This is a genomic window from Shinella sp. 1A1, from assembly GCF_055379515.1.
In genome coordinates this window covers 1,825,429-1,880,874 of record NZ_AP039671.1, presented here as the reverse complement: position 1 = coordinate 1,880,874, position 55,446 = coordinate 1,825,429, and the positions used below count along the sequence as shown (strand labels likewise).

Sequence of the window (55,446 nt, the reverse complement as noted above, 5' to 3'; positions counted from 1 at the left end):
GATTTCGAACAGGCTCTCGGTGACCTTGAGGTCCCAGAACTGGTGCTGGATGACAATGGTCATCTGCTCGGCATATTTCGCCTTGAGGTGCTGCGAGATGCGCACGCCGGGGGCGTTGGTCAGGAAGGTGATGAAGAAATGGTGCTCACCGGGCAAATGGCCCGTGACCGCAACTTCGGACAGAACCTTGCGAATGACGCTGCGCAGCGCGTCCTGGGCGAGAATGTCGTAGCGAATGTGGTCTTGCGCCATCCGTTCCTGTCTTTCTTCCTGCCCTTGTATTCGGGCATTCTTCGTTTGCTTCATGCCTTCCGGCACGAGTCATCTGGCACAGCTATAGACCATTTCAAGGGATTGGAGAAGGTGAAGGCTTCTGTTGCCAGGTGCCTTCGGACCCCGCCTGCCGGTGCGACCCGTCAGGACTTTGAGTGAAGTGTCACACCGCCATTAGGCAGCGAGACGAGCTTCCGCATAGTTGTCGTTTGCAACTACAAGTTTAGCCCGATAACGGTGGTACAATGCCGAGCAAAAAGTCGATCTTTACGCCCTTGTCGATCCTATTTCGCCCCCATCAAAAGCCGGTCCGTCGAAATCGACCGGTTTTTGGTGGAGGCGCCGGGTACCGCCCCCGGGTCCAATGGGTTTATTACACCGCCCGTTTATTGCCATAGCTGCCGAAGCAGCACTCCACATATAGGCATTCCGGGCGCGCAAGAAAAGGGCTTTGTGACAGAGATTTTGCCCCGCGGCCGGGCAGGCGTTCATTAGCGCTTGACTTGCCGCCATGCGTTGAAAAACATGGGCATGCGGCGGGACCCCCATGACGGCGGCAGCCGAATGATCGTAGAGGAGACACCATGACCGACTATCTCGCAGATGTCCGCAAGTATGACAGCGGTGCCGACGAGGCCATCGTCAAGAAGATCGTGAGCCATCTGGGCATCGCCCTGCGCAACCGCGACTCCTCGCTCGTCTCCTGCTCCGACCCCGAAGAACTCAACCGCGTAAAGGAAAAGTGGTGCGGCAAGAAGCTCGGCATCACGGGCGACGCCGCCGACAAGGCCGTCGAAGCCGTCTGCAAGGCGATGGCCGACGACCGCTCCAAGTCGCGCGTGACCTTCTACTATCTCACCGCCAAGGAACTCGGAAAGCTCGGCGCGCTCGCCTGAGGAAAGCCGGGAAAATCCCATTTCTCCCTTTGGCCGCCGCCGCTTCGGCTCTAGTATCGAACGCTGGACAACGAATCGGCGGCGACCATGCAGCAGTATCTCGACCTTCTCGCCCATGTGATGGAAAACGGCACCGACCGGGGTGACCGGACCGGCACGGGTACGCGCGGCGTCTTCGGCCACCAGATGCGCTTCGACCTTTCCGAAGGTTTCCCGGTGCTGACCACCAAGAAGCTGCACCTGCGCTCCATCATCCACGAGCTGCTGTGGTTCCTGAAGGGCGACACGAACATCGCCTATCTGCGCGACAACGGCGTCACCATCTGGGACGAATGGGCCGACGACAACGGCGACCTCGGCCCGGTCTACGGCTACCAATGGCGCTCCTGGCCGACCCATGACGGCCGGCATCTCGACCAGATCGTCGCCGTCCTCGACAGCATCCGCAACAATCCGAATTCCCGCCGGCACATCGTCTCGGCCTGGAACCCGGCGCTGGTCGACGAGATGGCGCTGCCGCCCTGCCATTGCCTCTTCCAGTTCTACGTGTCGGACGGCAAGCTCTCCTGCCAGCTCTACCAGCGTTCCGCCGACATTTTCCTCGGCGTGCCCTTCAACATCGCCTCCTATGCGCTGCTGACCATGATGGTGGCGCAGGTGAGCGGGCTGCAGCCGGGCGACTTCGTGCACACGCTGGGCGATGCCCATATCTATTCCAACCATTTCGAGCAGGTGCGCGAGCAGATGAAGCGCCGGCCGAAGCCCTTGCCCTTCATGAAGATCAATCCCGATTTGAAGGATCTTTTCTCCTTCAAATTCGAGGACTTCACCCTGATCGGCTACGAAGCCGATTCAAATATCAAGGCACCCATTGCCGTCTGATTTCCAGGAGAGCCCGAGCCGCATGAGTGAAGCCAGGATCGTTCTCGTCGTGGCCGTTGCGAGAAACGGCGTGATCGGCCGCGACGGCGACCTGCCGTGGCGGCTGCCTTCCGATCTCAAGCGCTTCAAGGCGCTGACCCTCGGCAAGCCGGTGCTGATGGGGCGCCGGACCTGGGATTCGATCGGCCGGCCGCTGCCGGGGCGCCCGAATATCGTCATCACCCGCGACAGGGCCTTTTCCGCGCCCGGCGCGGAGGTGGTCGCCTCGCTCGACGCGGGACTGGCGGCGGCGGGCCGCGCGGCCGAGGCGCTCGGTGTCGACGAGATCTGCGTCATCGGCGGCGGGCAGATCTATGCGCAGGTCTTCGACCGCGCCGATATCCTCCACGTCACCTATGTCGAGGCGGAGGTCGAGGGCGACACGCGGTTTCCGGATATCGACCCCGGCCTTTTCGACAAGGTCGTCGAGGAGCCCATTCCGCAGGGCGAGAAGGACAGCCACGCCATGCGCTTCGTCACCTGGCGGCGCCGGAAAACCGCCTGAATTTCGCCGATCACGAACTATTTTGCCGCACGGGCGCGCAACGCGCCGTGGATTTGTTGAAAGGTGCCCGAGGGATACCTATAACGGGTTCACCTAGCGTTGCGCGGCGAAACAATCTGCGAAATGCTTAGAACAAACGATGGAGCGTTGCCGCATCCGCGGAAGCGCTCCAAGGGGATGCAAAGAAAGAGGTATTGATGCCCTGGAGCAATCAGAATGGCGGCGGCGGCCCTTGGGGCGGCGGCGGCGGAAACAATCAGGGGCCATGGGGGCAGGGACCGAACCGCCCCCGCGGCGGCGGTGGTGGCGGCAATGGCGGCCCGCCGGACCTTGAGGAGATCATCCGGCGTGGCCAGGACCAGCTTAAGAACGTCATGCCCGGCGGCTTCAACGGCGGCATCGTCGTTATCGCGCTGCTGCTCGTCGGCGTCTTCTGGCTGATGAACGCCATCTATACCGTCCAGCCGGACGAGCGTGGCGTCGAGCTGCGCTTCGGCAAGCCCAAGCAGGAAGTCTCCATGCCGGGCCTGCATTTCCATTTCTGGCCCTTCGAGACCGTCGAGCTCGTCAAGATCACCGAGCAGCAGCAGAATATCGGCCGCCGCGCGGCCTCTGCGAATTCCGACAAGTCCGGCCTGATGCTGACGGGCGACCAGAACATCGTCAACGTCCAGTTCTCGGTGCTCTATTCGGTCACCGACCCGCAGGCCTATCTCTTCAACCTCGAATATCCGGCCGAGACGCTGCAGCAGGTCGCCGAAAGCGCGATGCGTGAAGTCGTCGGCCGCCGTCCGGCCCAGGACATCTTCCGCGACAACCGTCAGGCGATCGCCGAGGGCGTGAAGTCCACCATCCAGGCGACCATGGACGCCTATGGCGCCGGTCTCTCGATCAACACCGTCGCCATCGAGGATGCGGCCCCGCCGCGCGAAGTCGCCGATGCGTTCGACGAAGTGCAGCGCGCCGAGCAGGACGAAGACCGTTTCGTCGAGGAAGCCAACCAGTACGCCAACCAGAAGCTCGGTCTTGCCCGCGGTCAGTCCGCGCAGATCCGCGAAGAGGCGGCGGCCTACAAGGACCGCGTCGTCAAGGAAGCGGAAGGTGAGGCGGCACGCTTCCTCTCCGTCTACGAGCAGTACAAGGCCGCTCCCGACGTCACGCGCAAGCGTCTCTTCCTTGAAACCATGGAAGGCGTGATGAAGAGCTCCAAGAAGGTCATCATCGACGAGAAGCAGGGCGGACAGGGTGTCGTTCCGTTCCTTCCCCTCAACGAACTCGGCCGGACCACCGGCCAGCAGCAGGCGGGAGGCACGCAGTGATGGGTAACCGCGTACCGGCAATCCTGATCGCCATCGGCGTTCTTCTCTTCATCGCCTATTCGTCCGTCTTCGTCGTGAACGAGCGGCAGCAGGCCATCGTGCTGCGCTTCGGCCAGATCAAGGACGTCAAGACGGAGCCCGGCCTCTATTTCAAGCTGCCCTTCGGCTTCATGGACGCCGACAGCGTCCAGTACATCCAGGACCAGGCGCTGCGCTTCGACCTCGACGATATCCGCGTCCAGGTCTCGGGCGGCAAGTTCTACGAGGTCGATGCCTTCGTGGTCTACAAGATCACCGATGCACGCCGCTTCCGTGAAGCGGTCTCGGGCGACCGCGAAGCGGCGGAAGCGCGCCTGCGTACCCGTCTCGACGCGGCCCTGCGCCGGGTCTACGGTCTGCGCGGCTTCGAATCCGCGCTGTCGGAAGAGCGCGCCTCGATGATGCGCGAAGTCCGCGGCGAGCTGACGAACGACGCTTCGAACCTCGGCCTTACCATCTCCGACGTCCGCATCCGCCGTACCGACCTCACGCAGGAGGTCTCGCAGCAGACCTACGACCGCATGAAGGCCGAGCGTCTTGCGGAAGCCGAGCTCATCCGCGCCCGCGGTAACGAGGAAGGCCAGCGCCGCCGTGCCATCGCCGACCGCCAGGTCGTCGAGTTCGTCGCGGCCGCCCAGCGCGATTCGGAAATCCTGCGAGGCGAGGGCGAGGGCGAGCGCAACCGCGTCTTCGGCGAAGCCTTCTCGCAGGACCCGGACTTCTTCGAGTTCTACCGCTCGATGAGCGCCTACCGCAACTCGATGAATTCGGCCGACACGACGCTCGTCCTGTCGCCGCGTTCGGAGTTCTTCCGCTTCTTCGAGGATGCGTCGGGCCAGAAGCCCGCGGCCGCCTCGGGCGCGACCAACGGCGCGGCGGCGACGCCCTCCACGGCAAACTGAGAACGCTTCCGTGTCCGATTTCCTGACGGGGATCGCGTTCTTCCTGATCATCGAGGGGCTGGTGTACGCACTGGCCCCTTCGGTTTTGAGGCGCATGGCGCAAATGCTGCCGCAGATTCCGGAGAACCAGTTGCGCACCTCCGGGCTCGTCGCCGTCGCGCTTGGCGTCGTGATGGTATGGTTCATCCGCGGGGCGTGAAACCCGCCCTTGCGGCCCGTGGCCAATGCGGGCAAGACTTGACGGCAAATCATCGCGGTCGACTGATTTTCGCCTCATGGCGGGCAAAGACTGGCCGCGACCCAGCAGACGAAAGAGGATGCCGAACATGGCTTTGAAGACCAGGTCCAACGTAGCCCATGCGGCACTCGCGCTCGCGGTGAGCCTTTCGCTCGGCGCAGGGCCGCTCGCCGTTCCGGCAAGGGCCGAGGTGAAGCCCGCAGGCCCCGAATCCGTCGCCGACCTCGCCGAGGGCCTGCTCGACGCGGTGGTCAACATCTCCACCTCGCAGAACGTCAAGAGCGACGACAAGGCGCCCATCCCGCAGGTGCCGGAAGGCTCGCCCTTCCAGGATTTCTTCGACGATTTCTTCAAGGGCGAGGACGGCTCGAACCAGCCCCAGACGGTCAATTCGCTGGGGTCCGGCTTCGTGATCGACCCCAAGGGCTTCATCGCCACCAACAACCACGTCATCGAGGGCGCCGACGACATCGAGGTGAACTTCGCCAACGGTTCCAAGCTGAAGGCCAAGCTGGTCGGCACGGACCCGAAGACCGACCTTGCGCTCCTCAAGGTGGAGCCGAAAGCGCCGTTGAAGGCCGTGCCCTTCGGTGATTCCCGCACCATGCGCATCGGCGACTGGGTGATGGCGATCGGCAATCCGTTCGGCCTCGGCGGCTCGGTGACCGTCGGCATCATTTCCGCGCGCGGCCGCAACATCAATGCCGGCCCCTACGACAACTTCATCCAGACGGACGCCGCCATCAACCGCGGCAATTCCGGCGGCCCGCTGTTCAACATGAAGGGCGAGGTCATCGGCATCAACACGGCGATCATCTCGCCGTCGGGCGGGTCGATCGGCATCGGCTTCTCCGTGCCGACGGAGCTTGCCGAGAATATCTTCCTCCAGCTTCGCGACTACGGCGAGACGCGCCGCGGCTGGCTCGGCGTGCGCATCCAGCCGGTCACCGACGACATTGCCGAAAGCCTCGGCATGACGGAGACCAAGGGGGCGCTGGTCGCGGGCGTCATCAAGGGCGGGCCGGTCGACAACGGCTCGATCATGACGGGCGACGTCATCGTCCGCTTCGACGGCAAGGACGTGCACGAGATGCGCGACCTGCCGCGCGTCGTCGCCGAAAGCCCGGTGGGCAAGGCGGTCGACGTCGTGCTTCTGCGCGGCGGCAAGGAGATGACCGTCAAGATCACGCTCGGCCGCCTGGAAGACGGGGAAAAGCAGGCGGATCCCGCCGACGAGGCGACGCCGGACGAGGGCACGACCGAGGAGGGAACGGCCCCCGATACCGAGGAGCAGGCGCTGCCGAAGAACATCGAGACCGTTCTCGGCATGGGCATCGGCGAACTCGACGAGGATGCGCGCAAGACTTTCAACATCGTCGAAAGCGTCAAGGGTGTGGTGATCACCGAGGTCGCACCGGGCTCGGCCGCCGCCGAGCGCGGCATCGTGCCGGGCGACGTGATCGTCGAGGTCGGCCAGGAGGCCGTCACGACGGCGGAAGAGGTCAAGAGCCGTGTCGCCAAGCTGAAATCGGAGGACCGGCGCAACGTGCTGATGATGGTCTCCAACCGCACCGGCGCGCTGCGCTACATCACCGTGCGCATCGACTGACGGAAAGCCGAGTCCCGTCAGGGGTTTGGCATCAATTTTCGAGAAAGAGATTCAGGCCGCTGCAAGCTTTGCTTCAGCGGCCTTTTCTCGTCACCCTCGCTCCGGGCGCTGCCGCCATCCTATACCCTGTCCCTCGTCAGCGGTTTTTCTTCTGCCAGGTGGCGCGGTCGAGCGTATAGAGCACATGCCGGCGAAGCTCCGCGCGTTCGTCCTCGATTCCGGGCATGTCGAAATCGCGATCCGGTGCGGCCACCATGCCGATGCGCTTCATGACCGCGATGGAGCGTGTGTTGCCTGCCACGGCAAAGGAAACGATCTCCTCGAGGCCCTTATCCTCGAAGCCGAACTCCAGGAGCCTTTCGGCTGCTTCGGTGACGTAGCCCTTGCCCCAGTGGCGCCGGGCGAGGCGCCAGCCGATCTCGACTGCACCGGCGGGCACGAAGGGCTCCAGCCGATCCGTCAGGCGCGAGAGGCCGCAAAAGCCGATGGCTTCATCCGTCATGCGGTCGGCAAGCGCGAAGAAGCCGAGGCCGGTTTGCGCGATGATGTCGCGAAGGCGCTCGAAGAGCTCGTCGGACTGGGCGCGCGTGCGCAGGAAGGGGAAGAATTCCATGACGACGGGATCGGAATTGATCTCGTGAAAGAGCTCCCGATCCTTCTCCTCCCAGTTGCGCAGGGTAAGGCGCGTCGTCGTGGTGATGATCATCAACCTGTCATGAAGTCCGATTTGCGGTAGCCCTGCAGATAAAGAAGGGCGGTGAGGTCGCCGTGGTCGATGCGGATCTTCGCTTCCGCCGCGACGGCGGGCTTGGCGTGCAGGGCGACGCCGGCGCCGGAAAGGTGCAGCATGCCGAGGTCGTTGGCCCCGTCGCCGACGGCCATGGCCTCCTCGGGCGAGATGCCGAGGCGCGCGGAAATGTCGACCAGCGCATCCACCTTGGCCTGCTTGCCGAGGATCGGCTCGGCGACCTCGCCCGTGAGCCTGCCGTCGGCGTCGAGCAGGATGTTGGCGCGGTTCTCGTCGAAGCCGAGCGTTTCGGCGATGCGGCTGGTGAAGACGGTGAAGCCGCCGGAGACGAGGGCGGTGTAATAGCCCTTCGCCTTCATGGTCGCGATGAGTTCGCGCCCGCCGGGCGTCAGCGTGATGCGCTTTTCGATCACCTCGCCGATGACGGAGACCGGCAGGCCCTTCAGCAGCGCGACGCGCTCGCGAAGGGCGGGCTCGAAGGCGATTTCGCCGTTCATGGCCCGGGCGGTGATGGCGGCGACCTTGTCCTTCAGGCCGACTTCCGCCGCCAGTTCGTCGATGCATTCCTGGCCGATCATGGTCGAATCCATGTCGGCGATCAGCAGCTTCTTGCGCCGCGTCTCGGCTTCCTGCACGGCAAGGTCGATGGGCGCGCCGGCGATGACCGCGAGGATCGCGTCGCGGGCGGCGTGGATGTCGCTGTCGTCGCGCAGCGCGATATCGCAGGCGATGCCGTCGGCGAGCCAGTAGAGGCCGGATGCCTTGACCGCGTCGGCGGCCTTTTCGGCGATGGCGGGCGTCAGAACAGGATTTGACGGATTGGCGACAAGCGTGGCAACGAAAGCCATGATGAGAAACCTTGATCGAATGCGGGACGCGATCCTGATAACGGGCCCGACGGCGAGCGGCAAGTCCGCGCTTGCCGTGCGGCTGGCGGCCGAGCATGGCGGCGTCGTGGTCAATGCGGACAGCATGCAGGTCTACGACACGCTGAACGTGCTGACGGCCCGCCCGCAGCCGGAGGACATGGGCGGCATCGAGCACCGGCTCTACGGCCATGTGCCGGCGGGCGCGGCCTATTCCACCGGCGACTGGCTGCGCGAGGCGACGGCCCTTGTCGGCGAATTGCGGGAGCGGGGAAAGCTTCCCGTCTTCGTCGGCGGCACGGGCCTTTATTTCCGCGCGCTCACCGGCGGCCTTTCCGACATGCCGGTCATTTCCGATGACGTGCGCGAGCGCCTGCGCGCCCGGCTTGCGGCGGAAGGATCTGAGGCGCTGCACAAGGAATTGACGGAGCGCGACGGGGAAACGGCCCGGCGCCTCATGCCGGGGGACGGGCAGCGCATCCTGCGGGCGCTCGAAGTGCTGGAGACGACCGGCCGGTCGATCGCGCATTTCCAGGCGGCGGCGGGGCCGGCGGTGATCGATGCCGCGCGGGCGGAAAAGATCGTCGTTCTGCCGGACCGCGCGGTGCTTGCCGCCCGCATCGATCGGCGCTTCGCCGAGATGCTGAAAACGGGGGCGGTGAAGGAGGTGAAGGCGCTGCTGGCGCTGGAGCTTTCGCCCGCCATGCCGGTGATGAAGGCGATCGGCGTGCCGCAGATCGCGGCCATGCTGGCCGGCGATATGAGCGAGGCGCAGGTCATCGAGCGCGGCGCGGCGGCGACACGGCAATATGCCAAGCGCCAGATGACCTGGTTCCGTAACCAGCTCGACGAGAGCTGGCGGAGGATCGATCCGTTGGCCTCTAGCGCCTGATCAGGCTGCTGAGCGGCTTCTTGAGGAGCTGTTCGCGGATGGAGCCCTCGCGGCGCGGCTCCTGCTGCTCGCCGAAGGCGGGGCGCTGCGGCTGGCGATAGGGATCGGCGGCGGGGCGTTGCGGCTCGGCCAGTTCCCGGCGGATGGCGTCGAACCGCTCCTGCGGCGAGGGCTCGTAGACGCTGCCCGCGCCGGGGAGCATGTCGGGCCGATAGGGCTCGGGCGGCGGCGCGGCGGCCGGGCGGGCGGGCGCCGCGGCCTGGAGCGTCTCGATATAGTCTTCCTCGTCCTCGTAGGGCGCGTCTTCGTAGCCGGTCGGCAATGTCGCGCCCTGGCCCTGCGAGGCGAGATAGGCATTCTGGAAATTGGAGATGTCCGGGCCGGAGACCGCGCGCATGCGGGCGACGATCGATCGGAGGTCGACGCTTTGCGGGGTGTCCTCGCTGGTCTTCACGCCGGAGCTGCCGGCCTTCGGCAGGCGGTTCGATTCCACGCGGGAAAAGCGCATGCGCATCGGCACCGCCACGGCCTCGCCGAAGGCGATGGCCTCACCGTTGCCGATGGAGGAAATGAAGCTCGTCGTCGAGGACGAGGAATTGGGGATCGCCGAGCGAATGATCTCCTGGTCGTGCTCGTTGGCAAGGCGCATGGCGAAGATCGTCGAGCACTGGGAAAGGATGGTCGGGTCGAGTTCGCCGGGGCGCTGGGTGATGATGCCGAGCGACACGCCGTATTTGCGGCCTTCCTTGGCGATGCGGGCGATGGCCTGGCGCGTCGGTGCGAAGCCGAGCCTCGGATCGGCCGGCACGTAGCGGTGCGCTTCCTCGCAGACGACCAGCATGTGCACGCCGCCATTGCTCCACAGGCCGATCTCGAAGGCCATGCGGCAAAGCACCGAGGCGACGGAATTGACCACTTCCGACGGGATTCCGGCGAGCTGGAAGGTCGTCACCGGCTTGCCTTCGCCGGGAATGCGGAAGATGCGGGCGATGGTGTCGAGGATCGTGTCGGTGATCGTGTTCGAGGAGAACATGAAATGGTAGCGCGGGTCGTTGATCGCCGACATGATCTTGACCTTGAGCGAGCGCAGGTGCGGCTTCTCCGCCCGGCCTTCGAGGCGGCCGATACGCTCGTCGACGAGCGCCAGCAGGTCGGCGATGCGGAAGGGCACCGGCGTATCGGCGGTGATCGAGCTCTTCTCGCTGGCGCGGCGCATCACGCCGCTCTCGTTCGAGCCGCGGAAGGCGCGCTTGGCCTCGGGAATGAGGTCGCGCAGGATATCCATCTCCTCCGGCACCGGCGGGCGGCCGCGGAAGATCACCTCGGCCAGTTCCTCCAGCCGGAACAGCCAGAAGGGCAGGTCCAGCGTGTCGGTATCGATGACGACGGCAAGGTCGCCGAAGGCGGAGGCGAATTCGTTGTGCGGATCGAGGATCAGGACGCGCAGGCTTGGGTCTGCCTGGATCGCCTTGTGCAAGAGCAGCGTCACGGAGGTGGACTTGCCGACGCCGGTGGTGCCGACGATGGCGAAATGCTTTTCCAGCATGGAAGGCACGTGGATCGTCGCATCGAGGCTCTCGTCCTGCGTCAGCTTGCCGATGACGCAGACATCGTTCTTGCCGGTGTCGTAGACCTTGGCAAGGTCGGAGGCGCGGATGCGGTGCGCGATGGCGCCGAGATAAGGATAGTCGGTGATGCCGGCGGAGAATTCCTCCCGGCCGTCCGCGCTGACATTCACCTCGCCCAGAAGCTCGACCTCGATGCGAAATACCGTGTCGCGGTTGTCGATCCAGTTCTGCTGGTCGGCGGCCATGGAATAGACAAGGGCGACGACGCGGTTGCGGCCGACGGAAATGGAGATGAGGCGTCCGACGGACCACAATTCCGTCAGCGCCGTCTCGCCGCCCTCGGCCACGGCGCTGATCGTGGCGCGCGAGCCGTTGCAGGCGACGACGCGGCCGAGCAGGCGGTTTCCAGGCGCCAGCCCGTCGCGGCGATCCTGCTCGCCCGCCGTCAGAGAGGTCTGGAAATCATTGTTCAGCACGCCCGGCGCTCCTTGCCACCAACCGCCAGCCTAGCGAATGCCGCTTAATAAGACGTTTCGGGTTGAGGCGGCCGTTTGCGGGTCTTTGCAGCCGGGATGGAGGGCGTGCCGTAGCGAAACGAACCAAAAGGCGTTGACGCGCCTTTGCTTTGTGTCTAACAATCCGCCCCATGAAAAATCTGACGGCTATCATTCTTGTGGTGGGAAGGCGCATGGGCAGGGTGGTGTAACCACCCGGCGAAAGCACCCATGCGCGGTAAGCAGGCTCCTCCAGGGGCCTTTTTTTATGCCCAGAAATTCGATAATCACCCGAAATGCGAAAAGAGACGGACGGAAATCCGATGAGCGGAACAGAAAACCAGATGACGGGCGCCGAAATTGTCTTGCAGGCCCTGAAAGACAACGGCGTTGAACATATCTTCGGCTATCCGGGCGGCGCCGTCCTGCCGATCTATGACGAGATCTTCCAGCAGGAAGACATCGAGCACATCCTCGTCCGCCACGAGCAGGGCGCCGGCCACATGGCCGAAGGCTATGCCCGCTCCACCGGCAAGGTCGGCGTCATGCTCGTCACCTCCGGCCCCGGCGCGACCAATGCCGTCACGCCGCTGCAGGACGCCCTGATGGATTCCATCCCGCTGGTCTGCCTCACCGGCCAGGTTCCGACCACGCTCATCGGATCGGACGCCTTCCAGGAATGCGACACGGTCGGCATCACGCGCCCCTGCACCAAGCACAACTGGCTGGTCAAGGACGTCAACGATCTCGCCCGCATCATCCATGAGGCGTTCCGCGTCGCGCAGTCCGGCCGTCCGGGTCCCGTCGTCGTCGATATCCCGAAGGACGTCCAGTTCGCGACCGGCACCTATACGCCGCCGTCCGACGCGCCCATCCAGAAGAGCTACCAGCCGAAGGTTCAGGGCGACGCCAACCAGATCGCGGCTGCCGTCAGCCTGATGAAGTCCGCCCGCCGACCGATCATCTATTCCGGCGGCGGCGTCGTGAATTCCGGTCCGGAAGCCTCGCGCCTCTTGCGCGAGCTGGTCGAGATCACCGGCTTCCCGATCACCTCCACGCTGATGGGCCTCGGCGCCTATCCGGCCTCCGGCAAGAACTGGCTGGGCATGCTGGGCATGCACGGCTCCTACGAGGCGAACATGGCGATGCATGATTGCGACGTCATGGTCTGCATCGGCGCGCGTTTCGACGACCGCATCACCGGCCGCCTCAACGCCTTCTCGCCGAACTCGAAGAAGATTCACATCGACATCGACCCGTCCTCGTTCAACAAGAACGTCCGCGTCGATGTTCCGATCCTGGGCGATGTCGGCAACGTCCTCGAGGACATGGTCCGCCAGTGGCGGGCAAGCGCGAAGGACTACGACAAGGCGGTTCAGGCCGACTGGTGGACGTCGATTGCCAAGTGGCGGGCGCGCAACTCGTTTGCCTATACGCCGAGCCCCGACGTCATCATGCCGCAATATGCGATCCAGCGGCTCTACGAGCTGACCAAGGACCGCGACACCTACATCACGACGGAAGTCGGCCAGCACCAGATGTGGGCGGCGCAGTTCTATGGCTTCGAGCAGCCGAACCGCTGGATGACCTCGGGGGGCCTCGGCACGATGGGCTACGGCTTCCCGGCGGCCATCGGCGTGCAGGTCGCGCATCGCGACAGCCTCGTCATCGACATTGCCGGCGACGCCTCGATCCAGATGTGCATCCAGGAAATGAGCTGCGCCGTGCAGTATAACCTGCCGGTCAAGATCTTCATCCTGAACAACCAGTACATGGGCATGGTGCGCCAGTGGCAGCAGCTGCTGCACGGCAACCGCCTGTCGAATTCCTATACGGAAGCCATGCCCGATTTCGTCAAGCTGGCGGAGGCCTATGGCGGCGTCGGCATCGCCTGCGACAAGCCGGCCGATCTCGACGCGGCCATCCAGGAGATGATCGACGTCAAGCACCCGGTCATCTTCGACTGCCGCGTTGCCAATCTTGCGAACTGCTTCCCGATGATCCCCTCGGGCAAGGCGCATAACGAAATGCTGCTGCCCGACGAGGCCACGGACGAAGCGGTCGCCAATGCGATCGACGCCAAGGGCCGCCAGCTCGTTTGATGAAAAGGTAGAGAACCATGAACGCACACCTTCAGCCCACGGGCTCCGCCTATTTCATCGCCAAGGAAACGCAGGTCGCGGAGAGCCATACGCTCTCGGTGCTCGTCGACAACGAGCCGGGCGTCCTTGCCCGCGTCATCGGCCTGTTCTCCGGCCGCGGCTACAATATCGAGAGCCTGACGGTTTCCGAGACCGAGCACGAGGCGCATCTTTCGCGCATCACCATCGTCACGCGCGGCACGCCGGGCGTGCTGGAGCAGATCAAGTCGCAGCTCGAGCGCATCGTGCCGGTCCACCGCGTGGTCGACCTTACCGTCCGCGCCAAGGTGCTCGGCCAGGAGCGTCCCATCGAGCGCGAAGTGGCGCTGGTGAAGGTCGTCGGTTCCGGCGAGATGCGTCAGGAGACGCTGCGCCTTGCCGATGCCTTCCATGCCAAGGTCGTCGATGCGACGACGGAGCATTTCATCCTGGAGATCACCGGCAAGTCCTCCAAGATCGACCAGTTCGTGGCGATCATGAAGCCGCTTGGCCTCGTGGAAGTCTGCCGCACCGGCATCGCCGCGATGAACCGCGGCCCGCAGGGGATGTGAGCTGTCGAAAGACGGCAAAAGTGACTGAAAAAACGAAGGGCTTTCCGTCTTGGCGGAAAGCCCTTTTTCGTTTCATATCATCTCCAGCGGCCGCTTGCGCGTCGGGGGCGGGAAGGCTTCGTCGAGGAGGCGGAGATCTTCCGAGGTCAGGCGGATCTCGGAGGCCTTGAAATTCTCGCGCACCCGTTCCGGCGAGCCGGACTTCGGGATGGCGATGACATTCGCCCGCGTCAGCAGGAAGGCGAGGGCGACCTGGGCGCTGGTCGCACTGTGAATGCGGCCGATCTCCTCCAGTGCGGGGTGGCCGATGAGCCGGCCCTCGTCGAGCGGCGAATAGGCCATGAGCGGGATGCCCTGCACCTGGCTCCAGCGCAGGAGATCGTATTCGATGCCGCGGCGGGCGAGATTGTAGAGGATCTGGTTGGCGGCGGGCCGGGCCGGCTCGGCGGCGCCGAGCAGCTCCCTCATGTCCGGTTCGTCGAAATTGGAAACGCCCCAGGCGCCGATCTTGCCCGCGGCCTTCAGCCCCTCGAAGGCCTCGACCGTCTCCGCCAGCGGATGGCGGCCGCGCCAGTGAAGGAGATAAAGGTCGATATGGTCTGTGCCGAGCCGCCTGAGGCTCGCCTCGCAGGCCGCGACGGTGCCGGCGCGGCTGGCATTGTAGGGCAGCACCTTGCTGACGAGGAAGACCTCGTCGCGCCGGCCGCCGATCGCGTCGCCGACCACCTCTTCGGCCCCGCCGTCGGCATACATTTCCGCCGTGTCGATCACCGTCATGCCGAGGTCGAGCCCTGCCCGAAGGCTTGCCGCCTCCTCGGCGCGGGAGGCGTCGCCTTCCCCCATGTGCCAGGTGCCGAGGCCGAGCGCCGGCACCTGCCGGCCGCCGGGGAGGGTAACTGCCGGTAGTTCCGCTTTCATCTTGCGCTCCGCGAACAATGGGCCGCCATCCGGAATTGTCCCAATGACAAGAATTGGCTGGCCGTCACCAAGAGATGGACTATCAATCGGAAAAAACAATCCGGATCACAAGAGTCTGCCATGCAGATCGAAATCTTTCTGGCGCTGCTCGTCTTCGCCTTCACGACCTCCATCACCCCCGGTCCAAACAACATGATGCTCTTCGCCTCGGGCGTGAACTTCGGCTTCGTCCGGACAATCCCGCATATGTGCGGCATCGGCGTCGGGTTCCTCGTGCTGCTGCTGGCCGTCGGCTTCGGCCTCGGCGCGCTGCTGGAGACGGTGCCGCTCGTCTATACGGTGCTGAAATTCGCCGGCGGGGCCTACCTCGTCTGGATCGCCTGGAAGATCGGCACCTCGCGCAGCCTCGGCGAGAGCACGGACGCGACCCGGCCGATGAGCTTCCTCGAGGCCGCCGCCTTCCAGTGGGTCAATCCCAAGGCCTGGGTCATGGCCGTCTCCGCCATGGCGACCTATACGAATGCCGCGAACTACACGATGAGCGTGCTCGTCGTCGGCCTTGCCTTCGCCATCGTCAATTTCCCGAGCGTTTCCACCTGGGCCGGCTTCGGCTCGGCGCTGCGCCAGTGGTTGTCCGATCCGGTGCGGCTGAAATGGTTCAATATCACCATGGCGCTCCTGCTTGTCGCAAGCCTCTGGCCGATGCTGCGCTGACGGCATAAGGTCGGGGCAAAGCCGGAGGGACTGCCGTGTCGCACGACCACGATCACGACGACCATCACCATCACGACAACCATTTCTCGCCGATGGAGGCGCGCGTGCGTGCGCTGGAGACCATCCTGACGCAGAAGGGGCTGGTCGATCCCAAGGCCATCGACGTCATCGTCGAGACCTACGAGACGAAGATCGGCCCGCGCAACGGCGCGCGCGTCGTCGCCAAGGCCTGGGCGGAGCCGGACTTTGCCGACTGGCTGAGGCGGGACGCCACGGCGGCCATTGCCAGCCTCGGCTATACCGGCCGGCAGGGCGAGCATATGCGGGCGGTGTTCAACGATGCCGGGACGCACAATCTCGTCGTCTGCACGCTCTGCTCCTGCTATCCGTGGTCCGTGCTCGGCCTGCCGCCCGTCTGGTACAAGGCGCCGGCCTACCGGTCGCGCGCGGTCATGGACCCGCGCGGCGTGCTGGAGGAATTCGGCGTGGCGCTGCCGGCTGGCAGGAAAATCCGCGTCTGGGATTCCACCGCGGAGCTGCGCTATCTCGTCGTGCCCGAGCGGCCGGCCGGCACGGAAGGGCTCGACCAGGAGGCGCTGGCCGATCTCGTCACGCGCGATTCGATGATCGGCACGGGGCTGGCGCTGCCGCTGGAGGCGCGGCCATGAACGGGCCGCACGATCTCGGCGGCCTGCACGGTTTCGGCCCCGTCGTGCCGGAGCCGGGCGAGCCCTATTTTCATGCCGAATGGGAAAAGCGGGCGCTCGGCGTGACGCTCTCCTGCGGCGCCTTCGGCGCCTGGACCATCGACGAGAGCCGCCACGCGCGGGAAAGCATTCCGCCGGCCACCTACCTTTCGGCAAGCTATTACGAGATCTGGATCCGCGCGCTGGAAACGCTCCTTGAACGGCACGGCTTCGCCAGCGCCGCCGAGCTTGCCGAAGGGCGGATGCTGGAGAAGGGGGCGGAGCCGAAGCGCGTGCTCAAGGCGGAGATGGTGCCGGCGGTGCTTGCTAGGGGCGGGCCCTGCGACCGCCCGCTCGACACCGCGCCGCGCTTTGCCGCCGGCGCGCGCGTGCGCACCCGCAACCTCAATCCGCCAACGCATACCCGCCTGCCGCGCTACGCCCGCGACAAGGTGGGCGTGGTGGAGGCCGTGCAGGGCTCCTTCGTCTTTCCGGACGACAGCGCCCACGGCAGGGGCGAGAACCCGCAATGGGTCTATACCGTCGTCTTCGACGGCGCGGAAATCTGGGGCGAGGGGGCCGAGCCCGGCCTGACGGTCTCGATCGATGCCTGGGAGAGCTATCTTGAGCCGGTGTGAGACGCCGATCGATTCGCCCGGCCTGCCGCGCTCCGCCGAGGGCGAGCCGGTCTTTGCCGAGCCGTGGCAGGCACAAGCCTTCGCCATGACCGTCCGCCTGCACGAGCAGGGTGTCTTCACCTGGGCGGAATGGGCGGAGGCGCTATCGCGCGAGGTGCACCGCCCGGGCCGCGCCGCCGATGGCGCGGATTACTTCGACTGCTGGGTGGCGGCACTGTCCGTGCTGCTTTCCGAGCGAGGCGTTGCGAGCGAGGGGGAGCAGGCCGCGCTTTCGGATCGCTGGGCCCGCGCGGCCGAGGCGACGCCGCACGGCAAGCCCATCCTGCTCGAAAACGCGCCCGGATAGAGCATTTCCGCTTTTCCTCGAATCGCGAAAATGCTCTATCCTTTTGTTTCTACGCAATTTCCAACGTAAAACCGCTGCGCACTTTTGCTGGAATTGCTCTAGGCACGATCCGCGACGAAGCGGGCGAGCCACGGGCCGATCAGCGTCACGAGGATCAGCCGCGCCGTCTGCAAGGTCATGACGAAGGCGATGTCGACCTTGCTCGATGCGGCGATGACGGCGATGGAATCGAGGCCGCCCGGGCTGGTCGCAAGATAGGCCGTTAGCGGATCGACGCCGAGGACGAGGATCAGGAGGCCTGCAAGCAGGCCGGAAAAGCTGATCAGCGCGATGATCGAGACGACCGTCGGCAGCAGCGCGCGGCGCGCGTGCAACAGGATCGCCCGGGTGAAGCCGAGGCCGATGTTCCAGCCGAGCAGGGTGAAGGCGGCGACGAGCAGCCATTGCGGCAGGACGATCGTCACCGTGCCCGCCGAATTCAGCACCGAGGCGAGGGCGAAGGGAACGAGGAAGGCGCCGGCCGGGATGCGCAGCCGCTGGCCGATGACGCCTGCGAGGACGCCGATGACCAGCATGGCCGCGAGCGGCAGCAGCGGCACGGGCTCGAACCAGGCATGGGGCGGCACCGCCGCGCCGTCATGGCCGCCGAAATGGGCGACGAGCGTTGCGAAGCTCGCGACGAAGACCACGCGTAGATACTGCATGAAGGCGACGAGACGGATATCCGCCCCATAGGCTTCCGCCATCACCATCATGGTCGAGGCGGCGCCGGCGGAGGAGCCCCAGATCGCCGTCGTGCCGGGCAGGATGCCGGTGCGGGCGATCAGCCAGCCCGATAGCGTGCTGACGCTGATGACGGAGAGCACGACCAGCAGCATCAGCGGCCAGTTCTGCGCAAAGGTGCCGACGAAATCCTCGGACACCATGGTTGCGATCATCAGCGCGAGCACGACCTGCACGACGAAGAAGAAGATGCGGGGCAGGCGGATCGTGCCGCCGCAAAGCGCAACGACGATGCCGGCGAGCATCGGCCCCATCAGCAGCGCCGCCGGGAAGCCCGCCACCTCGAGCGGCACGGTGGCCGCCGCCGAAAGGATGGCGACAAGGCCCCATTGCAGGGCCGCGGGAAGCCGGCCGAGGCCGGGATGCGGGGACAGGCTGTCGCTCGGGGTGTGGGAGGCGGGGGGCAAATCATCGCTCCGGAAGTTGCGCCCTGAATATCGCGTCGGTGGGCCGGCGAACAGGGCCAAATAAAGGGGGATGCGATTTCTCCGCGGTCCCCGGAAGGGCGTTGCCTCTTGCCTCGCCGCTGCGAATCCTGCCAAGTCCCGGCATGGAATTCGCACCTCAACAGGATGAAGCGCTGAAGGCCGTCGCGCGGTGGCTGAAGGAAGGGCGCGAGCCGCTGTTCCGGCTGTTCGGCTATGCCGGCACCGGCAAGACCACGCTTGCCCGGCACTTTGCCGAGAATGTCGACGGCGAGGTGCTGTTCGCCGCCTTCACCGGCAAGGCGGCGCAGGTGCTGCGCTCCAAGGGCGCGACGAACGCCAAGACGATCCATTCGCTGATCTATCGCCCGCGCGGCGAGGAGGAGGTCTCCGACGAGGAGACCGGCAAGACGTCGATCTCGCCGATGTTCTCGATCAACCGCCAGAGCCCGGTCGCCAAGGCCGCGCTCGTCGTCGTCGACGAGTGTTCCATGGTAGACGAGGCGCTCGGGCGCGACCTGATGAGCTTCGGCACGCCGATCCTCGTGCTCGGCGATCCCGGCCAGCTGCCGCCCGTCTCCGGCGGCGGCTATTTCACCAACCAGGAACCGGATTACCTGCTGACGGACATCCACCGGCAGGCGCGCGACAACCCGATCATCCAGCTCGCCATGCAGGTGCGCGAGGGCAGGGACATCGCCTATGGCGACTATGGCGCGGCACGCGTCATCGGCCGCAACGAAGTCGATCAGGCGCTGGTGCTCGACGCCGACCAGGTGCTCGTCGGCACCAACCGCACGCGGCGGCGCTACAACCAGCGGCTCCGCGAGCTCAAGGGCTTCACCACCGATTATCCGCAATCCGGCGACAAGTTGGTGTGCCTGCGCAACGACCCGGCCAAGGGGCTGCTCAACGGCTCGCTGTGGCAGGTGATGAGCTCGTCCAAGGAGACGGTGAAGCCCGGCATCAACCTGATGATCCGGCCGGAAGACGACGACATGGATCGCGGCGCGGCCAAGATCAAGCTGCTCAAGGCGGCCTTCGAGAATCTCGACGAGGAGATCCCGTGGTCGACGCGCAAGCGCTATGACGAATTCGATTTCGGCTATGCGCTGACCGTGCACAAGGCGCAGGGCTCGCAGTGGAACAATGTCGTGCTGTTCGACGAGAGTTTCGCCTTCCGCGACACGCGCGAACGCTGGCTCTACACCGCCATTACGCGCGCCGCGGAAACGCTCACCGTCGTGCGGTAAATCATATCCCCACGACGGACCGCTTTTCAGGAAGCGGTTGAAGGGCCGGTCGTCATGCCCGGCCGCTTACGCCGGCCTCAGTGGCCGACGATCCCCAGCATGACCGCCTTGGCGACGGCCTGGAAACGGTTGTTGCTGTTGAACTTGGCGATGATGTTCTTTTCCATCACCTGCACTTCGCCGGGATCGATTTCGAGTGCGCGGGCGATGCGGCTGGTGGGGTAGCCCTCGGCCATCAGGGCGATGCAGCGCAGCTCCACCGGCGTCAGGTTGGCTTGCGGGACATTGTCGTTGGTCTCGACTTCCAGCGCGCCGGTGAAATCGAGCAGTTCGTTGATCTGCTGCATCTGGCGGCGGATCGTCGATTGCTGGGCGGCGAGCTCGCGCTTGCGCGCGGTCATGGCGGCGCGGAAGATGCCGTCGGCTTCCTCCTGGCTTGCGGCCGCGGCGAGCCGCTCCAGCAGTTCCTGGATCACGGCGACGGGCATTCCCGTCTCGCGGCAGGTATTGACCACGGCCATCTGCTGGATTTCCGCGGGGCCGTAGACCCGCATCGGGCCGACGCGGGCTGCCGTCAGCAGGCCCTTTTCCTCATAGAAATGCAGCGTGCGGTGGGTGACGCCGAAGGCATTGGCCATGTCGGCAATGGCAAGGCGGCCTTCCGGCAGGTTTTCCGGCAGAGGCGCGACGGGCAGGAACCGGATGGACTTGCGCCCGCCCGACCGGGCACCGGCTTTCTTCGACTCACTCGTCATCATGAAAGCGGCCCCCGAAAAAGAAGATCGGTCATGTATTTACCCCCGGTCGCCGTCGCGAGGCCATCTTCCCTGTGAAGGCTGGATGTCGAGACGGCGGATAGTACTCTTTACCGCATGCGTTTTGCCGGCCTGTGCACTCCGGCAAGTGTATACGATCCTGCTGCGGTTTCCGATCCCTATTGTGCATGAATGTTCAGGATCGTCGAATCCGGGCGATAAACATTACCATTTCGCCCATTGTCCTAAAATAGGACGCCGGTGCCGATCTGCATATCGCTATATCTAGGGATGTGTTTTTTTGCCCGGTTGTAGAGCGCTATCGCGTCAGCGCCGTTCTGGTCCCGGGTGCTGCGTCGGCCAGTGCTTCCGGCACCAGCAGGGGACAGGCGTGCCTTCCGCCGGGATAGGGCACGCCCTGCGGCGCCATCGCCTCGCGCGCGAGGCATTCCATGATGTCGCTGGCGGTGCCGTTGCGCAGCGCGTGGCGATAGAGCGGCCCGCTTGCCGAAAGCGCCCGCGCCACGAAACCCACGGCTTCGAAGGCGATGCCCGCCTCGCTGCGCAACTGCTCGCTGGAAAAATGGCGGGCGAAGATCGTTGCGCCGGATTGCTCGTGAATGAGCTTCGCATAGACGCCGTGACCATCCGGGCCGTTCTCGATCCGGATGGCGTAGGAGAGCGCACGGAATTCGTCGGGCGTGTGCGCTTCGATCACGCGCACGGTCCTGTGGTAGGCGGCGGCATCGGCCACGACGCGCGCAAGGGCGTTGCAGGCGCCGCCGGCAGGCCAGCATTGCAGGATGTGCAGATGCGGAAGATCCTGCGTGCTGCCGGCGAGTTTCGACTGCATGACGAGCGCGAACTGGGCTTTCGCGATCGCCGCATCGGTCTGGTCCGGATAGGCGAAGGGTGCGAGGAAGACCAGCGGCAGCAGGGAGAGGAGCGCCAGCGGCGAGGAGACCGGCGCGGGGATCCAGGGGCGGCGCGCCTTCGGCGGCGGGCTGATGGCGCGTGTGGTCGTCGCGGCGGGGAGGGCGGTGGCCTGCCGGGTCTCGCGAAACATGTATTCCGGCACATAGCTGCCGAGCGGCACACGGATGCGCAGGCTGTCCGAGGCGCCCTCGGTCTCGTAATACTGGTCCAGCAGCTTGCGCAGCTTGCCGGCCTGCACGCGCACCAAGGGATCGTTTCCGGCGTCGAAGCCGGAGGTCCGGCCGAAGACGTCGATGCCGATGCTGTAGCCCTTCAACTGGGCGGCCTTGCCGGAAAGCTCGTTCTGGACGATGTAGGCGAGAAAGGAGCGCAGCCGCTCGGAGCGGGCGAAAGTCTCGCTGGTCAGGACAGCATCAAGGGCAAACCGCACGCGCTCGCATGCCGGCCGGTCGGTCGTGCTCATCGTGTCGCCACAGAGAAGACCATCGTCGCCGCCTGATGTCCCTTCGTCCCCGCCTCGCAATGCGCCGCAGCGCATACTTTCTCATATGAAGCGAGTTTATCGATGATTCTTGATCAACGGCAAGGGTCAAGCGCGGGCTGGCGGAGCGAATCTTCCGCAATGCCGGTTCGCCAGGCTGTTGCGGCGATTGCCCTTGTGGAAACAACAAGCTAGACGTTGATCCTTCAACGAGGAGTCCGCGTCCCATGCCTGCCAAGCTGTCGGTCAATCTCAACGCCATTGCCATGCTGCGCAACCGCCGGGACCTGCCCTGGCCGAGCGTCATCGGCCTCGGCCGTATCGCGCTCGAGGCAGGGGCGAGCGGGCTGACCGTGCATCCCCGGCCGGACCAGCGCCATATCCGCTTCAGCGACCTCGCGCCGATCCGCAGGCTCATCGACAGCGCGTTTCCAGAGGCGGAATTCAACATCGAGGGCTTCCCGGAAGACAATTTCATGCGCCTCGTCGAGGAGCACCGCCCCGAGCAGGTGACGCTGGTGCCGGACGATCCGTCGCAGGCGACTTCAGACCACGGCTGGGATTTTCGTAAAAACCGCGCCCTGCTCGGCGATATCGTCGGCCGGCTGAAGAAGCTGGGCCTGCGCGTGTCCGTCTTCGCTGACGGCACGCCGGATCGCGAGGCGCTGACGATCGCGAAGGAGGTCGGGGCCGACCGGATCGAGCTTTACACTGGCCCCTATGGCGGCTGCCACGACAATCCGGCCGAAGCGTCCCGGATCGTCGAGGAACTCGGCGAGACGGCGGACATCGCCTTCGAGCTCGGGCTTGGCGTCAATGCCGGCCACGACCTGACCGTCACCAACCTGCCGGCACTCGTCGCGCGCATTCCCCGCTTGGCGGAGGTTTCCATCGGCCATGGCCTGACGGCCGATGCGCTGGAATACGGCATGGCGGAAACGGTGCGCCGCTTCTGCCGCGCCTGCGGCCAGGATATCTGAGTGCGCGGCGGCGCCCGGAGGGGCGCCGCCTTGCCTGTCAGCCGAGGAAGGCCGCCTTGCTGGCGGCGATAAAGTCTTCCAGCGATGTCGTCTTGCGGCCGGAGAGCGCTTCGGCATCCAAGGTGACCGTGGCGATCTTGCCTTCGCGCGTATTGGCATCGAAGGAGACGACGGTCGGGATGAAGCCTTCCGGCAGGCCGGCGGCTTTCAGGCCTTCGGCAAGCTGCGCATCCGTGACCTGCACGACCTTCAGCGGCTTTCCGGTCGCCCCGGAAACCAGCGCGGCGATCTCTTCCGCCGTGCGGCTCTTCGTGCCGGTCAGCGTATAGGTCTGGCTTTCGTTCCCCGCCTTCAGAAGCGCGCCGGCGAGGGCGGCGGCGGTGTCGGCGCGGGTGATATGGGCGATCCGGCCGGTGCCGGTCGAGGTGTACCAAGCGCCGGTCGTGAGCGCATGCGGCAGCGACTGGAAGAGGTTTTCCGCATACCAGCCGTCACGCAGGATCGTATAGGGGATGCCGGTCGCCTTGATCGCCTCTTCGGTGCCGAAATGGTCGGGGGCGAAGGTGACGAGCGAATCCTCCGGCTGCGGCATCGACGTATAGAGAATGTGCTTCACGCCGGCCTTCCTGGCGGCGGCGACGGCGGCCGTGTGCTGGACAAGGCGCTTGCCGGGTTCCATCAGCGCGTCGGTGGAGATGATCAGCACCTTGCCGGCCCCGGCGAAGGCGGCATCGAGCGAGGCCGGATCGTCGAAGTCCGCCGCGCGCACGGTCACGCCCCTTGCGGCATAGTCGGCGAGCTTTGCCGGATCGCGGGTCGTGGCGACGATGCCGGCGGGGGCGACCTTGCCGGAGGCGAGGAGGTCGTCGAGGACGAGGCGGCCGAGCTGGCCGGAGGCGCCGGTAACGAGAAGCGTGTCGGTCATGTCTTTCCCTTTCTGGCAGGGCTGGCGAAAGGGCCTCATCCTGCTGCATGTTGGTCTCTTATTGAGACTTGCTCTTATCTGGTAATCTGATAGAGCGTGTAAAGAAGGCAGTTTTTTCTGCGGTGGTTACCTGGAGGGAACCGGCTATGAACAGGATCGTCGACAGCGCGCGGGGCGAGCGCGTCATCCTCATCGATGGCGTGGCCATGTCGATGGACGATTGTCCCGTCCGCGATGTGCTGGCCAGCGTCGGCGGCAAGTGGACCTCGCTGATGATCATCGGCCTTGCCGACGGGCCGCGCCGCTTCTCCCAGCTGCGCCGCTTCATTCCCGACATTTCGCAGCGTATGCTGACCCAGACGCTGCGCGACCTGCAGCGCGACGGCTATCTCACGCGCACCGTCTATCCGACGCAGCCGCCGAGCGTTGAATATCAATTGACGCCGCTCGGGCACTCCTTCCTTGCGCTCCTGCGCTCCCTCGTGCAGTGGTCTACCGAGAACCATGCCGCGATAAGGGCCGCGCGGGCGGCCTACGACGCGGAACAGGCATGACGCTCCGGTAAGCCGGAGCCAATCGGGGAAGGGCATGAAGCCACTGGATATCGGCATTGCCGGCGCGGGGCCGGCGGGGCTTGCCGCCGCATTGTTTCTCGCCCGGGGCGGCCATCGCGTGGAGCTTATCGAACGGTTCGAGCGGCCGTCGCCGGTCGGTTCCGGCCTGCTGATGCAGCCGACGGGCCTGACGGTGCTGGAGGCACTCGGCCTTTCCCCGGCAATCCATGCCCTCGGCAACAGGATCGATCGGCTGCATGGCGCGGATGCGCGTAGCGGCCGCACCGTGCTCGACGTCCGCTACGATGCGCTGGCCGGTGGGCGCTATGGCCTTGCGGTTCATCGCGCCGCTCTCTTCTCGACATTGCACGACGCCGTCGTCGCCGAGGGCATTCCCATCCGCACCGGCATCACGCTGGCAAAGGCCGAGACGCGGCACGCCCGCACGGCGCTGCACGACGGCGAGGGCGAGATCGTCGGCGACTACGACCTGGTGATCGACGCGACGGGCGCACGCTCGCAGCTTGCGGCGGATTCCATCGCCGCGCCGCGCGTGAAGGAACTGCCCTGGGGGGCGTTCTGGGCGACGCTCGACTGCGAAGGGATCGCGCACGAGCCGCGGGCGCTCAGCCAGCGCTACGATGCGGCGAAGGTGATGATCGGCGTCCTGCCCGTCGGCCGGGCGCATCCGGGCGAGGGCGACAAGGTCGCTTTCTTCTGGAGCCTCAAGACGGCGAATGCCGAGGCGGTGAGGCAGGCGGGGCTCGACCGCTGGAAGGCCTCAATCGCCGATTACTGGCCCGAGACCATGCCGTTCCTCGACCAGATATCGGATTGGGACCAGTTGACGCTGGCGCGCTACGCGCACCGCACGATGCTGCCGCCCCATGCGGACGGCATCGTCTTCATCGGCGACAGCGCCCATTCGACCAGCCCGCAGCTTGGGCAGGGGGCGAACATGGCCCTGCTCGACGCGGCGACGCTGGCGCATGCCCTATCGTCGGCGGCATCGCTGGACGAGGCGCTTGCCGCCTATGCCGCTGCACGGCGCGGCCATGTGCGTCTGTTCCAGCTTCTCTCCTACGTCTTCACGCCGTTCTACCAGTCGGATTCGCGCTCGATCGCCTGGCTGCGCGACCGGCTGGTGGCGACGGTCGCGCGGATTCCGCCGGCGCCGCAGATCCTTGCGGCCATCGTTTCCGGCACGCTGGCCGACCCGTTCACGCAGGCGGGCCTTCAGGAATGCCGCTGGCCCGAACTGCGGCTTGCCTGACCGCAAAAACAAAAAGGGCCGGTTTCCCGGCCCTTTCCGATGCGAATATTGCGAAAATCAGGCTGCGGACAGCTGATCGGCCGACATCTTGCCGGACTTGCGGTCGCGAATCAGCTCGAAGCTGACCTTCTGACCTTCGTTGAGGCCTGCGAGGCCTGCGCGCTGTACGGCGGAGATGTGGACGAATACGTCCGGTTCACCGCTGTCCTGCTGAATGAAGCCGTAGCCCTTGGTCGTGTTGAACCACTTTACGGTGCCAGTTGCCATGACGAAACCTTTCCTGAACCGTCAAATCAATCGTCGGTCGCCTGAGGCGACCATGGGTGGTCGAATTTGAAGGGGAAGTCGTCAAGGTACAGGCGGTCGCCTGCAAATGCAGAAGTCAACGTTCAAATCGATGCGGGAGAAATAGGGGGTTCGGTGGAAACGGTCAAGATCGTGCGCGCGTGCGAGGCGCCGCCGAACCTGAAAATATCAAGCCGCGCCGGCTTCCCCCGGAGAAAAGGCGTCTGCAGGGCGGGCGGAAAGAAGGCTCCGTTTCCGGAGCCTTCCGATTCGCTTCAGGCGGGCCGCCGCTTGTCGACGCGGTGGTGGTCGAGGAAGGCCGCGATTGCGGCCTCGCCGCAAAGGCGGCGCTGCTGGGTAAAGGCGGTGGCGATGCGCGCGGCATCGCCGAAGGTGACGATTGCCGTCTCAGCGCTCCCGGGCGCGCGGGTGAGTGTGTCGGTCACGATATCCGCCATGGTGCGCGGCAGGATGTCAGTGCAGTCATGCATGCGTTCGAAAACGGTGCCGATGGGCACGATCTGGTCCTCGAAGATCACCATCGGTTCGGCGCGCTCGTCTTCCCAGGCATCGAGCGCCTCGAGGGCATTGCCGAAAAGTTGCTGCAGAGTGATGGGAGCATGTCCTTCGTGAAGGTCGGGCAGGAAATTCAACATTTTCTGTCTCCTTGGCGTAAGGGCGTTTCGCTTCGTACTCCTACTGAATTCCCGGGATGCAGGCTTGCCGGCGGGTCGGCGCACGGATTGCTGCGTCGCGGGTCTCACAAATCTTAACAACAGGAAACGGATTGGGAAGCGAAAAATATTGTCCGCTCCCGGCCGCCTGGCAGTTAGCGGTAGAGTTTTGTTTCAAAACAGCGACATAGCAGGAAGAATATTTTTGTTCCCGTTGTGCGCTGCAGCGATGCCGCTCCGCTATCCTGCGCCGTGAACCGGTGTACATCATCCGCAAATCACTTCCTTTCGTTTCCGGCGAAGAAGGCTGTTGACCGGAAGGGGGGACATCGCTAGAACATGCCGAACCGTACGGTACGGTACGCATCGAAAGTGGATGATATCTTGCAGACGCTGGAACAGGGCAGGGCAGGCGCAGCCGCCGCGGGACTGACGGAACGTCAGGGCGCGGTGCTGGAGCGTGCGCTCGGCCTTCTGGTCGAGGGCGGCGAGCGGGCGCTGACGACGGCCGGTGTCGCGCGTGCGGCCAACTGTTCCAAGGAAAGCCTCTACAAGTGGTTCGGCGACCGCGACGGGCTGATCTCCGCGATGATCACCTACCAGGCCGGCAAGGTGCGCACCGTCGAGGTCGATGCCGGCAAGCTGACGGCCGAAACGCTGCGCCAGAATCTCGTCGCCTTCGCGCGCGATCTGATCGACGTGCTTTCCGGCGAGGTCTCTCTGGCGCTGAACCGTCTTGCCATCGGCCAGGCGAGCCGCGAGGGCGCCGGGCTCGGCCGCCTGCTGCAGGAGCGCGGCCGCCGGCAGATCGGCAAGCGCGCCGCGGCGCTGCTGGAAGCCGGCCGCAAGGCGAAGCTGCTTGCTTTCGATAGTGCAGACGAGGCATACGGCACGCTCTACGGCCTCATCGTTTCGGACATGCACCTGCGCATGCTTCTGGGAGAAGATGCCGCAGCGCTCAAAAAGGAATTCTCGCCGCGTGCGGAGAGGGCTGTGGAAGCCTTCCTGACGCTTCACGGTGCGAAAGGATAAGCCGGCAGGAAACCGCCGGTTCGGATCAAACAGACCAGCTAAGGGAAGGAACCATCGATGCGCGTCTATTACGATCGTGATGCCGATCTCAACCTCATCAAGGCGAAGAACGTCGCCATCGTCGGCTACGGCTCGCAGGGCCGTGCGCACGCTCTCAACCTCAAGGATTCCGGCGCCAAGAACGTCGTGATCGCGCTCAAGGCCGGTTCGCCGACCGTCAAGAAGGCCGAAGCCGATGGCTTCAAGGTCATGACCGTCGCCGAAGCCGCCAAGTGGGCCGACCTCCTGATGATGGCGACGCCGGACGAACTCCAGGCCGACATCTACAAGGCCGACATCGCCGGCAACATCCGCGACGGCGCTGCCATCGCCTTCGCTCACGGCCTCAACGTCCACTTCGGCCTCATCGAGCCGAAGGCTTCGCTCGACGTCGTCATGATCGCGCCGAAGGGCCCGGGCCACACGGTTCGCGGCGAATACCAGAAGGGCGGCGGCGTTCCCTGCCTCGTCGCCGTTCACCAGAACGCTTCCGGCAACGCGCTTGACGTCGCTCTGTCCTACGCCTGCGGCGTCGGCGGCGGCCGTTCGGGCATCATCGAAACCAACTTTAAGGAAGAGTGCGAAACCGACCTCTTCGGCGAACAGGTCGTTCTGTGCGGCGGTCTCGTCGAACTGATCCGCGCCGGTTTCGAAACGCTGGTCGAAGCCGGCTACGCTCCGGAAATGGCCTATTTCGAGTGCCTGCACGAAGTGAAGCTCATCGTCGACCTGATCTATGAAGGCGGCATCGCCAACATGAACTACTCGATCTCCAACACGGCAGAGTGGGGCGAATACGTCACGGGTCCGCGCATCATCACCGCCGAAACGAAGGCCGAGATGAAGCGCGTCCTCACGGACATCCAGACCGGCAAGTTCACTTCGGACTGGATGCAGGAATGGAAGGCCGGCGGCGCCCGCTTCAAGGGTATCCGCCGCAACAACGACGCGCACCAGATCGAGGAAGTCGGCGCCAAGCTGCGTGGCATGATGCCCTGGATTGGCAAGAACAAGCTGGTCGACAAGGCCGTCAACTGATCATCCCTGCCTTTTGCAGGACAGGAAGCCGGGTGGATATTCCGCCCGGCTTTTTCATGCGGGTCGCGCATTCTTCGAGCGAGCCATGGTGCAGTGCATATTTTCGAACATTGCGGCGCAACAAGTAATAACCTTGCGAAAACCTCCCTTTAGGAACAAAATACGAGAGTGTTTCGTTCGGCTGTCAGGAGGATAGTGCGATGACCACGATTGCTCAATACTTCGCATGGTTCGACCTTTTCATCCTTTGCAGTATAGCTGCACTGGTGCTGGTCAGCCTTTATACCGACCGGGCAACCTGAAAGCCCGGCACACGTGAAACGGACGCCGGCCGGCCCTTCGGATGGCAAGAGTAGTTTTGCGTAAAACCTTGGGCGTTTGCCCACTTTGTTTTGGCGAGAATATTTAGGTCAGCATTGTTGACATAAATTCATCGTCGTGATGAGGTGCGGGTCAAACAACAGCCCGAGGAAAACCCTATGTTCGAATGGGACAAGGCCTTCGCGACACGTGCGTCGCGGATGAAGGCATCCGAAATCCGCGAATTGCTGAAACTCCTGGACCGGCCGGACATCATCTCCTTCGCCGGCGGCATCCCAGACCCCGCGCTGTTTCCGAAGGAAGCCTTTGCGGCGGCCTATGCCGATGCGCTTGCGGGCGAGGGCGCGGCGGCGGGCCTGCAATATTCCGTCAGCGAGGGCTACAGGCCGCTGCGCGACTGGCTGGCCGGCGAGATGGGCAGGATCGGAATTCCCTGCACGGCGGAGAACGTCTTCATCGTCTCCGGCTCGCAGCAGGGGCTCGACTATCTCGGCAAGCTCTTCCTCTCTCCGAAGGATACGGCGCTCGTCACCTGGCCGACCTATCTCGGCGCGCTGCAGGCCTTCAACGCCTATGAACCGACCTATGACCGGCTGAACCTTTCCGGCAACCGCACGCCCGAAGCCTACCGCGCGACGGCGGCGGAGGCGAGCGGGCGGGTCAAGTTCGCCTATCTTTCCGCCGACTTCGCCAATCCGACCGGTGAGACGGTGGATCGCGCCGGCCGCGAAAAGCTGCTTGCGCTTGCCGAGGAGCTGGACATTCCCGTCATCGAGGACGCGGCCTATCAGTCGCTGCGTTACGATGGCGAGGCCATCCCGCCGATCCTGGCGCTGGAGATCGCCAGGAAGGGCGATATCGACGCCGCGCGCACCATTTATTGCGGCAGCTTCTCCAAGACGCTCGCGCCGGGCCTTCGCGTCGGCTACATCGTCGCGGCCGCGCCGGTCATCCGCAAGCTGGTGCTGATGAAGCAGGCGGCGGACCTGCACTCCTCCACGATCAACCAGATCGCCATCGCACATGTCGCCGAGCGCGGTTTCGACGCGCAGGTCGCGAAGATCCGCGCCGCCTACAGCCAGCGCCGCGATGCCATGCTGGCGGCGCTCGACAGGTACATGCCGGAGGGCGTGAGCTGGACGCGGCCCGAGGGCGGCATGTTCGTCTGGGTGACGCTGCCCGCCGGCATGGACGGCGCGAAGCTGCTCGCCCGTTCCATCGACACGGAGAAGGTCGCCTTCGTGCCGGGACAGGCCTTCCATGCCGACGGCAGCGGCGCCAACACGCTGCGTCTCAGCTTCTCCTGCGCCGATGCCGCGACGATCGAGGAGGGCATTTCCCGCCTCGGCCGGCTGCTGGGCAGCGAGCGCATGGCGGCATGATTGCCCCTCACCCTAACCCTCTTCCCGCCAGCGGGGAGAGGGAACTTGCCCCACGCGACGTTGAAGGTTTGGAAAACGGTGCGGCATATCTCCTTCTCCCCGCAGCCAAGGAGAAGGTGCCGGCAGGCGGATGAGGGGCACCTTAATCACCAAGGCAAGCCAGCGCCGATTCGAAGACCAGGTCCGGCAGAACCCCGAACGTATAGGGCGCGTGCACACGCTCCCACTTCTGGTGATAATCACGCCCCCACGGCCCGATATTGACCGTCGGGAAGGAAAGCAGCCCTTCCGGCACATCGTCGGTGAAGGCCGGCGAGGGGGTATTGGCGGCCAGCAACCCGGTCTCGCCCGCATCCGGCCGGTGGCCGAAGAAGCTCATGTCGGAAATGCCGGCGAAGATCTGCTTGAACTTGATCGCGGTGCCATGCCTGCGCGCGGTCTCGTCCATCACGCGCCTGAACCTTTCCCTGAGGTCGCGTCCCGCCCCGGACTGTTCGAGATGCACCAGCGGATAGTGCAGGCTGCCGAAGCCGACGATCACGGCCGGCCCCTCGATGCCGGCCTCGGTGGCTGCGGCCGAGACGATTTCGCGGCTGACCTTCAGCGGATCGGTGCCGCCGGAAAGCGCCCGGTCGAGCGCGGCGAGACGCGCCAGTGCATCCGCCCCGCCGCGCGCTTCCACCCGCTCCACAAGCGCGGCATAGGTCAGCACGAGGCCTTCCGTCCTGATGGGCTCGCGGCCCCGGTAGCGGGCGGCGTTGGCGTCCTGCACATCGAGCGCCGTTCGCAGCGCGCCGGAAACGGTGGCGTGGAACTCGGCGAGGATATCGCCGGCGCTGCGGCGGTGCGTCAGCCAGTTGAAGGACAGCCAGACGCGGTCCGGCGTCGTCACGTCATAGCCGTCGCGGATGTCGCGGGCTTCCAGGCACACGGGCGGCGGTGAGCGCTCGCCGAAGGCCTCGTCGCTGAGTTCCGGCACTGTGTCCATGGCGCGGGTGATCTCGGCGCTGATGCGGTGGGCGCTGGTGCCGTTGAACGGATAGCCGGCATGGGTCGGCCGGCCGATGACGAAGGCGAAGGGCGCGAACTTGCCGATGGAGCCGAGATAGACCGCCCGGCCTTCCTCGCCGTCGCGCTCGCAGCTCGACGCGTCGAGATTGATGCCGGCGACGATGTCGAGATCGAAGCGGCGCGCGATTGCGGGCAGGGCGTTGCGCAGGCTGCGCATGCCGCGCGAGCGGTTCTCCTCGTCGGGCGTCGCGACGAAGAGGATGTTGCCGTCCGGCGCCTCCAGCCCGGCAAAGCGCTCCAGCGCCGCGATGCCTGCGGCGAGGCCGCTCTTCATGTCGAGGAGGCCCCGCCCGGCGATGAAGTCGCCGCTCTCGAAATCCTCAAGCGCCTTCTCCTCCGCTCTATTGAGGGAGCGGCTGCGAAGCTCCTTCGTCAGGGCCTCCGTCAGCGGCTCGGGATCGCAGGCGAGCGAGGCAAGCGTGCCGTAATTGGCGATGGAGACCGTATCGAAATGGCCGGCCAGCACCACGGTTTTCCGCCCGCTTCCGCGCACCAGCGCGACGACGCTCCGGGTCAGCGGCTCGCCGTGGCTGTCCACGGTGAAGAGCCGGTCCGGGTGGCGGCGGAAACAGGGCGTTTCGGCAAGATGCGCCCGCAGCCGTTCGGAAAAGTCCGCCTCGTCCGGCGAGCCCGTCACGCTCGGCCAGCGGGTCATCATAAGGGAGAGTTCGCGCGTGCGGGCGGCGGCGGTGCCGAGGGCGGTTTCGTTGGTCATGACGGGCCTGCCGAAAGCTGTTGCATTGAAGGAAAGGGAAGGCTAGCCAAGAGCGATGGCAGGCGAAACGGCAATTTCCTGGAAAAATCGCAGGCAGTATTGTCGTTTCGGCAGTTGAAACTGGCATTTCGGCAGGATCGATGGACACGACGGACCGCAAGCTTCTCGCCCTTCTGCGCAAGGATGGCCGCGCCTCGCTTTCGGCGCTTGCGGCGGAGCTGAAGGTTTCCCGCGGCACCGTGCAGAACCGCATCGACCGGCTGGAGCGCGACGGCGTCATCGCCGGTTTCACCGTGCGGGTGACCGAGGCAGACGATCCCCATGCCGTGCGCGCCGTCATGATGATCGAGATCACCGGCCAGAAGACGCTCGCCGCGATAAAGGCGCTGCGCGGCATACCGGAGGTGCGCGCGCTCCACACCACCAACGGCGCGTGGGACCTCATCGCGGAAATCCAGGCGGAGAACCTCGTCGAGTTCGAGCGGGTGCTGCGCGGCGTGCGTGCCATGGATGGCGTGTCGAAATCCGAGACGAGCCTGCTGCTGACCACCCTTTAAGATTCCGCGTCCGGTTGGTGCGAAAAGGCGCTTTCCATTGCCGGTCAGCCGGTTACACTCGGCAGGCCTATCCGGAAGGACCTCATGTCGCTACGCCTTGCCACCTTCAACATCGAAAACCTCATGACCCGTTTCGATTTCACGGGTTTCCGCAATCAGACTCGCCAGGATCGCGTGCTGCGCCTTTTCGACATCCGCAACGAGGCGGAATACCAGCGGCTGGAGGAGGCGCGCACCATCGCGCATACGGACGATGCCCGCCAGCACTCGGCGCTCGCCATCGCCGATGCGGATGCCGACATTCTCTGCCTGCAGGAGACCGACAACATGGCCGCCCTGCAGGCCTTCGAATATGGCTATCTCTTCCGCATGGTGGGCAACGGCTACCGTCAGAAATACCTCATCGAGGGCAATGACAGCCGCGGCATCGACGTCTCCGTGCTGATGCGCGAGGAAACGCGCGACGGCCAGCGCATCGAATGCGTCGATATCCGCAGCCATGCCGGCGTCACCTATCGCGATTTCGGTCTCTATACGCCCGATCTCGGGCCGGGCATCGACCAGAACGACAAGATCTTCAAGCGCGATTGCCTGGAGATGGACCTGCGCATCGGCGGGCGGCCGCTGACGCTCTATGTCGTGCATTTCAAATCGATGGGCCCGGGGCGGGACGGCATGGACGGCCGCCAGTCCACCATGCCCGTGCGCATGGCGGAGGCGCGGGCCGTGCGCCGCATCGTCGAGGACCGATTCGGCCTCGGCCGCACGGCGGACAAGGCATTCGCCATCTGCGGCGACATGAACGACTATCAGGAAAAGCTCGCCATCGAGGGCGACAGGCGCAATGGCTATCGCTTCATCCCGCGCAAGGAGGACGTCAGCGCGCTTGATGCCTTCACCGCGGATGGCTTTGCCGTGAACCCGATGCTGCGCCGGCCGGTGGACGACCGCTGGACGCTCTATCACAGCCGCGGGCCGGAGGAGCGCCATCTCTGCCAGCTCGACTATATCTGGCTTTCGCCGTCGCTTGCCGAGCGCAATGCCCACCATGTTCCGGAAATCATCCGTGCCGGCCAGCCTTTCCGCACGCTCTTCCCGCCGGGGCAGGAGGTGGAGCGCTATCCGCGCGTCGGCTGGGACCGGCCCAAGGCCTCCGATCACTGCCCGGTGGTCATGACGCTCGACCTGTGAGCCGCCCCGCGGCTCATTTCCACTTGCCCGCGGCCGGCCGCTCGGGCAGGCTTACGGCCGAAAATCGAATAGGGAGAATGCTTTGTCCCGCCGCTACGCCATCTACGACGTCTTCACCGACACGCGGCTTGCCGGCAACCCGCTGGCGGTCGTCTTCGATGCCGAGGGTCTCGACGACGATGCGATGCAGCGCATCGCCGGGGAGTTCAACCTGTCGGAAACCGTCTTCGTGCTGCCGCCGGAAAAGGCGGGGCATACCGCGCGCCTGCGCATCTTCACCCCCGGCCGTGAGCTGCCCTTCGCCGGGCACCCGACCGTGGGGGCCGCGATCGCCATCGCCGAAGCGGGCGAGGGCGGGCGGGAGCCGCGCGACCAGGTCAGCGTGCTGGAGGAGAATGTCGGCCCGGTGCGCTGCGCCACGCGCCTTGCCGGCGGCAAGGCGTCCTTTGCCGAATTCGACCTGCCGCGCAAATCCGCGCGGCTCGACGCCGCCTTCGACAAGCAGGCGCTCGCGGATGCGTTCAGCCTGAAGCCGGCGCAGATCGGTTTCGAAAATCACGTCCCGTCGCTGTGGAGCGCGGGCGTCGCCTTCGTGATGGTGCCGGTGCACGATCTCGCCGCGGCGGCGGCCGTGGAGTTCGATCCGATGCTCTGGGAGCGTTGTGCGCCCTTCGCCGAGGGGCGGCTCGCATCCGCCTATCTCTATTGCCGCGCCGGCGTGAACCACAATGCGAAGTTCCACGCCCGCATGTTTGCGCCCGACATGGGCATCACCGAGGACCCTGCGACCGGCTCGGCCGTCGCCGCCATGTCCGGCGCCATCCATTTCTTCGACAAGCTGGTCGACGGCCACCACCCGTTCCTCATCGAGCAGGGCGTCGAAATGGGCCGCCCGTCGCTCATCCACCTCCATCTCGACATCTCGGGCGGAACGATCGCCGGCGCACGCATCGGCGGGGAAGCCGTCCGCATCGCCACCGGAACGCTGGATTTGTGACGCCTTTTTTGCGCTGCGGAAGAAATTTGCGCCAAGACGCATTTTTTTCAAACCGCGGTATAGACAAGCCCCCAGAACGCCTTTATACGCCCCTCCAGCACCGCAGCAGCGGTCAAGTGGGTGATTAGCTCAGTTGGTAGAGCAGCTGACTCTTAATCAGCGGGTCCACGGTTCGAGCCCGTGATCACCCACCATTCTTCCCTTTAAGAAGAATGGGTTACGCTGATTTTCTCTTGTAATACATTAAATGTGGACGCTTCTGGCGGCATGCGACTGCATCGCCACCGTTAGGTTCTGGCAGCCGGCCGATTTGTCATCCGTTCAGGTTGTTGTCAGCAAGCGACTGCATGGGGGGAAGCGGGGCCGATGCCCAGTGCTGCTCCGCTTTCGCTTCAGGAAATACCAGGTGGATGATCCCGTTTCATCCTGATCCCGGCATGTGCCTTGTGACGTTTCGAAATCCGGGCATCGGCGAGATTGGCTTGGCTGCCGGCTTGGTAAAACGATGAAAAACCGTCCTATTTTCTGGGCACTGATCCTGTTGCTCGCCGTGCGGCTCCTGGCGATGATCTGGGTTCCCCTTACCGATCCCACGGAAGCACGTTATGCTGAAATCGCGCGCAAAATGGTCGAAACCGGCAACTGGATCACGCCCCAGTTCGACTATGGAGTGCCGTTCTGGGCCAAGCCGCCGCTGCATACGTGGCTGTCGGCGGCGGGAATGGCCGTCTTCGGTGTCACGCCCTTTGCTGCTCGGCTTGGAATACTGGCGGCGGCCGTTGCAACCCTTGCAATCCTGTGGCTGTGGGCGAGAACGGTGGCCGACCGCCGCACGGCGGCTGTCGCCGTGCTGGTTACGGCCAGTTCGGGGCTCTTCTTCGTTTCCACCGCCTTTGTCCAGACAGACATGGTCCTGACGCTCGGTGTCACCGCGACCATGGCCGGTTTCTACAATGGGCTGGAAGGCCGCGGGCGCTGGGGCTGGCTCTTTTTCCTGGGCCTCGCGATCGGGCTTCTGGCCAAAGGGCCTGTCGCGGTGGTTCTTTCCATGACGCCGATCACGGCCTGGATGTTCTGGCGCGGCAACTGGAAGGATATCGCCCGTTTGCCCTGGACGGGTGGGGTGGCATTGTGTGCCGCTCTGGTCATTCCCTGGTATGCCGCTGCGGAAATAGCCACGCCCGGCTTCCTTCGCTATTTCCTGATCGGCGAGCATATCCAGCGCTTCCTCGAACCCGGTTGGACTGGGGACCTCTACGGTTCGGGCCGTGAGCAGCCCAAGGGCACCATCTGGCTGTTCTGGATGGCGGCCATGCTGCCATGGACGCCGCTCCTGCCCATTCTCCTGTGGAGGTTGAGAAAGTCGGGGAAGCCCGCTGACCGGGGGCTTCACCTCTATCTCCTCTTATTCGCGCTGACACCGCTTGTGTTCTTCACCCTCGCGGCGAACATCCTACTCGCCTATGTCCTGCCGGGCGTGCCGGCGGCGATATTGCTTGCCGTGATGCTGTGGACGCAAAGTGGACCCGGGGGCGCGGGATGGCTGAAACTCGGCGTTGCCGAAGCCGTCGTGATTTTCGCCGGCGTGACTGCCGCTTCCTTCCTCGGCGCCGATCGCTCGTTCCTGCCCAGCGAAGCTCGCCTGATCGCAGACTTCCACGGCCCGGGGCGCCTGGCTATCCTGGGTGGTCGCAGTTTTTCGGCCGAATTCTATACGCAAGGCAGGATCGTGCGCTTGCAGACCCCTGCGGAACTTGCGGCATGGCTCAAGCCGGGCGACGGGGTGCTCGTTCCCAAAGGGCGGCGCGAGGTATTTTCGAGATATCTCGGTGGCTCTCTCGAGCCGGTATCGCAGGATCAGGACTATCTTCTGTTCACGCCGGGATCTCTGCCGCCGTCCCCGGCGGGTGGTTGATTATCCGGCATCCTCGGGAACGAGATGAACGTTCGTCAGCAGTCCCTCCGGGGGAAGCGCGCCCTTCCAGACGATCCGGGGGGCCGGGAGCTTGATGCCGAAGCGGGGGGAGTACCAGCCTCCGGTGCCGGCGGGGCCGCCAGCAGCGCTCTCGATCTGGCCCGGATGCGAGAAGGACAGGGTCGCAAGCCAGCGCTTTTCGGAACGGATCCGTATCTCCTGCCCGTTGATCTCCACCTCGCAGGCGGGAGATAGCTGGAAGACGATCTCGGTGGTTTGATCCGGGTTGCCGGTGAGGGCGTCGTGAATGGAAAAGCCGTGAAGGGTGGACGCGACGGTTCTGCGATGGAGGCATCCGAAGCGATTCCGATAGCCGTCGTGGGATGCGACGATGCGCCAGTTCTCTCCATCTTCGATACCGTCGAGACTGGTGACGGCCTTGTGGGACCAGTTGAACGCCCCGGACATCGTGCTCTGGTCGGCGCCGGCGAGCGTGAGCGTGTTGTGGGCACGCGTACTGCGGAACCAGTCCCGCCATTCTCCACCCGAGTGGTAGAGATAGGTGCCGGGATCGACGAAGAGGGGCTTTCCATCCACGGTCACGATGACGGAAAGGGCATCCGCGTGGCCGTGGGCCGCGATGGAAAGATAGCCGAGAGGCGCATGGTCCACGACGATATGGAGATCGCGGCCGTTTCGCGTCTCTCGGACGGCGGTGTAGCCGCCCTCAGCGAAGGTCCGCAAGCCGGTTGGGGGGGCAGGGCCGCCCGCGGGCGCTTGCAGCAGGGCGTCGCGCAGCTCGATTTCCGACGGGCGTGGGCCTTTGGCCGGCGTACCGAGATAGCCCGCAATGGCAGCCGAGACGGAGGCGGCATAGGCCGGTTCGTGCCGCGACAGGGTGATGACGCGGCCCTCATCGTCATCACAGATGCCGGGCGTTCTGCCCTTGGCATCGGAAAGCCAGGCGATGAAGGTGGAAAAGAGCGCGAGCCGTTCCTCGATCCCTTTCGCGAGTGGCTGGCCCGCGGCGCGTGCGGCGAAGCAGCAGAGAAGCAGGAATTCGGCGGTGAAGGCGCCATAGGTCGGGGACTGCTCGGCCCCTACGCCGTCGGCGAGAATCTGCTTGTTCGCTTCCTCAGCCAGGACTTTGCGGCCCTTGGCTTGAAGCCTGCCCGAAAGCGGGAGCTCCGGCATGGCAAGCGAGATCAGGAATTCACCGGCCACCTCGGCGACGAGATGGTTGTTTGCCGAGGAAAAACGCGAAGGATAGCGCGCCATCCAGACCTGATGAGCGTGCAGGATCGTTCGTATCTTTTCGACCGTGGCATCGGACAGGCGACTGCCGCACAGGCTCGTGACAATAAGAAGACTGATGGCGCGCAGGCCGAGCTCGATGCCGCTGTTCCAGCATATGCCGCGGAAGGGCGGATTGGCCTCGTACCAGCTGTCGATCGCCGCCCTGATCGCTTCGATCGCATCCGGATTTCCCGTCAGCGCCGCATCCGCGGCAAGCGGCTGGAGGAACTGCAGCCGGTTGTATTCCCAGACATATTTGATGTCACCGAGCGTGCGCTCGTGGCGATAGGAAATATCGAAGCAGTATGCCTCGCTTCCGGGCCAAAGGCCTCCCGTGACGGGATCGAGCCGCCAGATCGCGGGCGGGAAAGGCTTGACTGGGTCGCGCGGCGGCCAGTCCGCCCCGAGCGCGCTGTAACGGCCGGAAAGCACGTCCCGGCCGGCAGCAACAATGTCCTGCTTCACACGGTCGGGGGCGGAGGCGAGATTGTCGGCCAGTCCGGGCAGAACGGGTAGCGGCCCGGACGTGCGATAGCGCGACCAGCCCTCCATCCGCCCGCGCGCGGCCAGCTTCTTGCCCTTCTCGACGAAGCGATGGGCGATTTCGGCCGGTCCCATGGCGCGCAGCCGATGGATATACCAGGTTATGGACATCGCTAGCTCCAGATGTGCCGATGCGCGACGGCCTCTGCCGTACGACGGGCTTTACGGTGCGGCCTCTAGGGCCGCACGTTCTTGTAGGCCGCGATCAGTTTGGGGATCTCGTAGGTCCAGGCCATCTTCGTCTCGACGCGCTCGCGGCCGAAGGCGCCCATCCTTGCACGGAGAGCCGGATCGGCCAGCAATTCGACGATCTTGTCCGCGAAATCGACGGGATCGTTGGCCTTGGCATAGAGCGAGGCTTCCTGGGCGCTGAACCGGCCTTCGGTCACGTCGAACTGGACGATCGGTTTGCCGACGGCCATGTATTCGAGGATCTTGTTCATCGTCGACTTGTCGTTCATCGGGTTCACCCGGTCGGGGTTCACGCAGACATCGGCCGTCGACAGCACTTCGAACAGGGTCTGGTCGGGCGCGCGGCCGGTGAAGGTCACATAATCCTTCAGTCCCATGGTCTCCGACAGCGCTTGCAGCGAGGCAAGGCTAGGACCGCCGCCGACGAGCACGAACTGGATGTCCTTGCGGCCTTGATCGAAGACCAGGTGGCGTGCCGCGTCGAGCAGGAGGTCGATGCCTTCCTGATCGCCCATCACGCCGACATAGCCGACCAGGAACTCACGGCCGTTCCTGAGGGCGGGGTTGGGAGCGACGGCCTTGACGCGCGTCAGGTCCGGCCCGCTGCGCACGACGAAGACGTCCTCCGGCTTTTTCCCGCCGCGTTCGAGCGCGATCTTTCTGTAGCTCTCGTTGGTGGAGATGACCGTGTCGGCGGTCTTGAAGGTCAGCCATTCGAAGGCGCACATCAGCCGCCAGAAGAAACCGCGCTTGTTGAACTTGGCTTCATAGAGCTCGGGGTTGATGTCGTGGTGATCGAAGATGTAGCGCTTGCCGAAAAGCTTGAACTGCCAGGCGACGAGGAAGATCAGGTCCGGCGGGTTGCAGCCGTGCAGGGTGTCGAAGCCGTGGCGGAACAGGATCTTCCAGGAAAGCAGCGTTTCCCAGACCAGTGCCGCGCCATATTCCAGCAGGTAGCCGAGCGCCCCGCCGGCATCGAGCGGCAGCGGATGACGATAGACATGGATGCCTTCGAGCAGTTCGTAGCGCTCGGTATATCCCTTGCCAGTCGGGCAGATGATGGCGACCTGCGCGCCGGCGGCGTGCAGCGTGCGGGCCGATTGCCAGACGCGGCGGTCGAAGGGCACCGGCAGGTTTTCCACGATGATGAGGATCTTGCGGCCCGCCATCGTGCCGGAAATGTCGGCATTCGGCGGGACGCTCGCCGTATTGTTCCGTTGAGGTGTGCTGTCCATCGCGGGCCTCACGACAATGCGTTTAGGTTGATGACGTCGCCATGGTCGCCGAGATCGAGCTTGCGATGGGTGTCGTTGGCGATGACGATGCGGTCGTAGGTTGTCTTCTCCGCGGTCTCCTTGGAGACGAGCAACTGGGAGAGCGTCGGAATCTGCGTATAGGCATAGCCGAGGTTCGCGCCGACGAGCTTGTTGGCGTCGATGGCCGGGTCGAAGATCGAGAGCTTGTAGCCCTCGCGCAGGAGGCCGCGGGCAAGGTCGATGTTCGGGCTCTCGCGCAGGTCGTCGGTATGCGCCTTGAAGGCGAGGCCGACGAGAAGGACGGAGGCGCCGGGCGCAAGGCCGCGCGTCGCCCGCTCGAAGAGGCGGTATTTGTGCGCCTCGTTCGAACGCAGAAGGGAATCGACCAGATGCGTATGGGCACCGCAATCGGCGGCGATATATTGCATGGCGCGCACGTCCTTCGGCAGGCAGGAGCCGCCGAAAGCGCCGCCCGGGCGCATGTAATAGGGCGAGATGTTGAGCTTGGTATCGGAAACGAAGATCTCGTGCACTTTCTTGGCGCTGAGCCCGAGCTGCATGCAGACGCGCCCGATCTCGTTGGCATAGGCCACCTTGACGGCATGCCATGTGTTGTCGACAAACTTGGTGATTTCGGACTCGGCCAGATGAACATAAAAGGTCGGCGCCTTCAGGTTCTGGTTCAGCAGATCCATGCGGGCGTTCGGCTGGCCGTCGACCGTGCCGATGACGATTTTCGGCGGGTCGAAATAGTCCTGCACTGCGGAGGATTCGCGCAGGAACTCCGGGTTGTAGACGAGTTCGACATTGCGCTCGAAGGCCTCGCCAAGCATCGAAGCGAAGATCGGAGCAATGAGCCCTTCCACCGTGCCCGGACGGATGGTGGAGCGGTAGACGACTGTCAGCGGCGAGGTCCGCGTCGTTCCGACGGCGGCAGCGATCTGGCGGGTTACCTCGGCGATATAGGTCATGTTGTGCGCACCGTCCGGCGCGCTCGGCGTGCCGACGCAAACGATCGCCATGTCGCAATCGTCGAGGTGGTTCCTGATCTCCGTGCGGGCGGAAATCCGGCCGGCTTTCAGGCCCTCCGCCAGAAGCTCCTCGACACCGGGCTCGGTAATCGGCGCGACGCCCTGGTTGATCTGGTTGACCTTCTTCTCGCTGATATCGAAGCCGATGACCTCATGGCCTTCTTTGGCAATGCAGCACATGGCGGTGAAGCCCACATAGCCGAGGCCAAAAATTGCGACTTTCATTCACTAGTCCTCACTTCGAAGCCCAAAGAAATCGACGCCGCATTCATTGTTGCGCGATGTTCCGAGGTAATATTTCAGCAGTGATCCGTAGCAGTCAGATATTTCGTTTTGGTGTAAATTCCGGTTGTAAAGCAGTTCGCGGCACGCTGCGGCCGGTGGGCGGCATGCATTCCGGACGCCTATTCGCTTTCATGATTAACGAAACCTGCCGCAGATCACGCGGAACCTCGCTCCCGTCTTCGGCCGATCCGGCCGGGTGCTTTTCGAGAAACGGGTCCTGCTTACGAGTTGTGCGGCCCCAGTAGCGCCTCGTAGCGATCGCCGGCGATATCGATGCCGAAATCGGCGGCACGTCGGCGAAGGTCGTCTTTCTGCACGGGGGTGAGGAGGGCTGCCTCCATGGCTTTGGCCAGGGCCGGCGCATCGCCGACGGGAAGCAACGCGCCAAAGCGGCCATCGACGAGGATTTCGCGAGGACCGTAAGGCGCGTCGGTCGATACGACCGGCACGCCGGCGGCCATCGCCTCGATCAGGACATTGCCGAAGCCCTCGCTGATCGAGGACAGGACGAAGAGATCGGCGCAGGCATAGCAGGCGGCCGGATCGTTGACATAGCCGGGAAGGAGTACCCGGCCGGAGATGCCGAGTTCTTCGGCATAGGCGATCAGTTCTTCCTTAAGCGGCCCGTCGCCAAAGATCACCAGCCGGTGCCTGCCGGAGGGGTCGAGCAGCGAGAAGGCCTTGAGCAGTGTCCGGTGATCCTTGACCGGTACGAGGCGTCCGAGCGTGACGATCGTGGGGCCGTTACCCATGGCCGCAAGAGTTGCCTGCCACGGCTGCGGCCCCTCGTTTCGGGAGCGGGACGGCGGCAGGGGATTGTGAATGACCGCGATCTGCTGTTCGCGGAAGCCGCGTCCGACCAGATCGCGTCCCACGCCGCCGGATACGGCGATTGCCCTCGTCGCTCGCCGGGCGACCAGTCGTGTCAGTGCCGGTGCGATGCGCGAGCCGAGGCCGTTGCTCCGCAGCGCGGCGGCGGCGTGGTAGCTCGGGAAGAAGTCTGCCCGCGCTCCGCCCGGAACGATATCCCCGGCTATCAGGGCGAGGGCCATCAGCAGATTGGCGAATTCCGGGCCGGCGAAAACCGCGTCGGGCCGTTCACGTCGCAGGAATGCCGCCGACCGGAACAGCCCTTTCAGCGTACCGGCTTTTCCAAAACCTTCGCCGCGCATCGGCAGGTCGAGGTTGACGAGTCTGACATCCGGGTTGCGCAACTCGGCATTGGGGCCTTTCGCGCTCCAGACGAACAGCGTTACCGCATGGCCGCGTGCGGCCATTTCGTTGGCCATCAGGACGAAGACCCGTTCGGCGCCGCCGCCGTAAAGGCTCGGTGCGTGAAAGACGATGCGCTTCTTCATGACGTGTCAGGATGTCCGCAGCGGTGTGCCCGGTGCCGAGCGAAGATCCGCGACAAGCCCCCGCACCAGCGCAAGGCCGATACCGATCATGAAGCCTGCGACCGCGCCGAGCAGCAGAAGCGTGGCGGAGCCCGGCGGCCAGGCGCGGCCGGACGGGGGCAGGGGCTCGGTGATCACGCGGACATTGTTCGTGTTGATCTGCTCGCGCTCGGTGATCTGCCGCGTGCGGGTGAGGAAGCTTTCATAGATCGCCGCCTTGGCCGTGGCGTCGCGCTGCAACTCGCGCAGCTCGACCTGCGACTGGTTGTCGTCGAAGGCGGAACCTTCGGTGTCGCGCATCCGGGCGGACAGGTCGGCAACGGCGGCATTGGCCTTGTCGAGTTCGACGCGGGCGGTGTTCCTGGCGCGCTCGAGCTCTGCCGCGATCTGTTGCCGGATGGAGGAGAGCCGTGCTTTCAGCCGAAGGATGGAGGGATGGCGCGCGCCGAGGACGGCGGCCTGATCGTCATATTGCTGCTGCATGAGGCCGGCCGTCTGCTGCAACTGCGCCAGCGCCGGGGAAACGGCCGCCTGGGCGCCGAGCGGCGCGTTGCCCGCCTTCATCAGGGCATCGTAGCTGAGCTGGGCATTGGTGCTTCGCGAACGGGCGGCGAGCAGTTCGTTGTTGAGCTGGCTGACGGTCTGGGCGGTCACGAGGCGGCCATCGGCGCCGGCGGAAAGGTTGTGCGCGCGCCTGTAGTCCTCCACGCGGGCGTCCGCTGCCAGAACGTCGCGCTTGAGCTCGCCCAGCCGGTCTTCCAGCGAGCGGGCGGCGCGGTTGGCGTTCTCCGCATCCGCCGTTGCCAGTTCCTCCTGGAAGCTGCCGACGATCGCCTTGGAGATCGCGATCGCCTTGTCGGTAGTCTGTGCGGAAACACTAAGGCTGGCGATCAACGACTTTTCGTCGGCGCTGATGCCGACCTTGGTCTGCAGGGTTTTCAGGGCCGCCGTGTCGGGGTTCGGCTTGGCCGCCTTCTCCTGCCGGAGAAACGAGAGCAGGCCCGGGCCGGCGGGCTTGTAGAATTCCGGGTCGTCGGCGAGTTTCAGGTCCTTCACCGCGCGCAGCAGCACATTGCCGGAGGTCAGGATTCTGACGCGGCTGCCGAAATTGAGCAGTTGGCCGTTCACTTCGCTCGGCGTGGCGAGAGGGTCGTTGCTGACGACCTGGAGATTGCTCGGATTGACGAGGATATCGGTCGTCACGGTGAAACGCGGCGTTGCCGTCTTGCCCCACACGACAGCGCCGATCGCACCGCACAGCGAGAGCGCCAGGGCGAGCTTGAGACCCGATTTCAGCCAGACGAGTGCGCGCCTGAGGTCGAGTTCCATGAAACTGGCGATCCTGTCGAGCGTTACCGCTTCCTCGACCGGCGGGATGCTTTCGCTGACGACCGGTGTCTCGACGCGGCGGGGCTTGGCCTCGAAAGGCTGCTGCGTGGACACGCGGCAGCGAGGCTTGTCCGCCAGCTTGTTGAGAAGAGAAGATGCCATCCGGTTAACGCCTCGTTTGCTATGTTGGTGATAATTGTAAACACATGTGGTTAACGGGGCGTTTCCCTGCTGGCCGCTCCGGCGATGCGCCGTGTTCGGGGCGAAGACGAAAATCGACCTGCTTTGAAGAGGTAATTCAATGGCTTATCCCATGGCGGCCATAGGGTCGGAACGGGGGGGAATCGACCTCAGGAGCAATGCGCTCGGAATTCTGTTTCTCTTCCTCACGGTTGCGACGCTTGCCACGCGGCAACTCGTGACGCCCGACCTCATGAACATGCTGACGAGCTATTCGAGCGAGGGGGGACCTTTCTACGAGAAGTTCCACCTTGCCACCTATGCCACCGTGGCGCTCCTTCTTGCGATCCTGTGGAGCCGCCCGCTTGCGCTCGCCGACAGGGACGTGGCGCTTTTCCGGTCGCTGGTGCGCTATGCCGCCGTGATGGGCGGGCTTGCGGCTTATTTTGTCCTTATCGGCCGGTTCAGCGCCATCGGCTTTCTTGTCGAGACCTATCTCGCGGCGGTCCTGGCCGCGATCCTGCTGCTCGTCCAGAACGAACAGGCCCGCCGCATCGCCGCGACGGCGATGCTGTCCGTCCTGATTGCGAGCGCGATCGTCGCTATCGGGGAGGTGATCCTGCAACGCCGCCTGATGCCGTTCACGGAAGGCGAGCCGGTTTTCCGTGCCACGGGCCTTTCCAGCCATCCGCTGGTGCTCGGCGCGCAATGCGCCCTTGCGATCGGATTCGTGCCGCTGACGCGTTGGCCCCTATGGCTCAAGATCGTCGCCCTGTTCGTGCTTTTCATCGGCTGCGTGGCGGCGAGCGCCCGCGTTGCGCTGATGGCGTCGACCCTGGAAATCCTGGCGCTGATCCTCTTCCTGCGTTGGCCGAATTTCCCGCCCCGGCGTGAATTGCAGGCCAAGCTCATCGTGCTCTTCTTCACGCTGGTTCTTGGCGCGGCGCTTGCGGTTCTCCTCCTGTCCGTCGGGCTTCTCAGCCGGTTCAGCTCGGTGGTCGACACCAATTCCATGGCGCGCGTGCAGATCTACGAGGTCTTCCACTATGTCTCATGGAAGGAACTCCTGCTCGGCATGAACGCGGCGGACCTGCTGAAGATCGTCAATGAGAAGGTCGGGCTTGAATTCATCGAAAGCGCGCCGGTCTTCATCGTCATGCTGATGGGGTTGCCGATGGCGATCGTGTTCACGATCATCCTGATCGGCTATTTCTTGCGCATTCTGCGCGGAACCGAGCTAGCGGCGCGCATCGGGGCGGTGATTTTCCTGCTGATCGACATGACGAACAACGCCCTGGCGACCAAGACGGTGGATATCCTGCTACTCACGGTGCTGGTCGTCGGGTTGCGCAAGGCAACGCAGGCGGCTCCGGCCTCCGCGACCACGCGGCAGCCCGCCGCACGCGCTACAACAAGCTATCGATCACTTCCAGCCGGCCGGTCCGGTTGATGGTGTGGAGGCTGGCGGGGCCCTTGCCCTCTGCCTGGCAGATCGGAAGGACGGGGCCGAAGCGGACGTCCGTCGCGTCCAGCCTCAGGATTTCCCGCAGGCCCAGCCCTCCGCCGTAGGTGTCGGTTCCATTCTGGACGGGCAGGAAGGCCTTGCCGTTCACATGGACGATCCGACCGCCCGGCCGCGCGCCGGCCCGGTCGATCACGATGGGATTCAACGGGTGTGGACGCCAGGGGCCCTGGAGGCGTTCGGCGCTGTAGATTGCCATGGTGTCGGAGGCGCTGCCACCGGCATAACGCTCGGTCCCGAGCATCCAGAACCGCCCCTCATGCTGGAAAAGGGTGGCGTCGTTGAAATTCCTGCCTTCGATCAGCACCGCTTCGCGCTGCCAACAGTCGGGGAAGGCGGTTGCGCGATAGAGCACGACCTCCTGCGCGGAGCCGCTCTCGGGGATCATGAACAAGCTCCCCTCATGCGCGAAGACGTTTGGATAGGACAGATGATGCGCTTCCTCGAGGACGACGCGTGGGCGTGCGAAGCGACCATCCGGGCCGAGTTCCGCAACCGATATCACGCCGCGACGGGACGCATAGGGATATTCCTCGACGAACAGCCAGGTTCGTCCTTCATGGTGGATGGGGAACGGGTCCGCATAGAACCGCTGGCCGTCGTCTTCCAGAAAGGAAAACGGGGCGCCGCCGATATGGCGGGTTTCGACAACGCCGGGTCCGTCGATGAAGCGGTAGGCGGTTTTCCAGGAGAAGGTCCGGCTCCCCGGCGTCATCCTCGTCAGCATGCGGGCGGCGAGGCCGCCGACGAGGTGTTTCGCATAGGCCACTTCCGGACGGTGCGACGGCGCGGTTGCGGGGGGTACGGTGATTTCGTCGAGGAGGCCTGCCTGCAGGCGGGCGAGGGACTGCACGAAGAGCGACTGGATGCTCACCAGCAACATCCTGATGTCGCGTGAAAGCCAGACCCGGTCATGAATCATGGGCGCTGCGCGGCCGACGGCCTTGCCGTTGCAGCGCGCGACGAGCTGGATGGGGCCGCAGTCCGAGCGGAGGCGCAAAAGTCCCTCGGAAAGAAGCGCGCACCCGCCGACCTCGACGGTCAGGACCGGTGTCTGCCCCGGCTCAAGCCGTCCCGTCAGGTCGAGGATGGCATCCGCGCCGCCTGATGGCGGAACGGCGGGCACGAAGGGCGCGGGCTCTGCCGGGGCGCCGACCCACAAGCTCTCCAGCGCCATGACGCAGTCCAGGAAGCGTGCGGGCGGTGCTGCCTCGGCATAATCGATCTGGATATCATATCCAGCCGCCTGCAATCGTGCGGCGAGAGTATGCTCCCATCGCATGATGCTGTTTCGGAAGGATACGATACGTATTTTCAAAAGATTTCCCCCGGTATTCGAAAAAACCTCATCTCCCCAGATGACGGTCACAAATCGATATTAATAAATCCCTTCGGTTCCGAAGCATTCTGACTGTTTAGCGCTGCGCCTGAACTTCATCGTTTCATCGGATTGCTCGCTATAGCCGGCTGCGCACGGCCGCCAGGCCGCGTCTGGTTTCCTCGGGGTAGCAAAGAGCATTGGCGACGAGGAAAACAATGCCGGCGGCCGACCCCGCGAGCGCCAGACGGAGGACGACATTCGCATCGCCAAGGGAATGGCTGACCATCGCGGCGATGCCGCCCATCGCAAGCGAAGTGGAAAGCGAGATCGCAAGCGCGCGCCAGGGCAAGGGGACCGGCGTCAACCGTTCGCTGATCACCACGGAAGCAAGCAGGTTCACCGTGGCTCCGCCGGCCAGCGCCAGGGCGGCCCCGGCCTCGCTCATCGTCGGGATGAGGAGGAAGGAGAGGGTGATCGTGCTGGCGGAGCCGAAGAGCTTGCTGACGATGAGCAGCCAGGACTTCTTATGGGCATAGACCACCGCGCCATAGACGAAGTCCGCCAGATTGGTGAAGACGGCACTGATCGCGATGGTGCCGAACAGCAGATTGTAGGGGCCGTCGTAATCTTTCGGTAGCAGCAGTTCCGTGAGGTCGTGGCCGAGCGCGGCGAGGAGGGCAGCGACCGGAAGGCTGAAGGTGAAGATGAGCGAGAGGAACTGCCTGAACACCGCGGCAGCCGCGGCCGGCCCCTCCTCGTCGAAGCGTCCGACCGCCTCGGGGAAGGCACCCATGTTGATGGCATTGGCGATCATGTCGACGGGCTGGCGGGCCAGCGCGTAGGCGGCGGCGAACACGGCAACTGCGGAGGCGCCGTGATAGACTTTCAGGAAGACCCTTTCCGCATTGGCAAGGCCGAAGCCGAAGAGCGCCATCGCGATGATCGGCACGCCGAGGGCGAAGAATTCGCGGTGGGTGAAGCGCGGCGGGCCGGCAACGATCTTCCGCGCGGCGACGATGCTGCAGACGATACCCGTCGTCAGCATGCCGAGGCTGGATGCAAGCGAGATCGCCAGGAAGGAATTGTGCTCCACCAGCATGGTCAGGACCGGGAAGACGAGCTGCAGCAGGGCGCGCAGGAACTCCATCGTGGCATAGGTGGTGTGCCGCTGCTGCATCTGCAGGATGACGAGGCCGTAGCGGGCGATGGCGCCGGCAACGAGATAGGCGCAGACGGCGATCGAGAAGTCGCGCCAGCGCTCCGGCGCGACATAGCCGCTGGCGATGATGGCGACGACGATGGCCAGCAGTGTTGTGCAGAGCAGGATCGTGCCGGCGCGCGAAAGGCTGCCGCTGGTGACATCCCCCTTGCCGCCCAGCCGGAGAAGAGAGATGCGCAGCCAGTTGGTCAGCGCCACGTCCGTCATCTCGCCGACCGTGACCACCAGCGTCAGGAAGCCGTATTCCGTCTGGTCGATCAGGCGGGTGGCGATGATGAGGAACAGGAGCGCGGAGATGCGCGTCAGCAGGATGGCCGGACCGTAGATGAGGGTGGATCTGAGCAGCAAGGGAAGTTCCTTGGGATGGTTCGGCCGAAGGTTGTGCCGGAACGCGGATTTAACGAAATCCTAGTGGCAAAGTGTTAACAGCAGTGTGTTTTCGTTCCGGCCGCATCAAATAAGGAGAAAGACATGCTGCAGGGCGCCCGTCCCGGACGCGCCATCCATGTCCTTGTCGCAACGCCCGTCGGCGCGACAGGGCAGGGCGGTATCGACAGGATCATGGCCTCGCTGAAGCATGAGCTCGATCGGCGCGGGCCGGGGGATATCCGCGTGCGCTTCCTTGCTACCAGGGGCAGCGGCCATATCGCCCTGTCCCTGCTGCATACAATTGCTTTCTGCGCCAGGATGCTCGCCGCGCGGCTGCGCGGAAAGATCGATGTCGTGCACATCAACCTGGCGAGCCATGGCAGCACCTACCGCAAGCTCGTCATCTCCGGATGGGCGGCGATGCTGGGCGTTCCCTATGTGCTTCACCTGCACGGCGGCGGATACATGCGCTTCTGGCCGGAGGCGGACACGCTGCTCAGCCGCCGGATCGGCGCGATGTTTCGCAAGGCCGCCGGCGTGATCGTGCTTGGAAAAGTCTGGCGGGATTTCGTTCTCCGCAAAGTGCCGCAGGCGGAAGGCCGCGTCGTCATCCTGCCGAATGCCACGGAAACGCCCTCCCTGCCGCACAAGGGCGGTGGGGACAAGGTTCATATCGTCTTTCTTGGCAGGATCGAGAAGGACAAGGGCACGCCGGAGCTTTGCGAAGCGCTTGGTCTCATGGCCGATCTACCGGGCTGGCGTGCGACGATTGCCGGAGCCGGCGAGTTAGAGGCACTGCGCGCTCGATTGAAGGAACTCAGCCTTGAAGGCCGGGTGGCGGTGCCGGGATGGCAAGGCGCGGCGGATGTCGCACGGTTGCTGTCGGAGGCGGACATCCTGACGCTTCCCTCCTTCGTGGAAAATCAGCCGATCTCGATTATCGAAGGCATGGCGGCGGGGCTCGCCGTTGTGGCGACGCCGGTCGGCGCGGTGGAGGATATCGTCAGCGACGGCGAAACGGGCCTCCTCGTGCCGCCGGGCGACGTGCCGGCACTGAGGAGCGCACTGTCGCGGCTGGTCGAGGAGCCGGAATTGCGAAGAAGAATGGGAGAAGCGGGCAAGGCGCGGCATCGGGCCAGCCTCGACGTCGTGCCCTTTGCCGATGCGTTGTGCGATATCTGGCGGGCGGCCGCCGAAAGCAGGGTGGAAAAGCGATGAAACCTCTCGATATCCTGCGCGGTCTTTATGTCCGCAGCCCGCCGTTCGTGCGCCAGGCGGCCAAGCCGCTGGTGGCGCTGGTGCCGACCAGCCTGAAATTCGGCAATACCTATGCCCGTGAACGCGCGCGCATCGCGCGGGCGGCCGGCGATCCGCATTTTGCGCATGAGCAGCATCTGGCTTCGTTGCGGGCGCTGATCGCCAAGGCGCATGACGGCAGCCCTTTCTATCGGGCGCTTATCGACAAGGCTTTCGGGCCGGATTTCGACGCCTCGGCCTTCATGCCGGCGGATTTGCGCCGTCTGCCCGTTCTCGGAAAAGACCAATTGAGAGAAGCCGGGGAAACGGCGCTTGCGGTGCCGCGTTGGCAACTGGACAAGGCCGAGACCAGCGGGTCGAACCTTGCGCCGCCCTTCACCTTCTTCCTCGACAAGGATCGCAGTCCGCGGGAGATGGCTTTCGTCTACGACGTATGGTCCCGCGCGGGCTTCAGCGAGAAGGATGCGCGGGCGAGCCTTCGCGGTTTTCATCTCGAGGGAGGCGAGACCAGTCTTCATGACTGGGACCCGGCTCTGCGCGAACTGAAGCTGGCGGTCTTTCCGATGGGAACCGCTGAGGTTTCCGCCTATCTCGACGAGATCGACCGCCGGAAAATCCGGTTTCTCTATGGATACCCGTCGGCGATCGAGCTTCTTTGTCGCCGCATGCGGCAACTCGGGCGGACGCCGCGCGCTGGTATCGCCGGCATATTGCCGATTTCCGAGCCGCTTTACGATCACCAGCGCGCCCTGATCCGCAGCGTATTGGGCGATGTCGCCTTCGGCGTCTTCTATGGCCTCAGCGAAAAGACGGCCTTCGCCGCCGAAGTGCCGGGCGAGGACGGGCTTTACGAGTTCAATCCTCTCTACGGGGTAGCCGAACTGGTGGATGAAAAGGGAGAACCCGTCACGGAGCCCGGTCGCGAAGGACGCATCGTCGGCACCGGCTTCCTTTCGACGGGGATGCCGTTCATCCGCTACGATACGGGCGATTTCGGCCGGCTCGTAGAGATGCCCACACCCGGTAACGGGCAGCGGCTGCGCATCCGGGCGCTGGCGCCCCGACGCAAGCCGGACTTCCTGATTTCCTTCGACGGGCAGCGGGTGGTGACAGTCGATCTTACGCCGGAAGATCCTGCGCTCTTCGAAGGCATCGCGGAAATTCAGTTCTATCAGGATGCACCGGGCGAAGTCCTGATCCGATATATCCTCGACCGCGAAGGCTCCCCTTCGGATATCGAGCGATTGCGTCTGTACCTCACAGAGAAATGCCGGGGCACGCTTGCCTTTCGGCTGGAGGCGGTCTCCCGGCTCGTCGTCGGACGTGGTGGAAAGCGGACTTTCGTCGACCAGAGGCTGGATATCACGCGCTATTGAGGCGCAAGACCCAGCGCCTGCATCAGCTCCCTGTCCGGGATCGCCGGTCCCTTTGGTTCGATGACCGTCATGCCATGGGGGTTGGAATATTCCCAGATGGACCACGCAATGCCGTTCTCCTCCGCCGTCTCGCGCACGAGGCGCAGGTAATGCAGCCTGTCGGTGTCATAGGCACCGGAGCGGCCGTCGGCGGTCATCCGGATCACTCCGAACTCACCCATGAAAAGCCGCGACGGTGGAAGGACATGGCGCTTGGCCCAATCGACCGCCTCGCCGATGCGTGCCTTCAGCATCGCATCGTCCCAGTTCTCCCTGAAATAGGTGTCGATCCGCTCATCTGCCTTGGCAAGAGACACGATCTGCTTGAGCCGGCTGAGGCCTGCCGCCTGCATCCGGGCCGAAAGCCGCTGGCGCACGCGCTCGGCCGAATTGCCGCGCGCCGGCCACGGCAGGCCTGAGAAGAAGCCCTCGGGATCCTCGGCTCGCTGGTGGGTAAACTCATGCGGGTCGTACATGTGGAAGCTGTAGAGGACATTGGCATCGTCGAAGCTCGGGTCGAGATCGGTGAGACCGGTAATGCTGCCGCCGCAAGCGCCCGTCGCGATAATGGTGAGATCGGCGCTGACGGAGCGGATGTCGGCGACGGTGCCGGCCATGATCCGCTGCCAGTCTTCCGTCCCGCCGGTATCGCAGGGATAATAGGCGGGCTCGTTGTAGGGTTCGAACGCCACCTTGTCCGTTCCGATATCCGCAAGCATCGCGGCGACCGTCCTTACCATGGCCCGATAGCGCTTCACGCCTTCGCTGTCGGCTCCGCCATCGACGACTTCCATGCCGTAGGCCGGCACCTGGCTGACGGCGTGCAGGTTGAAGACGACGGCAAGACCACCTCCCGTCACCTGTCGCACGGCGCGGGAGAGCACGTCGAGCGCTTCCTTGCGCGATGCATCGTCGCCGGCGAGGAGGGGCCCCGGATCGACGGTCAGGCGCACGAAGTCGAAACCGAGCGCCCGGATACGAACGAAGGGATCGCCCTTCGGCCAGTCAGAAAGGGGGCGCTCAGCGGACAACCATTGTTCCACGGTGCGGTAGGGCGGGCGGCGGTAGGTGCGGTCATCGTTGACAGGAGACCAGTTGAGCCATTCGTGCAGGCCGACGCCGCGGGCAAGCCGCAAGGGCGCCGCCTGGACGACCATGGCTGTCATCAGCACACCGAGCAGCGCGGCAATCAGCCTCATGCGGGGCAACTCCCAGCTTGAATTGGATGTTAACCCGATTGGTGTAGAGCAGAACCGCTTGTCCCGAAAGGTTGGCGGACCGCAAATGCCGAAGCGGCATGGCGGATATCCGTCGGCCTCCCGTTGGTTTCAGGCGACGACAGGAGACCCCATGCCCGACATGCTGCGCCCCTTGGCGCCCGGTGTGCAGCCGGCCGCCGAGCCCATGACCTTCGCGGGAACGGTCGGCCTGTTCACGGCGGCGCAGGGCGTCGCCCGGCCTCTTTGCGTGCTCTTCGCCAGCCCCTGGGGGCTTGAGGAAATGTGCACGCGAAAATTCCGGCGCATCCTGTGCGAGCGACTGGCCGGAGAGGGTATTGCAAGCCTGCGCTTCGACTATCCCGACACTGGCGACGCGCTGGATGGCACGGTCTTCGGGCCCGGGATGGAAACCTGGGTGGAGGCACTGCTTGCCGCCGCGCATCTTCTGTTGGAACGCTCGGGATGCGCGCGTTTGGCGATCGTTGCCGAAGGAATCGGAGCGGCGGTCGCGAGCCTTGCGGCCGACCGGCTGGCGGACCTTGAGGGGATCGCCTTCCTCGCTCCCGTCATTTCCGGTCGTGTGCATCTGCGCGAACTGTCGGTCTATTCCCGCCTGATCGACGACAAGCTCGGGCTGAAGAAGGGCACGGAGACCGCTCTCGAGGTCGCGGGGCTGACCCTGCCACAGGAGATCGCGGCGGGCCTGCGCGGCGTCGACCTGATGAAGCTGGAGAAGGCTCCGGTGCGTAACCTTGCCGTCTTTACCCGCGACAATCGTCCAGACGATGCAGCCTTCGCCGCGCATCTTCGCGGGCTTGGCGCGACTGTGCTCGAGGCGCCCTTCGAAGGTTTTGAAAGTCTCACGTCCAATCCGACGCTCGCCGTGGTGCCCGAGCCGGTCGTTGCCGGCCTCGTGTCCTGGGCGGCAAGCCTTGCTTCCCGAGATCCCGCATTGTCGCCGCCGCCCGCGCGGGTGTGGGCGGCAAGCCACCGCGGCGAGGGTTATGTCGAGACGGCCACGCGGCTCGGCCGTGGCGAGCGGATGTTCGGCATCCTTTGCTCCCCCTCGGAATCACATGCGCAGGAACGCCCGGCGGTGCTGTTCCTGTCATCCGGCTATGACAGGTCGGCCGGCTGGGGGCGCTCGACGGTGGAATTCGCCCGTGCGCTTGCCAGGGAAGGTATCGCTTCCCTGCGGTTCGATTGTGCCAATGTTGCTGATAGCCCGCCGGCAAAAGGATTTGCCGGGCAGGTGCTTTACCATGCGGTTCAGGTCGAGGACGTCCGGGAAGCCTTGGACTTCCTCGCTGCGGCCGGAATGGCGTCGGTCGTCGTCGCGGGGCGCTGCAGCGGCGCCTATCTCGGCCTTCAGGCAGCCGTGGACGATCCGCGGATCGTCGGTGTTGTGGCGGTCAATCCGATCGTCTTCCGCTGGAAGAAGGGGCGCTCGGTCGATGAGGCGCTGGAAAATCCGGTCCAGACGCTGGAGCACTACGGCCGGCGCCTTGCCGAGATGGACACGCTACGGCGTGTCCTGAGGGGCGAGATCGACGTCATGCGCAAGGGGCGGGAGGTCATCGGGCGGCTCGCCGTGCGTGCGGCACGGCCGCTGACACGGATTTTCGGTGGTGTTTCGCCGCGCGAACGCGGCGTGTTCTCGGATTTCCGTGTGCTGCGGGGCCGGGACGTTCCGGTCGCCCTTCTTTTCGGCACCGGCGAGCTGGGGCTCGAGGAACTGGCGCTGTTCTTCGGCAAGGATGCCACCGGGCTCCGGCGCTTCGGGAATGTGCGCCTTTCGATCGTTCCCGATACCGACCATAATTTCACGCCGGCCCATGCCCGCGCGCACTACCTCGACGCCATCCGGTCGCTGGCTTCCCGTTAAAGCCCATGCTTGACCACGGAGCGCAACCGCCCGAGGACCCGGTAGAACAGCGACAGGGGAAGCGGGAAGGGTCGGCGCGTGACGGCGGCTTTCCTGACATAGCGGTCGATGCGCCAGGTCGCCCAGCTGCCCGCGCGGAAATAGGCGACGTCTCCGACGGCCAGGGTGCGGGCGCTGCCGTCCTCGGCGGTCACATGAACCTCGCCTTCGAGAATCACGACCATTTCATCCCAGCCGAAGAACCAGCGAAACTCGCCGGCCGTGCAATCCCAGACCACCGTCGAGGCGCATTTGTCCGCCGGCTGGGAGTGGAAGGCGGCGCGGGCGACCGGGTTGCCGGACAGTATCCAGTCGGGATTGATCGGCCGTGACACCATCGGCAAGGTATCGGGACCAGCGGCGACGAAGGTGTCCGGCTCCGGACGCATCGGTGCGTAGCCCCTGTAGAGGGAAGTTGCGATCGCTGCGGTCGCGGTAACAAATTGCCAGTTCATCGAAACTCCATCCATCTTTGCCGGGCGGAGGATAGCGCGTGGGAATCAGCAATCGGTTGAAGGGAAAGCTAAGATTTTAACGGCTTCGTCCGTGCACGCGGCTGCCGTTTCGCCTTGCGCTTGCCATGCCCCGGGATAACGCCATATTGCGGCTAGGACGAATGGAGGTTTTGGCATGAGCTATGATGCGATCAGGCGGCCGGAAGAGGTTGTCGGCTATTGGTGCGAGACCCTGACGGCGAAGGACTGGTGGCAGGGGACGCCGGAGCTCGATGGGCGGGTGCGCGAGCAGTTCGCCGCCACGCATCTTGCCCTTTCCCGCGAGGTTTCGCCGGAATGGCGGGCGAGCCCCGAGGCGCGGCTTGCGGCGATCATCGTGCTCGACCAGT

51 protein-coding genes, 1 tRNA gene and 1 other RNA gene (2 of these 53 cut by a window edge) are annotated in these 55,446 nt (G+C 64.7%); 31 read left to right on the top strand and 22 right to left on the bottom strand.

Annotated features, from left to right (window positions below):
- Together ACZ48C_RS09400 and ssrA are read right to left on the bottom strand one after the other, a co-directional pair.
- Positions 1-252, bottom strand: the 5' portion of a protein-coding gene (locus ACZ48C_RS09400; protein WP_424549605.1) for an SspB family protein. The gene continues 267 nt to the left of window position 1, outside the view; only the first 252 of its 519 coding nucleotides appear in the window; the start codon lies at positions 250-252; its stop codon lies off the left edge, out of view.
- Between the two features lie 110 nt (positions 253-362).
- Positions 363-723: a transfer-messenger RNA gene (gene ssrA, locus ACZ48C_RS09395) on the bottom strand.
- A gap of 134 nt (positions 724-857) precedes the next feature.
- On the opposite strand from ssrA, the gene ACZ48C_RS09390 reads away from it, so the two are divergent.
- The 7 genes from ACZ48C_RS09390 to ACZ48C_RS09360 all read left to right on the top strand — a co-directional run bounded on the left by ACZ48C_RS09390 (position 858) and on the right by ACZ48C_RS09360 (position 6,702).
- Positions 858-1,169: a DUF2853 family protein gene (locus ACZ48C_RS09390; RefSeq protein ID WP_119256044.1), complete on the top strand. Its 312-nt coding sequence runs from the start codon at positions 858-860 to the stop codon at positions 1,167-1,169.
- Between the two features lie 87 nt (positions 1,170-1,256).
- Complete coding sequence (locus ACZ48C_RS09385; RefSeq protein WP_464780937.1) at positions 1,257-2,051, top strand: thymidylate synthase; 795 nt, start codon at positions 1,257-1,259, stop codon at positions 2,049-2,051.
- A gap of 22 nt (positions 2,052-2,073) precedes the next feature.
- Positions 2,074-2,595, top strand: a complete 522-nt coding sequence (locus tag ACZ48C_RS09380; RefSeq protein WP_464780936.1) for a dihydrofolate reductase — start codon at positions 2,074-2,076, stop codon at positions 2,593-2,595.
- Positions 2,596-2,792: 197 nt separating this feature from the next.
- Positions 2,793-3,914, top strand: coding sequence for an FtsH protease activity modulator HflK (gene hflK, locus ACZ48C_RS09375; protein WP_318909304.1), 1,122 nt, complete (start codon positions 2,793-2,795; stop codon positions 3,912-3,914).
- Positions 3,914-4,855 carry a protease modulator HflC gene (gene hflC / locus ACZ48C_RS09370; protein ID WP_119256048.1) on the top strand — a complete coding sequence of 314 codons (942 nt, stop codon included), beginning with the start codon at positions 3,914-3,916 and terminating at the stop codon, positions 4,853-4,855. Before hflK ends, hflC begins: the two co-directional genes overlap by 1 nt.
- 10 nt (positions 4,856-4,865) lie before the next feature.
- Entirely contained in the window at positions 4,866-5,054 is a 189-nt protein-coding gene (locus ACZ48C_RS09365) for a DUF2065 domain-containing protein (RefSeq protein WP_313192813.1), read from the top strand.
- 127 nt (positions 5,055-5,181) lie between these two features.
- Positions 5,182-6,702: a Do family serine endopeptidase gene (locus ACZ48C_RS09360; RefSeq protein ID WP_318909297.1), complete on the top strand. Its 1,521-nt coding sequence runs from the start codon at positions 5,182-5,184 to the stop codon at positions 6,700-6,702.
- A gap of 136 nt (positions 6,703-6,838) precedes the next feature.
- Here ACZ48C_RS09360 and ACZ48C_RS09355 read toward each other — a convergent pair whose 3' ends face one another.
- Both ACZ48C_RS09355 and serB read right to left on the bottom strand, forming a co-directional pair.
- The gene (locus ACZ48C_RS09355) at positions 6,839-7,408 is read right to left on the bottom strand and encodes a GNAT family N-acetyltransferase (RefSeq protein WP_464780935.1); all 570 of its coding nucleotides are present in this window, start codon (positions 7,406-7,408) and stop codon (positions 6,839-6,841) included.
- A complete protein-coding gene (gene serB / locus ACZ48C_RS09350) occupies positions 7,408-8,298 on the bottom strand; it encodes a phosphoserine phosphatase SerB (RefSeq protein WP_464780934.1) in 891 nt (296 codons plus the stop codon). Before serB ends, ACZ48C_RS09355 begins: the two co-directional genes overlap by 1 nt.
- On the opposite strand from serB, the gene miaA reads away from it, so the two are divergent.
- On the top strand, positions 8,297-9,208 hold the full coding sequence (gene miaA, locus ACZ48C_RS09345) for a tRNA (adenosine(37)-N6)-dimethylallyltransferase MiaA (protein WP_464780933.1): 912 nt from the start codon (positions 8,297-8,299) through the stop codon (positions 9,206-9,208). The two genes, serB and miaA, sit on opposite strands and share 2 nt — an antisense overlap.
- Here the strand turns inward: miaA and ACZ48C_RS09340 are convergent.
- A complete protein-coding gene (locus ACZ48C_RS09340) occupies positions 9,198-11,252 on the bottom strand; it encodes an ATP-binding protein (protein ID WP_464780932.1) in 2,055 nt (684 codons plus the stop codon). The genes miaA and ACZ48C_RS09340 overlap by 11 nt on opposite strands.
- 341 nt (positions 11,253-11,593) lie before the next feature.
- On the opposite strand from ACZ48C_RS09340, the gene ACZ48C_RS09335 reads away from it, so the two are divergent.
- Both ACZ48C_RS09335 and ilvN read left to right on the top strand, forming a co-directional pair.
- Positions 11,594-13,372, top strand: coding sequence for an acetolactate synthase 3 large subunit (locus ACZ48C_RS09335; protein ID WP_464780931.1), 1,779 nt, complete (start codon positions 11,594-11,596; stop codon positions 13,370-13,372).
- A gap of 17 nt (positions 13,373-13,389) precedes the next feature.
- Entirely contained in the window at positions 13,390-13,962 is a 573-nt protein-coding gene (ilvN, locus tag ACZ48C_RS09330; RefSeq protein ID WP_119256055.1) for an acetolactate synthase small subunit, read from the top strand.
- Between the two features lie 72 nt (positions 13,963-14,034).
- Here the strand turns inward: ilvN and ACZ48C_RS09325 are convergent, their stop codons facing one another.
- Positions 14,035-14,880, bottom strand: coding sequence for an aldo/keto reductase (locus ACZ48C_RS09325; protein WP_464780930.1), 846 nt, complete (start codon positions 14,878-14,880; stop codon positions 14,035-14,037).
- 120 nt (positions 14,881-15,000) lie between these two features.
- On the opposite strand from ACZ48C_RS09325, the gene ACZ48C_RS09320 reads away from it, so the two are divergent.
- The 4 genes from ACZ48C_RS09320 to ACZ48C_RS09305 all read left to right on the top strand — a co-directional run bounded on the left by ACZ48C_RS09320 (position 15,001) and on the right by ACZ48C_RS09305 (position 17,264).
- Entirely contained in the window at positions 15,001-15,594 is a 594-nt protein-coding gene (locus ACZ48C_RS09320; RefSeq protein WP_464780929.1) for a LysE family translocator, read from the top strand.
- Positions 15,595-15,686: 92 nt separating this feature from the next.
- Positions 15,687-16,262 (top strand): nitrile hydratase subunit alpha, encoded by a 576-nt coding sequence (gene nthA / locus ACZ48C_RS09315; protein WP_464782799.1) that lies wholly within the window; start codon positions 15,687-15,689, stop codon positions 16,260-16,262.
- On the top strand, positions 16,259-16,918 hold the full coding sequence (gene nthB / locus ACZ48C_RS09310; RefSeq protein ID WP_464780928.1) for a nitrile hydratase subunit beta: 660 nt from the start codon (positions 16,259-16,261) through the stop codon (positions 16,916-16,918). The genes nthA and nthB overlap by 4 nt, the downstream gene beginning before the upstream one ends.
- The gene (locus tag ACZ48C_RS09305) at positions 16,905-17,264 is read left to right on the top strand and encodes a nitrile hydratase accessory protein (protein WP_464780927.1); all 360 of its coding nucleotides are present in this window, start codon (positions 16,905-16,907) and stop codon (positions 17,262-17,264) included. Before nthB ends, ACZ48C_RS09305 begins: the two co-directional genes overlap by 14 nt.
- A 98-nt stretch (positions 17,265-17,362) precedes the next feature.
- Here ACZ48C_RS09305 and ACZ48C_RS09300 read toward each other — a convergent pair whose 3' ends face one another.
- The gene (locus ACZ48C_RS09300; RefSeq protein WP_464780926.1) at positions 17,363-18,454 is read right to left on the bottom strand and encodes an AbrB family transcriptional regulator; all 1,092 of its coding nucleotides are present in this window, start codon (positions 18,452-18,454) and stop codon (positions 17,363-17,365) included.
- 143 nt (positions 18,455-18,597) lie between these two features.
- On the opposite strand from ACZ48C_RS09300, the gene ACZ48C_RS09295 reads away from it, so the two are divergent.
- Entirely contained in the window at positions 18,598-19,725 is a 1,128-nt protein-coding gene (locus tag ACZ48C_RS09295) for an ATP-dependent DNA helicase (RefSeq protein WP_424546421.1), read from the top strand.
- A 77-nt stretch (positions 19,726-19,802) separates the two neighbouring features.
- On the opposite strand, the gene ACZ48C_RS09290 is transcribed toward ACZ48C_RS09295, so the two are convergent.
- Both ACZ48C_RS09290 and ACZ48C_RS09285 read right to left on the bottom strand, forming a co-directional pair.
- Entirely contained in the window at positions 19,803-20,480 is a 678-nt protein-coding gene (locus tag ACZ48C_RS09290; protein ID WP_464782798.1) for a MerR family transcriptional regulator, read from the bottom strand.
- Positions 20,481-20,799: 319 nt separating this feature from the next.
- The gene (locus tag ACZ48C_RS09285) at positions 20,800-21,879 is read right to left on the bottom strand and encodes a hypothetical protein (protein WP_464780925.1); all 1,080 of its coding nucleotides are present in this window, start codon (positions 21,877-21,879) and stop codon (positions 20,800-20,802) included.
- Positions 21,880-22,124: 245 nt separating this feature from the next.
- Here ACZ48C_RS09285 and ACZ48C_RS09280 point away from each other — a divergent pair, with 245 nt between their 5' ends.
- Positions 22,125-22,877, top strand: coding sequence for a pyridoxine 5'-phosphate synthase (locus ACZ48C_RS09280; RefSeq protein WP_464780924.1), 753 nt, complete (start codon positions 22,125-22,127; stop codon positions 22,875-22,877).
- Positions 22,878-22,914: 37 nt separating this feature from the next.
- Here the strand turns inward: ACZ48C_RS09280 and ACZ48C_RS09275 are convergent, their stop codons facing one another.
- Positions 22,915-23,802: an SDR family oxidoreductase gene (locus ACZ48C_RS09275; RefSeq protein ID WP_464780923.1), complete on the bottom strand. Its 888-nt coding sequence runs from the start codon at positions 23,800-23,802 to the stop codon at positions 22,915-22,917.
- 146 nt (positions 23,803-23,948) lie between these two features.
- On the opposite strand from ACZ48C_RS09275, the gene ACZ48C_RS09270 reads away from it, so the two are divergent.
- Together ACZ48C_RS09270 and ACZ48C_RS09265 are read left to right on the top strand one after the other, a co-directional pair.
- Positions 23,949-24,356 carry a winged helix-turn-helix transcriptional regulator gene (locus ACZ48C_RS09270; RefSeq protein WP_119256062.1) on the top strand — a complete coding sequence of 136 codons (408 nt, stop codon included), beginning with the start codon at positions 23,949-23,951 and terminating at the stop codon, positions 24,354-24,356.
- Between the two features lie 34 nt (positions 24,357-24,390).
- A complete protein-coding gene (locus tag ACZ48C_RS09265) occupies positions 24,391-25,629 on the top strand; it encodes an FAD-dependent oxidoreductase (RefSeq protein WP_464780922.1) in 1,239 nt (412 codons plus the stop codon).
- Positions 25,630-25,686: 57 nt separating this feature from the next.
- On the opposite strand, the gene ACZ48C_RS09260 is transcribed toward ACZ48C_RS09265, so the two are convergent.
- Together ACZ48C_RS09260 and ACZ48C_RS09255 are read right to left on the bottom strand one after the other, a co-directional pair.
- A complete protein-coding gene (locus ACZ48C_RS09260; RefSeq protein WP_119256064.1) occupies positions 25,687-25,896 on the bottom strand; it encodes a cold-shock protein in 210 nt (69 codons plus the stop codon).
- Between the two features lie 293 nt (positions 25,897-26,189).
- A complete protein-coding gene (locus tag ACZ48C_RS09255) occupies positions 26,190-26,570 on the bottom strand; it encodes a BRA0787 family protein (RefSeq protein WP_464780921.1) in 381 nt (126 codons plus the stop codon).
- 402 nt (positions 26,571-26,972) lie between these two features.
- Here ACZ48C_RS09255 and ACZ48C_RS09250 point away from each other — a divergent pair, with 402 nt between their 5' ends.
- The 3 genes from ACZ48C_RS09250 to ACZ48C_RS09240 all read left to right on the top strand — a co-directional run bounded on the left by ACZ48C_RS09250 (position 26,973) and on the right by ACZ48C_RS09240 (position 30,400).
- Positions 26,973-27,620, top strand: a complete 648-nt coding sequence (locus tag ACZ48C_RS09250; protein ID WP_245424788.1) for a TetR/AcrR family transcriptional regulator C-terminal domain-containing protein — start codon at positions 26,973-26,975, stop codon at positions 27,618-27,620.
- A 57-nt stretch (positions 27,621-27,677) separates the two neighbouring features.
- Positions 27,678-28,697, top strand: coding sequence for a ketol-acid reductoisomerase (gene ilvC, locus ACZ48C_RS09245; RefSeq protein ID WP_119256067.1), 1,020 nt, complete (start codon positions 27,678-27,680; stop codon positions 28,695-28,697).
- Positions 28,698-29,176: 479 nt separating this feature from the next.
- Positions 29,177-30,400, top strand: coding sequence for an aminotransferase-like domain-containing protein (locus ACZ48C_RS09240; protein ID WP_464780920.1), 1,224 nt, complete (start codon positions 29,177-29,179; stop codon positions 30,398-30,400).
- Positions 30,401-30,542: 142 nt separating this feature from the next.
- Here ACZ48C_RS09240 and ACZ48C_RS09235 read toward each other — a convergent pair whose 3' ends face one another.
- Positions 30,543-32,186 (bottom strand): M20/M25/M40 family metallo-hydrolase, encoded by a 1,644-nt coding sequence (locus ACZ48C_RS09235; RefSeq protein ID WP_464780919.1) that lies wholly within the window; start codon positions 32,184-32,186, stop codon positions 30,543-30,545.
- A gap of 140 nt (positions 32,187-32,326) precedes the next feature.
- On the opposite strand from ACZ48C_RS09235, the gene ACZ48C_RS09230 reads away from it, so the two are divergent.
- The 5 genes from ACZ48C_RS09230 (at position 32,327) to ACZ48C_RS09210 (ending at position 36,846) form a co-directional block, all read left to right on the top strand.
- Positions 32,327-32,743: an Lrp/AsnC family transcriptional regulator gene (locus tag ACZ48C_RS09230; protein ID WP_119256069.1), complete on the top strand. Its 417-nt coding sequence runs from the start codon at positions 32,327-32,329 to the stop codon at positions 32,741-32,743.
- Positions 32,744-32,827: 84 nt separating this feature from the next.
- Positions 32,828-33,934, top strand: coding sequence for an endonuclease/exonuclease/phosphatase family protein (locus ACZ48C_RS09225; protein WP_464780918.1), 1,107 nt, complete (start codon positions 32,828-32,830; stop codon positions 33,932-33,934).
- Positions 33,935-34,016: 82 nt separating this feature from the next.
- Positions 34,017-34,931: a PhzF family phenazine biosynthesis protein gene (locus tag ACZ48C_RS09220; protein ID WP_318912310.1), complete on the top strand. Its 915-nt coding sequence runs from the start codon at positions 34,017-34,019 to the stop codon at positions 34,929-34,931.
- 118 nt (positions 34,932-35,049) lie between these two features.
- A tRNA-Lys gene (locus ACZ48C_RS09215) sits at positions 35,050-35,125 on the top strand.
- Positions 35,126-35,436: 311 nt separating this feature from the next.
- Positions 35,437-36,846: an ArnT family glycosyltransferase gene (locus ACZ48C_RS09210; RefSeq protein WP_464780917.1), complete on the top strand. Its 1,410-nt coding sequence runs from the start codon at positions 35,437-35,439 to the stop codon at positions 36,844-36,846.
- Here the strand turns inward: ACZ48C_RS09210 and ACZ48C_RS09205 are convergent, their stop codons facing one another.
- The 5 genes from ACZ48C_RS09205 to ACZ48C_RS09185 all read right to left on the bottom strand — a co-directional run bounded on the left by ACZ48C_RS09205 (position 36,847) and on the right by ACZ48C_RS09185 (position 44,337).
- Positions 36,847-38,796 carry a heparinase II/III family protein gene (locus tag ACZ48C_RS09205; RefSeq protein ID WP_464780916.1) on the bottom strand — a complete coding sequence of 650 codons (1,950 nt, stop codon included), beginning with the start codon at positions 38,794-38,796 and terminating at the stop codon, positions 36,847-36,849.
- A 65-nt stretch (positions 38,797-38,861) separates the two neighbouring features.
- Complete coding sequence (locus ACZ48C_RS09200; RefSeq protein ID WP_424546408.1) at positions 38,862-40,112, bottom strand: glycosyltransferase family 4 protein; 1,251 nt, start codon at positions 40,110-40,112, stop codon at positions 38,862-38,864.
- 8 nt (positions 40,113-40,120) lie between these two features.
- Positions 40,121-41,389: a nucleotide sugar dehydrogenase gene (locus ACZ48C_RS09195; RefSeq protein WP_464780915.1), complete on the bottom strand. Its 1,269-nt coding sequence runs from the start codon at positions 41,387-41,389 to the stop codon at positions 40,121-40,123.
- A 281-nt stretch (positions 41,390-41,670) separates the two neighbouring features.
- The gene (locus tag ACZ48C_RS09190) at positions 41,671-42,807 is read right to left on the bottom strand and encodes a glycosyltransferase (RefSeq protein ID WP_464780914.1); all 1,137 of its coding nucleotides are present in this window, start codon (positions 42,805-42,807) and stop codon (positions 41,671-41,673) included.
- A gap of 6 nt (positions 42,808-42,813) precedes the next feature.
- Positions 42,814-44,337, bottom strand: coding sequence for a GumC family protein (locus tag ACZ48C_RS09185; protein ID WP_464780913.1), 1,524 nt, complete (start codon positions 44,335-44,337; stop codon positions 42,814-42,816).
- A 139-nt stretch (positions 44,338-44,476) separates the two neighbouring features.
- Here ACZ48C_RS09185 and ACZ48C_RS09180 point away from each other — a divergent pair, with 139 nt between their 5' ends.
- Positions 44,477-45,805 (top strand): VpsF family polysaccharide biosynthesis protein, encoded by a 1,329-nt coding sequence (locus ACZ48C_RS09180; protein WP_464780912.1) that lies wholly within the window; start codon positions 44,477-44,479, stop codon positions 45,803-45,805.
- Here the strand turns inward: ACZ48C_RS09180 and ACZ48C_RS09175 are convergent.
- Positions 45,762-47,195, bottom strand: coding sequence for a glucosamine inositolphosphorylceramide transferase family protein (locus tag ACZ48C_RS09175; protein WP_464780911.1), 1,434 nt, complete (start codon positions 47,193-47,195; stop codon positions 45,762-45,764). The two genes, ACZ48C_RS09180 and ACZ48C_RS09175, sit on opposite strands and share 44 nt — an antisense overlap.
- A 139-nt stretch (positions 47,196-47,334) precedes the next feature.
- Positions 47,335-48,765, bottom strand: a complete 1,431-nt coding sequence (locus ACZ48C_RS09170; RefSeq protein ID WP_424546402.1) for a lipopolysaccharide biosynthesis protein — start codon at positions 48,763-48,765, stop codon at positions 47,335-47,337.
- 123 nt (positions 48,766-48,888) lie between these two features.
- Here ACZ48C_RS09170 and ACZ48C_RS09165 point away from each other — a divergent pair, with 123 nt between their 5' ends.
- Positions 48,889-50,004, top strand: a complete 1,116-nt coding sequence (locus tag ACZ48C_RS09165; protein WP_464780910.1) for a glycosyltransferase family 4 protein — start codon at positions 48,889-48,891, stop codon at positions 50,002-50,004.
- Entirely contained in the window at positions 50,001-51,419 is a 1,419-nt protein-coding gene (locus ACZ48C_RS09160; protein ID WP_464780909.1) for a phenylacetate--CoA ligase family protein, read from the top strand. The genes ACZ48C_RS09165 and ACZ48C_RS09160 overlap by 4 nt, the downstream gene beginning before the upstream one ends.
- On the opposite strand, the gene ACZ48C_RS09155 is transcribed toward ACZ48C_RS09160, so the two are convergent.
- The gene (locus tag ACZ48C_RS09155; protein ID WP_464780908.1) at positions 51,413-52,657 is read right to left on the bottom strand and encodes a glycoside hydrolase family 5 protein; all 1,245 of its coding nucleotides are present in this window, start codon (positions 52,655-52,657) and stop codon (positions 51,413-51,415) included. The two genes, ACZ48C_RS09160 and ACZ48C_RS09155, sit on opposite strands and share 7 nt — an antisense overlap.
- Between ACZ48C_RS09155 and ACZ48C_RS09150 the strand changes: the two genes are divergently transcribed.
- Positions 52,614-54,563 (top strand): alpha/beta hydrolase, encoded by a 1,950-nt coding sequence (locus ACZ48C_RS09150; RefSeq protein ID WP_464780907.1) that lies wholly within the window; start codon positions 52,614-52,616, stop codon positions 54,561-54,563. The genes ACZ48C_RS09155 and ACZ48C_RS09150 overlap by 44 nt on opposite strands.
- Here the strand turns inward: ACZ48C_RS09150 and ACZ48C_RS09145 are convergent.
- Positions 54,560-55,057, bottom strand: a complete 498-nt coding sequence (locus ACZ48C_RS09145; protein WP_119256082.1) for a cupin domain-containing protein — start codon at positions 55,055-55,057, stop codon at positions 54,560-54,562. The two genes, ACZ48C_RS09150 and ACZ48C_RS09145, sit on opposite strands and share 4 nt — an antisense overlap.
- Positions 55,058-55,232: 175 nt before the next feature.
- Here ACZ48C_RS09145 and ACZ48C_RS09140 point away from each other — a divergent pair, with 175 nt between their 5' ends.
- Positions 55,233-55,446 carry the 5' end (the start) of a DUF924 family protein gene (locus tag ACZ48C_RS09140; protein ID WP_318912292.1) on the top strand. The gene runs 344 nt beyond the window's last position, so 214 of the gene's 558 nt are visible here — the first part of the coding sequence; it begins with the start codon at positions 55,233-55,235; the stop codon falls past the right edge of the window.

What these genes read in the sequence shown, in the direction of transcription:
- ACZ48C_RS09195 (WP_464780915.1), bottom strand. Translation starts at nt 41,389, where the DNA reads ATGAAAGTCGCAATTTTTGGCCTCGGCTATGTGGGCTTCACCGCCATG.
- ACZ48C_RS09390 (WP_119256044.1), top strand. Translation starts at nt 858, where the DNA reads ATGACCGACTATCTCGCAGATGTCCGCAAGTATGACAGCGGTGCCGAC.
- hflK (WP_318909304.1), top strand. Translation starts at nt 2,793, where the DNA reads ATGCCCTGGAGCAATCAGAATGGCGGCGGCGGCCCTTGGGGCGGCGGC.
- ACZ48C_RS09145 (WP_119256082.1), bottom strand. Translation starts at nt 55,057, where the DNA reads ATGAACTGGCAATTTGTTACCGCGACCGCAGCGATCGCAACTTCCCTC.
- ACZ48C_RS09185 (WP_464780913.1), bottom strand. Translation starts at nt 44,337, where the DNA reads ATGGCATCTTCTCTTCTCAACAAGCTGGCGGACAAGCCTCGCTGCCGC.
- serB (WP_464780934.1), bottom strand. Translation starts at nt 8,298, where the DNA reads ATGGCTTTCGTTGCCACGCTTGTCGCCAATCCGTCAAATCCTGTTCTG.
- ACZ48C_RS09235 (WP_464780919.1), bottom strand. Translation starts at nt 32,186, where the DNA reads ATGACCAACGAAACCGCCCTCGGCACCGCCGCCGCCCGCACGCGCGAA.
- ACZ48C_RS09265 (WP_464780922.1), top strand. Translation starts at nt 24,391, where the DNA reads ATGAAGCCACTGGATATCGGCATTGCCGGCGCGGGGCCGGCGGGGCTT.
- ACZ48C_RS09180 (WP_464780912.1), top strand. Translation starts at nt 44,477, where the DNA reads ATGGCTTATCCCATGGCGGCCATAGGGTCGGAACGGGGGGGAATCGAC.
- ACZ48C_RS09285 (WP_464780925.1), bottom strand. Translation starts at nt 21,879, where the DNA reads ATGAGCACGACCGACCGGCCGGCATGCGAGCGCGTGCGGTTTGCCCTT.
- ACZ48C_RS09150 (WP_464780907.1), top strand. Translation starts at nt 52,614, where the DNA reads ATGGCTGTCATCAGCACACCGAGCAGCGCGGCAATCAGCCTCATGCGG.
- ACZ48C_RS09380 (WP_464780936.1), top strand. Translation starts at nt 2,074, where the DNA reads ATGAGTGAAGCCAGGATCGTTCTCGTCGTGGCCGTTGCGAGAAACGGC.
- ACZ48C_RS09360 (WP_318909297.1), top strand. Translation starts at nt 5,182, where the DNA reads ATGGCTTTGAAGACCAGGTCCAACGTAGCCCATGCGGCACTCGCGCTC.
- ACZ48C_RS09165 (WP_464780910.1), top strand. Translation starts at nt 48,889, where the DNA reads ATGCTGCAGGGCGCCCGTCCCGGACGCGCCATCCATGTCCTTGTCGCA.
- ACZ48C_RS09210 (WP_464780917.1), top strand. Translation starts at nt 35,437, where the DNA reads ATGAAAAACCGTCCTATTTTCTGGGCACTGATCCTGTTGCTCGCCGTG.
- ilvC (WP_119256067.1), top strand. Translation starts at nt 27,678, where the DNA reads ATGCGCGTCTATTACGATCGTGATGCCGATCTCAACCTCATCAAGGCG.
- ACZ48C_RS09160 (WP_464780909.1), top strand. Translation starts at nt 50,001, where the DNA reads ATGAAACCTCTCGATATCCTGCGCGGTCTTTATGTCCGCAGCCCGCCG.
- ACZ48C_RS09275 (WP_464780923.1), bottom strand. Translation starts at nt 23,802, where the DNA reads ATGACCGACACGCTTCTCGTTACCGGCGCCTCCGGCCAGCTCGGCCGC.
- ilvN (WP_119256055.1), top strand. Translation starts at nt 13,390, where the DNA reads ATGAACGCACACCTTCAGCCCACGGGCTCCGCCTATTTCATCGCCAAG.
- ACZ48C_RS09335 (WP_464780931.1), top strand. Translation starts at nt 11,594, where the DNA reads ATGAGCGGAACAGAAAACCAGATGACGGGCGCCGAAATTGTCTTGCAG.
- ACZ48C_RS09290 (WP_464782798.1), bottom strand. Translation starts at nt 20,480, where the DNA reads ATGACGAGTGAGTCGAAGAAAGCCGGTGCCCGGTCGGGCGGGCGCAAG.
- ACZ48C_RS09190 (WP_464780914.1), bottom strand. Translation starts at nt 42,807, where the DNA reads ATGAAGAAGCGCATCGTCTTTCACGCACCGAGCCTTTACGGCGGCGGC.
- ACZ48C_RS09260 (WP_119256064.1), bottom strand. Translation starts at nt 25,896, where the DNA reads ATGGCAACTGGCACCGTAAAGTGGTTCAACACGACCAAGGGCTACGGC.
- ACZ48C_RS09155 (WP_464780908.1), bottom strand. Translation starts at nt 52,657, where the DNA reads ATGAGGCTGATTGCCGCGCTGCTCGGTGTGCTGATGACAGCCATGGTC.
- miaA (WP_464780933.1), top strand. Translation starts at nt 8,297, where the DNA reads ATGATGAGAAACCTTGATCGAATGCGGGACGCGATCCTGATAACGGGC.
- hflC (WP_119256048.1), top strand. Translation starts at nt 3,914, where the DNA reads ATGGGTAACCGCGTACCGGCAATCCTGATCGCCATCGGCGTTCTTCTC.
- nthB (WP_464780928.1), top strand. Translation starts at nt 16,259, where the DNA reads ATGAACGGGCCGCACGATCTCGGCGGCCTGCACGGTTTCGGCCCCGTC.
- nthA (WP_464782799.1), top strand. Translation starts at nt 15,687, where the DNA reads ATGGAGGCGCGCGTGCGTGCGCTGGAGACCATCCTGACGCAGAAGGGG.
- ACZ48C_RS09320 (WP_464780929.1), top strand. Translation starts at nt 15,001, where the DNA reads ATGCAGATCGAAATCTTTCTGGCGCTGCTCGTCTTCGCCTTCACGACC.
- ACZ48C_RS09205 (WP_464780916.1), bottom strand. Translation starts at nt 38,796, where the DNA reads ATGTCCATAACCTGGTATATCCATCGGCTGCGCGCCATGGGACCGGCC.
- ACZ48C_RS09225 (WP_464780918.1), top strand. Translation starts at nt 32,828, where the DNA reads ATGTCGCTACGCCTTGCCACCTTCAACATCGAAAACCTCATGACCCGT.
- ACZ48C_RS09255 (WP_464780921.1), bottom strand. Translation starts at nt 26,570, where the DNA reads ATGTTGAATTTCCTGCCCGACCTTCACGAAGGACATGCTCCCATCACT.
- ACZ48C_RS09200 (WP_424546408.1), bottom strand. Translation starts at nt 40,112, where the DNA reads ATGGACAGCACACCTCAACGGAACAATACGGCGAGCGTCCCGCCGAAT.
- ACZ48C_RS09385 (WP_464780937.1), top strand. Translation starts at nt 1,257, where the DNA reads ATGCAGCAGTATCTCGACCTTCTCGCCCATGTGATGGAAAACGGCACC.
- ACZ48C_RS09325 (WP_464780930.1), bottom strand. Translation starts at nt 14,880, where the DNA reads ATGAAAGCGGAACTACCGGCAGTTACCCTCCCCGGCGGCCGGCAGGTG.
- ACZ48C_RS09280 (WP_464780924.1), top strand. Translation starts at nt 22,125, where the DNA reads ATGCCTGCCAAGCTGTCGGTCAATCTCAACGCCATTGCCATGCTGCGC.
- ACZ48C_RS09355 (WP_464780935.1), bottom strand. Translation starts at nt 7,408, where the DNA reads ATGATCATCACCACGACGACGCGCCTTACCCTGCGCAACTGGGAGGAG.
- ACZ48C_RS09230 (WP_119256069.1), top strand. Translation starts at nt 32,327, where the DNA reads ATGGACACGACGGACCGCAAGCTTCTCGCCCTTCTGCGCAAGGATGGC.
- ACZ48C_RS09270 (WP_119256062.1), top strand. Translation starts at nt 23,949, where the DNA reads ATGAACAGGATCGTCGACAGCGCGCGGGGCGAGCGCGTCATCCTCATC.
- ACZ48C_RS09240 (WP_464780920.1), top strand. Translation starts at nt 29,177, where the DNA reads ATGTTCGAATGGGACAAGGCCTTCGCGACACGTGCGTCGCGGATGAAG.
- ACZ48C_RS09295 (WP_424546421.1), top strand. Translation starts at nt 18,598, where the DNA reads ATGGAATTCGCACCTCAACAGGATGAAGCGCTGAAGGCCGTCGCGCGG.